This window comes from Mycobacterium sp. IDUB_21 (assembly GCF_055419425.1).
Map to the genome: position 1 here is coordinate 112,236 of NZ_JBVAXQ010000008.1, position 55,885 is coordinate 168,120.

At 68.8% G+C, this 55,885-nt stretch carries 56 protein-coding genes and 1 pseudogene (1 of these 57 running past the window's edge); 41 read left to right on the forward strand and 16 right to left on the reverse strand.

Annotated features, from left to right (window positions below; all coding sequences use genetic code 11):
• Positions 1-246 precede the first annotated feature (246 nt).
• The 11 genes from rplS (at position 247) to ACZYY4_RS13840 (ending at position 9,419) form a co-directional block, all read left to right on the forward strand.
• Entirely contained in the window at positions 247-588 is a 342-nt protein-coding gene (rplS, locus tag ACZYY4_RS13790) for a 50S ribosomal protein L19 (protein WP_463810552.1), read from the forward strand.
• A gap of 71 nt (positions 589-659) precedes the next feature.
• The gene (gene lepB, locus ACZYY4_RS13795; protein ID WP_463810553.1) at positions 660-1,514 is read left to right on the forward strand and encodes a signal peptidase I; all 855 of its coding nucleotides are present in this window, start codon (positions 660-662) and stop codon (positions 1,512-1,514) included.
• A gap of 2 nt (positions 1,515-1,516) precedes the next feature.
• Positions 1,517-2,224 (forward strand): ribonuclease HII, encoded by a 708-nt coding sequence (locus ACZYY4_RS13800; RefSeq protein WP_463810554.1) that lies wholly within the window; start codon positions 1,517-1,519, stop codon positions 2,222-2,224.
• Positions 2,221-2,526: a DUF2469 domain-containing protein gene (locus ACZYY4_RS13805; RefSeq protein WP_012393608.1), complete on the forward strand. Its 306-nt coding sequence runs from the start codon at positions 2,221-2,223 to the stop codon at positions 2,524-2,526. The genes ACZYY4_RS13800 and ACZYY4_RS13805 overlap by 4 nt, the downstream gene beginning before the upstream one ends.
• Before the next feature lie 86 nt (positions 2,527-2,612).
• Positions 2,613-3,278 (forward strand): GNAT family N-acetyltransferase, encoded by a 666-nt coding sequence (locus ACZYY4_RS13810; protein ID WP_463810555.1) that lies wholly within the window; start codon positions 2,613-2,615, stop codon positions 3,276-3,278.
• Positions 3,279-3,397: 119 nt separating this feature from the next.
• Positions 3,398-3,766, forward strand: a complete 369-nt coding sequence (locus ACZYY4_RS13815; RefSeq protein WP_463810556.1) for a YraN family protein — start codon at positions 3,398-3,400, stop codon at positions 3,764-3,766.
• The gene (locus ACZYY4_RS13820; protein ID WP_463810557.1) at positions 3,766-5,286 is read left to right on the forward strand and encodes a YifB family Mg chelatase-like AAA ATPase; all 1,521 of its coding nucleotides are present in this window, start codon (positions 3,766-3,768) and stop codon (positions 5,284-5,286) included. The genes ACZYY4_RS13815 and ACZYY4_RS13820 overlap by 1 nt, the downstream gene beginning before the upstream one ends.
• Positions 5,286-6,425, forward strand: coding sequence for a DNA-processing protein DprA (dprA, locus tag ACZYY4_RS13825; protein ID WP_463810558.1), 1,140 nt, complete (start codon positions 5,286-5,288; stop codon positions 6,423-6,425). The genes ACZYY4_RS13820 and dprA overlap by 1 nt, the downstream gene beginning before the upstream one ends.
• 40 nt (positions 6,426-6,465) lie before the next feature.
• Positions 6,466-7,323: a siderophore-interacting protein gene (locus ACZYY4_RS13830; RefSeq protein ID WP_463810559.1), complete on the forward strand. Its 858-nt coding sequence runs from the start codon at positions 6,466-6,468 to the stop codon at positions 7,321-7,323.
• 4 nt (positions 7,324-7,327) lie between these two features.
• Complete coding sequence (locus tag ACZYY4_RS13835; protein WP_463810560.1) at positions 7,328-8,488, forward strand: lactate 2-monooxygenase; 1,161 nt, start codon at positions 7,328-7,330, stop codon at positions 8,486-8,488.
• Positions 8,489-8,519: 31 nt separating this feature from the next.
• Entirely contained in the window at positions 8,520-9,419 is a 900-nt protein-coding gene (locus ACZYY4_RS13840) for a tyrosine recombinase XerC (RefSeq protein ID WP_463810561.1), read from the forward strand.
• Positions 9,420-9,426: 7 nt separating this feature from the next.
• Here the strand turns inward: ACZYY4_RS13840 and ACZYY4_RS13845 are convergent, their stop codons facing one another.
• Positions 9,427-10,080 carry a TetR/AcrR family transcriptional regulator gene (locus tag ACZYY4_RS13845; protein ID WP_463810562.1) on the reverse strand — a complete coding sequence of 218 codons (654 nt, stop codon included), beginning with the start codon at positions 10,078-10,080 and terminating at the stop codon, positions 9,427-9,429.
• Between the two features lie 128 nt (positions 10,081-10,208).
• Between ACZYY4_RS13845 and ACZYY4_RS13850 the strand changes: the two genes are divergently transcribed.
• From ACZYY4_RS13850 to ACZYY4_RS13865, 4 genes and pseudogenes are all read left to right on the forward strand, one after another.
• Positions 10,209-11,351 (forward strand): VOC family protein, encoded by a 1,143-nt coding sequence (locus tag ACZYY4_RS13850; RefSeq protein ID WP_463810563.1) that lies wholly within the window; start codon positions 10,209-10,211, stop codon positions 11,349-11,351.
• Entirely contained in the window at positions 11,348-12,286 is a 939-nt protein-coding gene (locus ACZYY4_RS13855) for a fumarylacetoacetate hydrolase family protein (protein ID WP_463810564.1), read from the forward strand. The genes ACZYY4_RS13850 and ACZYY4_RS13855 overlap by 4 nt, the downstream gene beginning before the upstream one ends.
• A 2-nt stretch (positions 12,287-12,288) precedes the next feature.
• The gene (mhpA, locus tag ACZYY4_RS13860) at positions 12,289-13,827 is read left to right on the forward strand and encodes a bifunctional 3-(3-hydroxy-phenyl)propionate/3-hydroxycinnamic acid hydroxylase MhpA (protein WP_463810655.1); all 1,539 of its coding nucleotides are present in this window, start codon (positions 12,289-12,291) and stop codon (positions 13,825-13,827) included.
• Between the two features lie 24 nt (positions 13,828-13,851).
• Positions 13,852-14,405, forward strand: a pseudogene (locus tag ACZYY4_RS13865) (pyridoxamine 5'-phosphate oxidase family protein).
• Here the strand turns inward: ACZYY4_RS13865 and ACZYY4_RS13870 are convergent.
• Positions 14,339-14,890 (reverse strand): M23 family metallopeptidase, encoded by a 552-nt coding sequence (locus tag ACZYY4_RS13870; protein WP_463810565.1) that lies wholly within the window; start codon positions 14,888-14,890, stop codon positions 14,339-14,341. The pseudogene ACZYY4_RS13865 and the gene ACZYY4_RS13870 overlap by 67 nt on opposite strands.
• Before the next feature lie 235 nt (positions 14,891-15,125).
• On the opposite strand from ACZYY4_RS13870, the gene rpsB reads away from it, so the two are divergent.
• The 3 genes from rpsB to ACZYY4_RS13885 are packed head-to-tail and all read left to right on the forward strand — an operon-like array spanning position 15,126 to position 18,254.
• Positions 15,126-15,953 (forward strand): 30S ribosomal protein S2, encoded by an 828-nt coding sequence (rpsB, locus tag ACZYY4_RS13875; protein WP_463810566.1) that lies wholly within the window; start codon positions 15,126-15,128, stop codon positions 15,951-15,953.
• A 15-nt stretch (positions 15,954-15,968) separates the two neighbouring features.
• Positions 15,969-16,805, forward strand: coding sequence for a translation elongation factor Ts (gene tsf / locus ACZYY4_RS13880; protein WP_463810567.1), 837 nt, complete (start codon positions 15,969-15,971; stop codon positions 16,803-16,805).
• Between the two features lie 33 nt (positions 16,806-16,838).
• On the forward strand, positions 16,839-18,254 hold the full coding sequence (locus ACZYY4_RS13885; RefSeq protein ID WP_463810568.1) for an amidase: 1,416 nt from the start codon (positions 16,839-16,841) through the stop codon (positions 18,252-18,254).
• Between the two features lie 57 nt (positions 18,255-18,311).
• Here ACZYY4_RS13885 and ACZYY4_RS13890 read toward each other — a convergent pair whose 3' ends face one another.
• Genes ACZYY4_RS13890 through ACZYY4_RS13925 form a run of 8 tightly spaced genes read right to left on the reverse strand, consistent with a single transcriptional unit; the run spans position 18,312 to position 26,087 of the window.
• On the reverse strand, positions 18,312-18,731 hold the full coding sequence (locus ACZYY4_RS13890) for a MarR family winged helix-turn-helix transcriptional regulator (RefSeq protein ID WP_463810569.1): 420 nt from the start codon (positions 18,729-18,731) through the stop codon (positions 18,312-18,314).
• Between the two features lie 39 nt (positions 18,732-18,770).
• A complete protein-coding gene (locus ACZYY4_RS13895) occupies positions 18,771-20,249 on the reverse strand; it encodes a hydrogenase large subunit (protein ID WP_463810570.1) in 1,479 nt (492 codons plus the stop codon).
• Complete coding sequence (locus tag ACZYY4_RS13900; protein WP_463810571.1) at positions 20,249-21,715, reverse strand: proton-conducting transporter transmembrane domain-containing protein; 1,467 nt, start codon at positions 21,713-21,715, stop codon at positions 20,249-20,251. The genes ACZYY4_RS13895 and ACZYY4_RS13900 overlap by 1 nt, the downstream gene beginning before the upstream one ends.
• On the reverse strand, positions 21,715-22,371 hold the full coding sequence (locus ACZYY4_RS13905) for a hypothetical protein (RefSeq protein WP_463810572.1): 657 nt from the start codon (positions 22,369-22,371) through the stop codon (positions 21,715-21,717). Before ACZYY4_RS13905 ends, ACZYY4_RS13900 begins: the two co-directional genes overlap by 1 nt.
• Complete coding sequence (locus ACZYY4_RS13910) at positions 22,368-23,321, reverse strand: respiratory chain complex I subunit 1 family protein (RefSeq protein WP_463810656.1); 954 nt, start codon at positions 23,319-23,321, stop codon at positions 22,368-22,370. The genes ACZYY4_RS13905 and ACZYY4_RS13910 overlap by 4 nt, the downstream gene beginning before the upstream one ends.
• 5 nt (positions 23,322-23,326) lie before the next feature.
• Entirely contained in the window at positions 23,327-25,273 is a 1,947-nt protein-coding gene (locus ACZYY4_RS13915; protein ID WP_463810573.1) for a proton-conducting transporter transmembrane domain-containing protein, read from the reverse strand.
• On the reverse strand, positions 25,270-25,749 hold the full coding sequence (locus tag ACZYY4_RS13920) for an NADH-quinone oxidoreductase subunit B family protein (protein ID WP_463810574.1): 480 nt from the start codon (positions 25,747-25,749) through the stop codon (positions 25,270-25,272). The genes ACZYY4_RS13915 and ACZYY4_RS13920 overlap by 4 nt, the downstream gene beginning before the upstream one ends.
• Entirely contained in the window at positions 25,746-26,087 is a 342-nt protein-coding gene (locus ACZYY4_RS13925; protein ID WP_463810575.1) for an ArsR/SmtB family transcription factor, read from the reverse strand. The genes ACZYY4_RS13920 and ACZYY4_RS13925 overlap by 4 nt, the downstream gene beginning before the upstream one ends.
• A 139-nt stretch (positions 26,088-26,226) precedes the next feature.
• Between ACZYY4_RS13925 and pyrH the strand changes: the two genes are divergently transcribed.
• Genes pyrH through rlmN form a run of 4 tightly spaced genes read left to right on the forward strand, consistent with a single transcriptional unit; the run spans position 26,227 to position 29,583 of the window.
• Entirely contained in the window at positions 26,227-27,000 is a 774-nt protein-coding gene (gene pyrH, locus ACZYY4_RS13930) for a UMP kinase (protein ID WP_463810657.1), read from the forward strand.
• 15 nt (positions 27,001-27,015) lie between these two features.
• Positions 27,016-27,573, forward strand: a complete 558-nt coding sequence (frr, locus tag ACZYY4_RS13935) for a ribosome recycling factor (protein WP_463810576.1) — start codon at positions 27,016-27,018, stop codon at positions 27,571-27,573.
• Positions 27,574-27,585: 12 nt separating this feature from the next.
• A complete protein-coding gene (locus tag ACZYY4_RS13940; protein ID WP_463810577.1) occupies positions 27,586-28,464 on the forward strand; it encodes a phosphatidate cytidylyltransferase in 879 nt (292 codons plus the stop codon).
• Between the two features lie 24 nt (positions 28,465-28,488).
• The gene (gene rlmN, locus ACZYY4_RS13945) at positions 28,489-29,583 is read left to right on the forward strand and encodes a dual-specificity RNA methyltransferase RlmN (RefSeq protein WP_463810578.1); all 1,095 of its coding nucleotides are present in this window, start codon (positions 28,489-28,491) and stop codon (positions 29,581-29,583) included.
• A gap of 9 nt (positions 29,584-29,592) precedes the next feature.
• On the opposite strand, the gene ACZYY4_RS13950 is transcribed toward rlmN, so the two are convergent.
• The 4 genes from ACZYY4_RS13950 to ACZYY4_RS13965 are packed head-to-tail and all read right to left on the reverse strand — an operon-like array spanning position 29,593 to position 31,843.
• Positions 29,593-29,847: a DUF2631 domain-containing protein gene (locus ACZYY4_RS13950; RefSeq protein WP_463810579.1), complete on the reverse strand. Its 255-nt coding sequence runs from the start codon at positions 29,845-29,847 to the stop codon at positions 29,593-29,595.
• 52 nt (positions 29,848-29,899) lie between these two features.
• Positions 29,900-30,520, reverse strand: coding sequence for a TetR/AcrR family transcriptional regulator (locus ACZYY4_RS13955; RefSeq protein WP_463810580.1), 621 nt, complete (start codon positions 30,518-30,520; stop codon positions 29,900-29,902).
• 4 nt (positions 30,521-30,524) lie between these two features.
• A complete protein-coding gene (locus ACZYY4_RS13960; RefSeq protein WP_463810581.1) occupies positions 30,525-30,770 on the reverse strand; it encodes a hypothetical protein in 246 nt (81 codons plus the stop codon).
• Entirely contained in the window at positions 30,767-31,843 is a 1,077-nt protein-coding gene (locus tag ACZYY4_RS13965) for an oxygenase MpaB family protein (protein ID WP_463810582.1), read from the reverse strand. Before ACZYY4_RS13965 ends, ACZYY4_RS13960 begins: the two co-directional genes overlap by 4 nt.
• A 193-nt stretch (positions 31,844-32,036) precedes the next feature.
• Here ACZYY4_RS13965 and ACZYY4_RS13970 point away from each other — a divergent pair, with 193 nt between their 5' ends.
• The 15 genes from ACZYY4_RS13970 to ACZYY4_RS14040 all read left to right on the forward strand — a co-directional run bounded on the left by ACZYY4_RS13970 (position 32,037) and on the right by ACZYY4_RS14040 (position 47,896).
• The gene (locus ACZYY4_RS13970; RefSeq protein WP_463810658.1) at positions 32,037-32,876 is read left to right on the forward strand and encodes an AraC family transcriptional regulator; all 840 of its coding nucleotides are present in this window, start codon (positions 32,037-32,039) and stop codon (positions 32,874-32,876) included.
• Positions 32,830-33,225 (forward strand): VOC family protein, encoded by a 396-nt coding sequence (locus ACZYY4_RS13975; protein WP_463810583.1) that lies wholly within the window; start codon positions 32,830-32,832, stop codon positions 33,223-33,225. The genes ACZYY4_RS13970 and ACZYY4_RS13975 overlap by 47 nt, the downstream gene beginning before the upstream one ends.
• Before the next feature lie 4 nt (positions 33,226-33,229).
• Entirely contained in the window at positions 33,230-34,402 is a 1,173-nt protein-coding gene (gene dxr, locus ACZYY4_RS13980; RefSeq protein ID WP_463810584.1) for a 1-deoxy-D-xylulose-5-phosphate reductoisomerase, read from the forward strand.
• A complete protein-coding gene (locus tag ACZYY4_RS13985) occupies positions 34,399-35,616 on the forward strand; it encodes a M50 family metallopeptidase (RefSeq protein ID WP_463810585.1) in 1,218 nt (405 codons plus the stop codon). Before dxr ends, ACZYY4_RS13985 begins: the two co-directional genes overlap by 4 nt.
• A 13-nt stretch (positions 35,617-35,629) precedes the next feature.
• Positions 35,630-36,790: a flavodoxin-dependent (E)-4-hydroxy-3-methylbut-2-enyl-diphosphate synthase gene (ispG, locus tag ACZYY4_RS13990; protein WP_463810586.1), complete on the forward strand. Its 1,161-nt coding sequence runs from the start codon at positions 35,630-35,632 to the stop codon at positions 36,788-36,790.
• 55 nt (positions 36,791-36,845) lie between these two features.
• The gene (locus ACZYY4_RS13995; RefSeq protein WP_463810587.1) at positions 36,846-37,697 is read left to right on the forward strand and encodes a GNAT family N-acetyltransferase; all 852 of its coding nucleotides are present in this window, start codon (positions 36,846-36,848) and stop codon (positions 37,695-37,697) included.
• 69 nt (positions 37,698-37,766) lie between these two features.
• Entirely contained in the window at positions 37,767-39,587 is a 1,821-nt protein-coding gene (locus ACZYY4_RS14000; protein ID WP_463810588.1) for a penicillin-binding transpeptidase domain-containing protein, read from the forward strand.
• Between the two features lie 40 nt (positions 39,588-39,627).
• Positions 39,628-40,191, forward strand: coding sequence for a DUF1707 SHOCT-like domain-containing protein (locus ACZYY4_RS14005; protein WP_463810659.1), 564 nt, complete (start codon positions 39,628-39,630; stop codon positions 40,189-40,191).
• A 22-nt stretch (positions 40,192-40,213) separates the two neighbouring features.
• On the forward strand, positions 40,214-41,071 hold the full coding sequence (gene map / locus ACZYY4_RS14010; RefSeq protein ID WP_463810589.1) for a type I methionyl aminopeptidase: 858 nt from the start codon (positions 40,214-40,216) through the stop codon (positions 41,069-41,071).
• 79 nt (positions 41,072-41,150) lie between these two features.
• Positions 41,151-41,714: an alpha/beta fold hydrolase gene (locus tag ACZYY4_RS14015; RefSeq protein WP_463810590.1), complete on the forward strand. Its 564-nt coding sequence runs from the start codon at positions 41,151-41,153 to the stop codon at positions 41,712-41,714.
• A gap of 87 nt (positions 41,715-41,801) precedes the next feature.
• Positions 41,802-43,541 (forward strand): AMP-binding protein, encoded by a 1,740-nt coding sequence (locus ACZYY4_RS14020; RefSeq protein ID WP_463810591.1) that lies wholly within the window; start codon positions 41,802-41,804, stop codon positions 43,539-43,541.
• Between the two features lie 65 nt (positions 43,542-43,606).
• Positions 43,607-44,971, forward strand: coding sequence for a glutamine synthetase family protein (locus tag ACZYY4_RS14025; RefSeq protein ID WP_463810592.1), 1,365 nt, complete (start codon positions 43,607-43,609; stop codon positions 44,969-44,971).
• Positions 44,972-45,041: 70 nt separating this feature from the next.
• Positions 45,042-45,761 carry a gamma-glutamyl-gamma-aminobutyrate hydrolase family protein gene (locus ACZYY4_RS14030; protein WP_463810660.1) on the forward strand — a complete coding sequence of 240 codons (720 nt, stop codon included), beginning with the start codon at positions 45,042-45,044 and terminating at the stop codon, positions 45,759-45,761.
• On the forward strand, positions 45,758-47,119 hold the full coding sequence (locus tag ACZYY4_RS14035; protein ID WP_463810593.1) for an aldehyde dehydrogenase family protein: 1,362 nt from the start codon (positions 45,758-45,760) through the stop codon (positions 47,117-47,119). Before ACZYY4_RS14030 ends, ACZYY4_RS14035 begins: the two co-directional genes overlap by 4 nt.
• Positions 47,120-47,896 (forward strand): 3-oxoacyl-ACP reductase, encoded by a 777-nt coding sequence (locus ACZYY4_RS14040; protein ID WP_463810594.1) that lies wholly within the window; start codon positions 47,120-47,122, stop codon positions 47,894-47,896. It begins immediately after the preceding gene.
• Positions 47,897-47,952: 56 nt separating this feature from the next.
• Here ACZYY4_RS14040 and ACZYY4_RS14045 read toward each other — a convergent pair whose 3' ends face one another.
• A complete protein-coding gene (locus ACZYY4_RS14045) occupies positions 47,953-49,749 on the reverse strand; it encodes an acyl-CoA dehydrogenase (RefSeq protein WP_463810595.1) in 1,797 nt (598 codons plus the stop codon).
• Positions 49,750-49,759: 10 nt separating this feature from the next.
• A complete protein-coding gene (gene mtr / locus ACZYY4_RS14050) occupies positions 49,760-51,145 on the reverse strand; it encodes a mycothione reductase (protein WP_463810596.1) in 1,386 nt (461 codons plus the stop codon).
• 39 nt (positions 51,146-51,184) lie between these two features.
• On the opposite strand from mtr, the gene mqo reads away from it, so the two are divergent.
• The 4 genes in view from mqo to ACZYY4_RS14070 are tightly spaced (at most 60 nt apart) and all read left to right on the forward strand, a layout consistent with a single transcriptional unit that may run on beyond the window.
• The gene (gene mqo, locus ACZYY4_RS14055; protein ID WP_463810597.1) at positions 51,185-52,642 is read left to right on the forward strand and encodes a malate dehydrogenase (quinone); all 1,458 of its coding nucleotides are present in this window, start codon (positions 51,185-51,187) and stop codon (positions 52,640-52,642) included.
• A 60-nt stretch (positions 52,643-52,702) separates the two neighbouring features.
• The gene (cobA, locus tag ACZYY4_RS14060; protein WP_463810598.1) at positions 52,703-53,920 is read left to right on the forward strand and encodes a uroporphyrinogen-III C-methyltransferase; all 1,218 of its coding nucleotides are present in this window, start codon (positions 52,703-52,705) and stop codon (positions 53,918-53,920) included.
• A gap of 33 nt (positions 53,921-53,953) precedes the next feature.
• Positions 53,954-55,534 (forward strand): MFS transporter, encoded by a 1,581-nt coding sequence (locus ACZYY4_RS14065; RefSeq protein ID WP_463810599.1) that lies wholly within the window; start codon positions 53,954-53,956, stop codon positions 55,532-55,534.
• Positions 55,535-55,576: 42 nt separating this feature from the next.
• A protein-coding gene (locus ACZYY4_RS14070; RefSeq protein ID WP_463810600.1) for an MFS transporter crosses the window boundary here: on the forward strand, positions 55,577-55,885 show its 5' end (the start). 1,185 nt of this gene lie beyond the right edge of the window; 309 of the gene's 1,494 nt are visible here — the first part of the coding sequence; its start codon is at positions 55,577-55,579; the stop codon falls past the right edge of the window.

Below are 55,885 nucleotides of genomic sequence, written 5' to 3' on the forward strand. Positions count from 1 at the left end.
ATCACGCTCGCAGCCGTTCGCGCGGCAACGACCAGCGGCGATTTGCACGATTTCCCTGGTTGCGCCGCGTCTGGCACAATTGAGCAGTTGTCGCCCGGCAGTTGATTCTGCAGTGGGGCCCGGCGTCGTCCCGGTCACCGCACGATGCGACAATATGCCCGAACCCATCGGCTCGGTTACCGTCTGTACGCGCACGCCGCGTGCAGCCCGGTCGGCAGCCGCGACCCGCGAGGAAGTGTTTCCGCAATGAACACGCTGGACATCGTCGACAAGGCGTCGCTGCGCGACGACATCCCGGCCTTCGGCCCCGGCGACACGGTCAACGTGCACGTCAAGGTGATCGAAGGCGCCAAGGAGCGGATCCAGGTGTTCAAGGGTGTGGTCATCCGCCGGCAGGGTGGCGGCGTCCGCGAGACGTTCACCGTCCGCAAGGAGAGCTACGGCGTCGGCGTGGAGCGGACCTTCCCGGTGCACTCGCCCAACGTCGACCACATCGACGTTGTGGTCCGCGGTGACGTCCGCCGCGCCAAGCTGTACTACTTGCGCGAACTGCGCGGCAAGAAGGCCAAGATCAAGGAGAAGCGCTGACTCACCGAATCCGTGCCGGGCTTACTCCGGTCGGTATCCGGCGCTGCTGACGCGGTCACTACCCTGATCTCGTGACCGAAACCACGGGCTCGTCACCCGAGAACACTCCCGAGGCCGACCAGCCCGAGGCCGAGCAGTCTGAAGCCGTCGTCGGCGCGTCCGAGGCGGGCGCACCCGAGGACCGCAAGCACACCACGCTGCGCGAGTCGACCGTGCTGGTGGTGACCGCGCTGGTGCTGTACTACCTCATGTTGACGTTCGTGGCGCGTCCGTATCTCATCCCGTCGGAGTCGATGGAACCGACGCTGCACGGCTGCCACGGATGCGTCGGTGACCGGATCATGGTCGACAAGGTCACTTACCGGTTCACCGCTCCGCGCCCCGGCGACGTGGTCGTCTTCCGGGGCCCGCCCTCGTGGAACGTCGGTTACAAGTCGATCCGGTCCGACAACACCGCGGTGCGCTGGGTGCAGAACGCCTTGTCCTTCATCGGGTTCGTCCCGCCCGACGAGAACGATCTGGTCAAGCGGGTCATCGCGGTGGGCGGGCAGACGGTGCAGTGCCGCAACGACACCGGCCTGACCGTCGACGGCAAGACACTCGACGAGCCCTACCTGAATCCGGCCACCCTGATGGTGGACCCGATGGTCTACCCCTGCCTGGGCAACGAGTTCGGTCCGGTGACCGTGCCGGAAGACCGGCTGTGGGTGATGGGTGACAATCGCACCCATTCGTCGGATTCGCGCGCACACTGCGACACCGTGGCGGTCCAGCCCGATCTGCAGCATCGGATCCTTTGCACCGGTGAGGATCTCGACACCGGCACCGTCCCGGTGAGCAACGTGATCGGCAAAACCCGGTTCATCGCCTGGCCGCCGTCGCGTTGGGGACCGGTGAAAGCGATAAACCCGCAGCAGGGCCCGTAACGATGGCCCCGGCCTGGCCGCCGCGCACGGTGATCCGCCGCTCACCGGGGTTACGCACCCTGGAGTCGGCGCTGTACCGAAGTGGGCTGGGCCCGGTGGCCGGCGTCGACGAAGTGGGCCGCGGCGCCTGCGCCGGACCGCTGGTGGTGGCCGCTTGTGTGCTCGGGCCGGGCAGGCCCGCTGCGCTGGCGGCGCTCGATGACTCCAAGAAGCTCACCGAGAAGGCCCGTGAGCAGCTGTTCCCGGTGATCCGCCGGCACGCGCTGGCCTACCACGTGGTGTTCATCGCACCGGCCGATGTCGACGTGCGGGGCGTGCACGTGGCCAACATCGAGGGCATGCGGCGCGCGGTGGCCGGGCTGGCGCTACGGCCGGGCTACGTGCTCTCCGACGGGTTTCGGGTGCCGGGCCTGCCGATGCCATCGCTTCCGGTGATCGGCGGTGACGGCGCGGCCGCCTGCATCGCCGCGGCGAGCGTGCTGGCCAAGGTCACCCGGGACCGTTACATGGTGGCGCTGGACGATCCCGGTTACGGCTTCGCCGAGCACAAGGGCTATTCCACCGCCGCGCACACCGCGGCGCTGGCGGCATTGGGGCCGTGCAGCCAGCACCGCTACTCGTTCATCAACGTGCGCAACGTGGCGGCGCTGGCGACGGCGACGACAGGGACAATGGGGACGAACCGAGCAGAAGGACGGCTGAGCAGATGAGTGCCGAAGATCTCGAGAAGTACGAAACCGAGATGGAACTCTCGCTGTACCGCGAATACAAGGACATCGTGGGGCAGTTCAGTTACGTCGTGGAGACCGAGCGGCGGTTCTACCTGGCCAACAGTGTGGAGATGGTGCCGCGCAACGCCGACGGCGAGGTGTATTTCGAGCTGCGGCTCGCCGACGCGTGGGTGTGGGACATGTATCGGCCGGCGCGGTTCGTCAAGCAGGTCCGGGTGGTCACGTTCAAAGACGTCAACATCGAAGAGGTCGAAAAGCCCGAGCTGCGGCTGCCCGAATAACACCGCAGCGTCGCAGCTGTGTCTACAGCTTCGCCGCTCCTTCGTCGAGCCTCGCTGAACCGTCGGGTTCGGTCTAGGCTTGCACCATGACCGCTGTCGACCGTGCCGTCTCCCGCCGGGAGATCACCGATGCCCTGCTCAAAGCCATGGAACGTCGCCACGAGGTACTCGACGTCATCGTCGATTCCGACGACCGCGGGTCTGCTGTGCAGGCGATCGCGAACCTGCTCGGCACCTCACCGGCGGGGTGCGAAGCGGTGATCGGAATGTCACTGGATCAGCTGACGAAGGAGTCCCGCAGCAGGATCGCCGACGAGCTCGAGGACCTGAACAACGAGCTGACGTTCATCCTCGGTGATCGGCCGGCGAGCTCCGGTGAGACCTTGCTGTTGCGCCCGTTCACCGGTGGCCCGGACCGCGACATCTTCGAACTGCGCACCACCGACGTCGGCGCCAGTGGGGACGGGTCCGGCGCCCCGGCCGGCGGTCTCGACGACGAGATCCATTCCGCGCTGTCTCGAGTGGATGACGAAGACGCCGCCTTGTTCGTCGCCCTCGACGGTGCGCAGAAGGTCGGGATGGTCTTCGGCGACCTTGCTCGCGGTGAGGTGAACGTACGGATCTGGATCCATCCCGAATACCGCAGGAAGGGCTACGGCACCGCCGCGCTGCGCCGTGCGCGCTCCGAGCTGGCGGCCTGCTTCCCCGGGGTTCCGCTGGTGGTTCGCGCGCCGGGCGCACACGCCGGCTAGTCTCCGATTTCCCCGGCGACTGTGGATGAAGTCGGCACTGGGGATAACTGAGTGCGGTGCAGCCGTTTTCGGTGCTGCGCGGCTCGACGCTGTCGGTGGGATGACCGAATCTGGGCGGCATGACAACCATGACGCGCGCCGAGCTCGGGGCGTTCGGGGAACAACTGGCCGTCGACCACCTGATAGGGCAGGGGTGGGCCATTCTGGCGCGCAACTGGCGCTGCCGGTATGGCGAACTGGACGTGATCGCCGCCGATCCGGCCGCCCGCACGGTGGTTTTCGTCGAGGTGAAAACCCGCACCGGTGACGGTTTCGGCGGGCTGGCGTACGCGGTGCCGCCGCAGAAGTTGCGCCGATTACGCAGGCTGGCCGGAGCCTGGCTCGCCGGTCAGCAATCCCACTGGGACGACGTCCGCGTGGACGTGATCGGGGTACGGATCGGGCGATATCCGGCTCCGGAGATCACCCACCTGCAGGGGGTGGGCTGATGGCGCTGGGGCGGGCGTTCTCGGTCGCGGTGCGCGGCCTCGACGGTGAGATCGTGGAGATCGAGGCCGACATCACCTCGGGGCTGCCCGGGGTGCATCTGGTGGGCCTGCCCGATGCCGCCCTGCAGGAGTCTCGGGATCGGGTGCGGGCGGCGATCACCAACAGCGAGCAGCGGTGGCCGGCGGCCCGATTGACGCTGGCGCTGTCCCCGGCGACGCTGCCGAAGATGGGGTCGGTCTACGACCTGGCACTGGCCGCCGCGGTGCTCTCGGCGGACTGCGGCACCCCTTGGCCGCGGCTGGAGAAGACGGTGTTGCTCGGCGAGTTGGCACTGGACGGACGGGTGCGGCCGGTGCACGGGGTGCTGCCCGCGGTGTTGGCCGCCAGGAACGACGGCTGGGCGCGTGCGGTGGTACCGGTGGACAATCTCGCCGAAGCCAGCTTGGTGGACGGCATCGACGTCTACGGGGTGGCGACGCTGGGACAGCTGCACGGCTGGCTGGAGGGGGCGGCATGGCTGCAGGAGCGGATCACCACGGTGTCCCCGGTCCTGGAAACGGCCTTGGAACCGGCCACCGACCTGGCCGAGGTGGTCGGCCAGGCCCAAGCCCGTTTCGCGGTTGAGGTGGCCGCCGCCGGATCACACCATCTGATGCTGACCGGACCGCCCGGGGTCGGCAAAACCATGTTGGCCCAACGCCTTCCGGGACTGCTGCCGCCGTTGACCGAAAGTGAGTCGCTGGAGGTCACCGCGATTCACTCGGTCGCCGGGCTGCTGTCGGGTTGCGCACCGTTGATCAGCCGCCCGCCGTTCATCGCCCCGCACCACAGCTCCAGCGTCGCGGCGCTGGTCGGTGGTGGCTCCGGTATGGCACGGCCGGGCGCGGTGAGCCGCGCCCACCGCGGGGTGCTGTTCCTCGACGAGTGCGCCGAGATCCGGGTAAGTGCCCTGGAGGCGTTGCGGACACCGTTGGAGGACGGGGAGATCCGACTGGCCCGGCGCGACGGGGTGGCCTGCTATCCGGCCCGGTTCCAACTGGTCATGGCGGCCAACCCCTGTCCGTGCGCCCCGGCCGACCCGCGCGACTGCACGTGCAAGTCGATGGAGAAGCGGCGCTACCTCGGCCGGCTGTCCGGGCCGCTGCTGGACCGGGTGGATCTGCGGGTCGAGATGCATCCGGTGCGCGCCGGTGCGTTCTCCGCCGTCGACGGGGAGTCGACGGCGGCGGTGCGGGCCCGGGTGTCCGACGCGCGAGCCGCGGCGGCACAACGCTGGGGGCCACATGGCTTTCATACCAACGCCGAGGTCAATGGAGCGTTGCTGCGCCGCAAGTTTCGGCTCGGCGCCGCGGCGATGGCACCGCTGCGCACCGCGTTGGACCGCGGCCTGCTGTCGATCCGCGGCGCCAACCGCAGCCTGCGGGTGGCCTGGACGCTGAGCGATCTGGCGGGCCGGAGCTCACCCGGTCCGGATGAGGTCGCCACCGCACTGAGCTTTCGCCAGCCGGGAGCGGGCTGATGAGCCCTGCCGGCGACGAGGTAATGCGGGCTTGGGCCTACCTGTCCCGGGTTGCCGAACCGCCGCGCCCGGATCTGTCCGCGCTGGTCGGGCGGGTTGGTCCGGTCGAGGCGGCGGAGCGGATTCGGTGTGGCGCCGTCGATGCGGAACTGGTCAAGTACACCGAAGCCAGACGGGAAATCGACTTGGCTGCAGCCGATCTGGAGTTATTGGCCCGCCGTGGCGGTCGGCTGCTCACCCCCGATGACGAGGAATGGCCGCTGCTGGCGTTCGCCGCGTTCGGCGGCGCCGCGGCTGCGAAAAGGCCGGACTGCCGTGCACCGCTGGCGCTCTGGGCGGTGGGTCCGGCGCGCCTGGACGAGACCGCCGAACGCGCCACCGCGATCGTCGGGACCCGGGCCGCGACCGCCTACGGCGAACTGGTGGCCGCGGACCTGGCCGCCGGACTGGCCGAACACGATGTGGCGGTGGTATCCGGCGGCGCTTACGGAATCGACGGGGCGGCCCACCGCGCCGCGCTCGCCGTCGACGGCACGACGGTGGCGGTGCTCGCCGGCGGAATCGACATCTGTTATCCGGCAGGCCATTCCGCGCTGCTGCACCGCATCGGCGGGCACGGGCTGCTGGTCACCGAATATCCGCCCGGTGTCCGCCCGGCCCGGCACCGATTTCTGACCCGCAACCGGTTGGTGGCGGCGCTCGCCGGCGCGACGGTCGTGGTGGAGGCCGGCTTGCGCAGTGGCGCGGCCAGTACCGCCGCATGGGCGCGGCTGCTGGGCCGGCCGGTGGCCGCGGTTCCCGGGCCCGTCACCAGTGCGGCCTCGGCCGGCTGTCACGTGTTGCTGCGCGGGGGCGCCGAACTGGTGACCCGAGCCGATGAGGTGATCGAGCTGGCCGGGCGGATCGGGGAGCTGGCGGCCGAGCCATCGCGGCCGGCCACCCCGCTGGACGGGCTCAGTGACGCCGAACGTCAGGTCTACGAAGCATTGCCGGGCCGCGGCGTGGCGACCGTCGATCAGGTCGCGGTGGCAGCGGGGCTGCCCTCGGCACAGGTGTTCGGGCCGCTGGCGATGTTGGAGGTGGCGGGCTTGGTGCAGCGGCGTGACGGCAGCTGGGCGATAGTCCGGGGCAGCCGGTAGCTCGTATAGTCGGCGGGGCAAGCCAAGACGGGGAGGCAACGTGGCAGGACGACCGGTTCACACCTTCGCAGTAGTGCGTAGCGAGCAACTGTCGGAACATATGGTGCGGGTGGTCTTGGGTGGCACCGGATACGACACGTTCCGCCCGAGCGAATTCACCGACTCCTACGTCAAGGTTGTCTTTGTGCCCTACGGAGTCGACGTCGCCGCACTCCCGCAGCCGTTGACGCTGGACAGCTTCGACGGGCTGCCGGACGAGGATCGTCCGGTGATCCGCACCCTGACGGTGCGGCGCGCCGATCCGGTCGCCCGCGAGATCACCATCGATGTGTCCGTGCACGGCGACCACGGCGTCGCTGGGCCGTGGGCCGTCGGCGCACAGCCCGGTCAACCGGTCTATCTGATGGGCCCCAGCGGCGCATACGCGCCCGACCCCGCGGCCGACTGGCACCTGCTGGCCGGTGACGAGAGCGCGCTGCCGGCGATCTCGGCCGCCCTGGAAGCACTGCCGGACGACGCGGTCGGCAAGGCTTTCATCGAGGTCGCCAGCCCAGCGGACGAGATCGCGCTGACCGCGCCGCAGGGGGTGCAACTGAACTGGCTGCACCGCGGCGGGCGTGCCGATTCGGTCGGGCAGGATCGGGCCGGCGACAACGCCCCGCTGGTCGAGGCGGTCACCACCACCCTGTGGCTGCCGGGACAGGTTCAGGTGTTCATCCACGGCGAGGCGCAGGCCGTCATGCACAACCTGCGGCCCTACATCCGCAAGGAGCGCGGGGTGGAGGCCAAGTGGGCGTCGATCTCGGGTTACTGGCGGCGCGGTCGTACCGAAGAGACGTTCCGGCAATGGAAGAAGGAGCTCGCCAGCAAAGAGGCGGCAGAAGCTGCGGCAGGCTAGCGGCATGGCATTCGGGGACTACCAGTTCGAGATCTACCTGCAGGGCCTGGCCGGGGTGGTGCCTGCGCTGCCGATGACCTACACCGAATTGGAGGCCAAAGCCGCTGCGGCGCTTTCCCCGTCGGTGTGGTCATACGTCGCCGGCGGCGCAGGCGACGAGCGCACCCAGCGGGCCAACGTGACGGCCTTTGACCGATGGGGACTCATTCCGCGGATGTTCGTCGGCGCCGCCGAGCGCGACCTGTCGATCGAGATGTTCGGGTTGCGCCTGCCCTCGCCGATCTTCATGGCGCCGATCGGCGTCATCGGCATCTGCGCTCAGGACGGCCACGGCGACCTGGCCAGTGGACGGGCCGCGGCGGCGACCGGTGTCCCGCTGATGGTGTCCACCCTCACCGCAGATCCGCTGGAGGACGTCGCTGCCGAATTCGGCGACACACCCGGGTTTTTCCAGCTGTACACGCCCAAGGACCGGGAACTGGCCGCCAGCCTGGTGCGCCGTGCCGAGGCGGCCGGCTACAAGGCGATTGTCGTCACCCTGGACACCTGGGTTCCGGGCTGGCGTCCGCGGGATCTGGCGACGTCGAACTTCCCGCAGCTGCGCGGGCACTGCCTGGCCAACTATTTTTCCGATCCGGTGTTCCGCGCCGGGCTGGCTCAACCGCCCGAGGAGAACCCGCAGGCCGCCGTGCTGTCCTGGGTACAGACCTTCGGCAACCCGCTGACCTGGGATGACCTGCCCTGGTTGCGGTCGTCGACCGATCTGCCGCTGATCGTCAAGGGTATTTGTCACCCCGACGACGCCCGGCGCGCCAAAGACGGCGGCGTGGACGGCATCTACTGCTCCACCCACGGCGGGCGCCAGGCCAACGGCGGGCTGCCGGCGCTGGACTGCCTGCCGGAGGTGGTGGCGGCCGCCGACGGACTGCCGGTGCTGTTCGATTCGGGCATCCGCACCGGCGCCGACATCATCAAGGCCCTGGCGCTGGGCGCGACCGCGGTGGGAATCGGCCGACCGTACGCCTACGGGCTGGCGCTGGGCGGAGCCGACGGGATCGTGCATGTGCTGCGCTCGCTGCTGGCCGAAGCCGACCTGATCATGGCGGTCGACGGTTACCCGTCACGGCTTGATCTCACCCCGGACACGCTGCGGCGCGTCACCTGAGCGATTGGGCGGCTTCTGCCACCGTGAGCCGGTGGACGCGATTCTCGAGGAGTTCGACGACTACCTGGCCTTGGAGCGGGGACGTTCCGAACACACCCGGCGGGCCTACCTCGGTGATCTGCGTTCGCTGTTCGTATTTCTCGGCGAGCGCGGCCACCGCGGCATCGACGGCCTGAGCCTGCCACTGCTGCGAAGCTGGCTGGCCGAGCAGGCCGGCGCCGGTGCGGCCCGCAGCACGCTGGCCCGCCGCACCTCGACGGTCAAGACCTTCACCGCCTGGGCTGCCCGGCGCGGCCTGCTGACGGCGGATCCCGGTGCGCGTCTGGCGCTGCCCAAGGCCCGCCGGACCCTGCCCGCGGTACTGCGCCCAGATCAGGCGCACGCGGCGATGATCGCCGCGAAATCCGGTGCACAGCAAAATGATCCGCTTGCGCTGCGGGACCGATTGATCGCCGAACTGCTCTATGCCACCGCGGTGCGGGTCAGCGAACTGTGCGGCCTGGACGTCGATGACGTCGACAGCTCACGCCGGGTGCTGCGGGTGCTCGGTAAAGGCAACAAGCAGCGGACCGTGCCGTTCGGCGTGCCGGCCGCCGAGGCACTGCAGGCCTGGCTGGCCCGCGGGCGCCCACCGCTGTCGACGGCGGAGTCCGGCCCGGCCCTGCTGCTCGGAGCCCGCGGCGGGCGCCTGGACCCGCGGCAGGCCCGCACCGTCGTGCACCAGACCGTTGCCGCGGTCGGTGGCGCGCCCGATATGGGGCCGCACGGGCTGCGCCACAGCGCGGCCACTCACCTGTTGGAGGGCGGCGCGGACCTGCGCGTCGTGCAGGAGTTGCTCGGCCATTCCAGCCTGGCCACCACGCAGCTCTACACCCACGTCACCGTCGCCCGGTTGCGCGCGGTGCACGACCAGGCCCACCCCCGGGCCTGACGACTACTCAAGCCGCAGACCCCGTGTCGTTGATGTCGGGCAGTGGTCGGCGGCAGATGTCGTGTGCCTCGTCAGCGGGCATGCCGAACAGGCGCAGGACGTCTTCGGTGACCCGGTCGGCGCAGTGGGCGTCGTCGCGGTCGGGTTGATTCTGCAGGAGTTGGCCCAGTCCGAGGAGCGCGCCGCCGGCGACTGAGAGCGCCAGCTCAGGGTCGTCCACGTGAAAGCGGCCGGCCCGGGCGGCGGCGGTGATGTCGCGGAGCGCGCGGGGAGCCAGACCACGGTCGGAGGACAGCAGGCTCAAGCCGTTGGCGAGCAGGATCTGGCTTTCCTGCGGTCGTCGGCGAAACAGCCGCCCGGTGAGCCGGAAGCTGCAGGCAAACGCTTCGGCGGGATCGTCGATCGGTGCGGTGAGCTGATCCAGCAGTGCGCCGTGGATGTCGAGGACCTCGGCGACCGCGGCGTCGAAAAGCTGTTCTTTGCTGTCGAAATGGTTGTAGAACGAGCCCATCCCGATGTCAGCGGCCTGGGTGATTTCCAGCACCGGTGCGTTGAGCTTGCCGGCGGCGATGAACCCCTGGGCCGCCTTGATCAGGGCCGCGCGGGTGCGTTGTTTGCGCCGCTGCACACGGTTGACGGGCACTGCTGGTTGAGCGGTCATGGTCACCTCAGCTTCACTGGCGTCCCGATTTTAACAGGAATAACCACTTTTGAGGATTTCGTCAGATCTACCTTGACTGAGCGTCGTGTCGTGTGTGACGATTTCGTCAGTAAAGCGGAGGGGTTGGGATGAGTGACCGAATCGGCACCCGTGGCGGCCCGCACAGCGACCTGCACAGCGAGCAGGGCGCGCGCATCGGCGAGCATCGGGGCCGGTCGCCCAATCCGGTGATCAAAGTCGTCGATATTGCCTGGCTGGAGTTCGAGAAGTCTGACCTTGCCCGCGCCGAGGCGTTCGCCCGGGCGTTCGGGTTCGCCACCGTGCTGCGCACACCGGGCGAACTGCAACTGCGCGGCAGCGACCCGGGGGCGCCGTGCGTGGTCCTGCGCCGCGGGGCCCGCAGCCGGTTCGCCGGCGTCGCGTTCCGGGCCGCGGACGAGGCCGACGTGCTGCGACTGGCGGAAGCCAACGGTGCGCCGACCCGGGCGCTGCCGGACACCATCGGCGGACTGTCGGTGGATCTGGCCGACCCGAGCGGCGTGCCGGTCCGCGTCGTCGCCGGCATGCATGCCCTGCCCGCACTGCCCGGCCGGCAACCGCACGTCTTCAACTTCGGCCACGATCTGCACCGCACGAACGCCACGACCCGCCCACCCCGGGTTCCCGCCACGGTGCAGCGCCTCGGCCACGTGGTACTGCAAACCCCCAGGTACACCGATGCGCTCAACTGGTACCTCGACAACCTGGGCATGATCGTCAGTGACTTCCTGTACTTTCCCGGCCAGCGCGAGCGGGGACCGGCGCTGAGCTTCATCCGCTGTGACCGCGGCGCCACGCCCGCCGATCACCACACGCTCGCGCTGGCACTGGGGCCGGCGAATCGCTACGTGCACTCGGCGTATCAGGTCGGCGATCTCGACGCACTGGCCGCCGGTGGCGAGTACCTGCGCGAGCGCGCCTATCGCCGGTCGTGGGGGATCGGCCGCCACATTCAGGGCAGCCAACTGTTCGACTACTGGCGTGACCCCGACGGTTTCCTGGTCGAACACTTCGCCGACGGTGACATGTTCGACAACACTCTCGAACCCGGCTGGGCGCCGTTCACCGGGTCCGGCCTGGCGCAATGGGGACCGCCGGTCACCAAGGACTTCCTGGGCATCAGACCCGGCCAGCTACCAGGCGAGGCGCGAGCGGTCATCGGCGCGCTTCGCGGCGACAACGAGTTCGACCTCACCCGCTTGCGCGGATTGCTGAAAGCAGCCAACTCATGACCACTGCCATCCTGCGCACCACCGAGGGCTGGTGGGTCAAAACGTCCACCGGCGCCGCACCGATCGCCACCACCGCGACCAGCACCGGCGAGCTGCTCTCCGACCGGGCGGCCATCGAGGCCGCCGCGCGCGGCAGCGACACCGTTGCGCACGAGCGCGGCACACTGATCTCTCCGGTCACCGCCCCGTGCCGGGTGGTCGCACAGATGACCAACTTCACCTCGCACGTCAAAGACGCCGGCATGGACCCCAAATCGGTGCCGCTGACCTTCTTCCGAAAGGCCTCGGGATCGATCAACGGCCCGTGCGACGACATCATCAAACCCAGCCACGTCCGGTGCTTGGACTACGAGGTGGAGATCGGCCTGGTGCTCGGCCGCGATATTCCGGTCGGCACCGCTATCTCCGAGTCCAACCTTTCCGACTACATCGCCGGTGTCGTCGTGACCAACGATGTGTCCGCGCGCGATATCCAGCTGCCGCAGACGCAGTTCTACGAGGCCAAGTCCTATCCGACCTTCACCCCGGTCGGGCCGCAGCTGGTGTTGCTGGACGCCGCCGAACTCAAACGCTTCGGGGAGCTGCGGCTGCAGCTGCGGGTCAACGGCGAGCTGCGCCAGAACTCCACCGTCGGCGCCGACATGATCTATCCGCCGGTGCAGGCGCTGCAGGCACTGGCCCGGTTCCAGCACCTGTCCGCCGGAGACCTGGTGTTGACCGGCACGCCGGCGGGTACGGCGCTGAGCGCTCCGCCCAAGGCGGTCGAGATCCTCGCCTCGTTGCTGCCGCCGGCAGTGAAGTGGAAGGCCTTCTTCAAGCGGCAGGCGGCCAACCCCAAGTACCTGCGCGACGGCGACGTGGTGGAAGCCGCGGTGGCCACCGACGACGGTTCGATCGACCTCGGAAGCCAGCGCTCCACGGTCAGGTACGGGTGAGGATGGCCGCCGAGGCCGGCCGCCATGTGCCGGTCGTCATCGTCGGCGCCGGGCCCACCGGCGTCGCCGCAGCCACCCTGCTGGCCCAGTACGGTGTCGAGACTCTGCTACTCGAGCGCTGGGCCGACGTGTATCCGCAACCGCGCGCTGTGCATATGGACGACGAGAGCTGCCGCATCGTCGCGCGCCTCGGCCTCGCGGAGGAGTTCGCCGCGATCTCGCGGCCCGCGCATGGACTGCGGCTGGTCGACGAACAAATGGGCGTGCTGGCCGAATTCCGCCGTGACACCACGTGCAGCGTCCACGGGTTCCCCCAGGCCAACATGTTCGACCAACCCGAGTTCGAAGCCCTGCTACGCGCCAACCTGCAGCGCTACCCGAGTGCCGAGTTACGGGGCAACGCCGATGTCACCGACATCGCCGATGACGGCCGGGGACGCCTGCGGGTGCGCTTCACCGACCGGACCGCCGGTGACGAACACGTCGTCGACGCCGACTACCTGCTGGGTTGCGACGGTGCCAACAGCATTGTGCGGGCACGGATCGGCGCCCGGATGCGCGACCTGCACTTCGAGCAACGCTGGCTGGTCGTCGACGTCGCCAGCGCCGCCGACCTTCAGCAATGGGACGGCGTTCATCAGGTCTGCGACCCGCGGCGCGCCGGCACCTATATGCGGATCGGCGACACCCGCTATCGGTGGGAGTTCCAGCTGCTGCCCGGCGAAACCGCCGCCGACTTCGCTGGCCTGACCGACCTGCGGCCGCTGCTCGCGCCCTGGCTGGCCCACGTGGCAACCGAACGGCTCGAACTGATCCGGGTCGCCGAATACACCTTCCGGGCCCGGATCGCCGACCGGTGGCGCCGCGGCAACATCTTCCTGCTCGGTGACGCCGCGCATCTCACGCCGCCATTCGTCGGCCAGGGCATGGGTGCGGGGTTACGCGACGCGATGAACCTGGCCTGGAAACTCGCCGGCGTGGCCGGCGGCGCGCTGCCGCGCACCGTCCTGGACAGCTACCAGCAGGAGCGCCAACCGCACACCCGGCACATGATCCAGCTGGCGCTCACGATGGGCTGGTCGATGACCGCCGGCGGCGACGCCGGAAACCTGCTGCGCCGGCTCGCGCTCCCACGGCTGCAGCTGGTTCCCGGACTGCGTCACAAACTCCTCGACAGTGCGACCCCCGCGCTGCACCGCTCGCCACTGGTCATCAAGGCCCGCACGCCGCGGCGCTTGGCCGGCTCGCTATGCCCGAACCCGGTCCTGCCCGGCGGGCAGCGCTTCGACGCCGTGCTGGGAGCCGGCTTCGCCGTCGTGAGCAGCACCCCGCTGGACACTTTCGAGCAGACGCTGCTTGCGCGGCGCGGCGCCGTCGGGCACACCGCCCAACCCGGCGGCGAGCTCGCCGAATGGCTGCGTCGCGGCCACGCGACGGCGGCGATCATTCGGCCCGACCGCACTGTGATGCGCGCCGGCCGGCAGGTGCGGACGCTCTGCGAAGCCACGCCGGTGTTTCGCCCCGCCGGCGTCTGCCGATGAAACCCGATGAGAGGACCGATCGACATGCTGCTGCCCCTGGCGTCGGAGCCCTTTGCGATTCCCGCCGATCGCGACATGCTTCCGTCTGAACGGCGAGAATTTGTGCGCACCCACCGCACCTGCGTTTTCGGTCATCGGCGCCGCCAGGACGGGCCCGCGATGTCGGTCGTCTACTACGTACCAACCGACGACGACGAGCTGCTGGTCTCCACCATGGCGGGGCGCGGGAAGGCCCGGGTGGTGGCCAGGGATCCGAAGGTCAGTCTCTGCGTTCTCGATGAACGCTGGCCCTTTGCCTACCTGCAGGTGTACGCCGACGCGGTCGTCGAACGTGACCCCGACCTCGTCGTCGACGTCATGATGGCTGTCGGCGCCCGGATGTCGGGTCAGCCGCTCGGTGACGAAGCGCGCCCGACCGTAGCGGCGATGGCCGTCGAGGAGAACCGCGTCGTGGTGCGCTGCCGCCCGTACGCGACATTTGCCCAGCCGCCCCGCCACCTGCATCGCACGATCAGGAGGAGCGGATCACCCACTGGGTGTCGGGGCTGGTGTCATGGGATGCGCCGGACCGGGCGTAGCTGCCGCCCAGCGGCTTGAGTCGGATCGGCGTGCAGGCCAACAATCCCAGCGGGTCGACGTAATCGGCTCGCGAGGCCGGACCCCACATCGCACCCCAGTGCAGGCACGCCTCGCACCCCGGATGGCCTGGCTCCAGCGTGCCGATCACCGTCTCGGCCGTCACCAGCTGGCCGGGGCGCACCGCGGCCCGCACGGGCTGATAGCTGGTCCGCAACCCGCCCGGATGGGCCAGTGACACCGTCGGCACCCCACCGGTCAGCCCGGCGAACACCACCGTCGCCGGCGCGGCCGCATACACCGGTTGGCCCGCGACGCCGGCCAGATCCACCCCTCGATGTCCGCGCTGCCAGTCTGGGCGCGGCGCATCGAATCCCCGCACCACCACCGGCCGCGGACGCAGCGGCCAGTTCATCCGCAGGGTGTCGCCGTGCGCCGGCGCGGCCAGCAGCAGGCCCGCGACCAGGAACAACGCCGTAAACCGCATTCGGCGAGTTTCCCGCGGCAGCCCCCAAACCGGCCAGTCACCGCTGTGGACAAAGCACCTGTTCGCAGCGTGTAAACTCACATGCGCGGTCCGCTTCAGCGGGCTGACTTCGCGTGTCTGCACTCACAACCGGATGCCGGCGGTCCCCGACAGGGGTCCGGCACCTCAGCAGGCACCAGGGCCCGGCCTCACCCGACGCCGGGCGTCAACCGACAAATAAGGACATGGCCGGACTATGGCTGTTGTAACCATGAAGCAGCTGCTTGACAGCGGCGCTCACTTCGGGCACCAGACCCGTCGCTGGAATCCCAAGATGAAGCGGTTCATCTTCACCGACCGCAACGGCATCTACATCATCGACCTGCAGCAGACGCTGACCTTCATCGACAAGGCGTACGAGTTCGTCAAGGAGACCGTCGCGCACGGCGGCACCGTGATGTTCGTCGGCACCAAGAAGCAGGCGCAGGAATCGGTCGCCGCGGAGGCCACCCGGGTCGGGATGCCCTATGTCAACCAGCGCTGGCTGGGCGGCATGCTCACCAACTTCTCCACCGTGCACAAGCGCCTGCAGCGGCTCAAGGAGCTCGAGGCCATGGAGCAGACCGGTGGCTTCGAGGGTCGCACCAAGAAGGAAATCTTGATGCTGACCCGGGAGAAGAACAAGCTGGAGCGCAGCCTCGGCGGTATCCGCGACATGGCCAAGGTGCCCTCGGCGGTGTGGGTCGTCGACACCAACAAGGAGCACATCGCCGTCGGCGAGGCCCGCAAGCTGGGCATCCCGGTGATCGCGATCCTGGACACCAACTGCGACCCCGACCTGGTCGATTACCCCATCCCGGGTAACGACGACGCGATCCGCTCGGCGGCGCTGCTGACCAAGGTGATCGCCTCCGCGGTGGCCGAGGGCCTGCAGGCCCGGGCCGGTCAGGGCAACGGCGAGGGCAAGGCGGAAGCCGAAGCGGTCGAGCCGCTGGCCGAATGGGAGCAGGAGTTGCTGGCGGGTGCCACCACCTCGGCGCCCGACGCCGCCGCCGGCACCGAGACGACCACCGACGCATCGTAGGAAAGGCACACAACAGTGGCGAACTACACCGCTGCCGACGTCAAGCGGCTTCGGGAACTCACCGGCGCAGGCATGATGGACTGCAAGAACGCGCTGGCCGAGAGTGACGGCGACTTCGACAAGTCCGTCGAGTTGCTGCGGATCAAGGGCGCCAAGGACATCGGCAAGCGCGCCGAGCGGGCCACCGCCGAAGGCCTGGTCGCCGTCAAGGACGGCGCGCTGATCGAGCTGAACTCCGAGACCGACTTCGTCGCCAAGAACGCCGAGTTCCAGGCACTCGCCGACGAGGTCGTCACCGCCGCCGCGGCCGCCAAGACCGACGACGTCGAGACGCTCAAAGCGGCTTCGATTCCCGGGGGCGGGGGCACCCGCACCGTCGCCGAGGCCATCGAGGCGCTGTCGGCCAAGATCGGCGAGAAGCTGGAGTTGCGGCGGGTCGCCTACTTCGGCGGCACCGTGGAGGCCTACCTGCACAAGCGGGCGTCGGACCTGCCGCCGGCGGTCGGCGTACTGGTCGAGTACACCGGTTCGGGTGCCGGGGCCGTCGAGGCGGCTCATGCCGTGGCGCTGCAGATCGCCGCGCTCAAGGCCCGCTACCTGACCCGCGACGACGTCCCCGCAGACGTGGTGGCCAACGAGCGCCGCATCGCCGAGGAGACGGCCAAGGAGGAGGGCAAGCCCGAGGCAGCCCTGCCCAAGATCGTCGAGGGCCGGGTCAACGGGTTCTTCAAGGACACCGTGCTGCTGGACCAGGCGGCGGTGTCGGACTCGAAGAAGTCCGTCAAGGCGCTGCTCGACGAGGCGGGCGTGACCGTGACCCGTTTCGCGCGGTTCGAGGTCGGCCAGGCCTGAGCCTGATCGGGCGCTACTTGCTAGCGTCAACGCATGCAACATGTGCACGCCTTCGGCGACGACGCGCTCGGCGACTCCGACGCGGTCGGCCTGGTTGAACGGATCAGATCAGGCGACGTGTCGCCCGCCGAGCTCGTCGAAGCCGCGATCGCACGCACCGAGGCGGTCAACCCGCAGCTGAACGGACTGGCCTACCAGGCGTTCGACCGGGCTCGCGAGACGGCATCGGCGCAGCGCGGCACCCGGGGATACTTCGCGGGCGTCCCGACGTACGTCAAGGACAACGTGGATGTCGCCGGGATGCCGACCATGCAGGGCACCGACGCGTGGCAGCCGCACCCGGCGGCCGCCGACGGTGATTTCGCCCGGCTGTACCTGGGCACCGGGCTGATCGCGCTGGGCAAGACCCAACTGAGCGAGTTCGGGTTCAGCGCCGCCGCCGAGCACCCCCGGCTGGGTGCGGTGCGCAACCCGTGGGATACCGACTACACCGCGGCGGCGTCGTCGTCGGGTTCGGCGGCATTCGTCGCGGCCGGGGTGGTGCCGATCGCGCACGCCAACGACGGCGGCGGCTCCATCCGGATCCCGGCGGCGTGCAACGGGCTGGTCGGCCTCAAACCGTCGCGGGGCCGGCTGCCGCTGGACAAGGACATGCGTGCCATGCCGGTGCGCATCGTCTACAACGGGGTGGTGACCCGCTCGGTGCGTGACACCGCGGCCTTCTACGCCGAAGCGGAACGGATCTGGCGCAACACCAAGTTGCCCCCGGTCGGCGACGTCGCCCAACCGGGCGCCCAGCGGCTCAAGATAGCGGTGATCACCCAATCGATCCAGCGCGAGACGTCGGCGGAGATGCGCGAGCTGACCATGAAGACCGCCGCGCTGCTCGAGGAACTCGGCCACCGCGTCGAGTACGTCGACCGCCCACCGGTGCCGGGGCACTTCGCCGACGACTTCCTGCTCTACTGGGCGTTTTTGGCGACCGCGCTGGTGCGGGGCGGGCGACGGATGTTCGGTCCCACCTTCGACCGCAGCCGGCTGGACAACCTGACGCTGGGGCTGGATCGCTATGCCACCCGGCACCTGTACCGGCTGCCGCTGGCGATCGGCCGGCTGGCGAGCCTGCGCCGCCACACCGCGCGACTGTTCCGCAATTACGACGTGGTGCTGACCCCGACGCTGGCCCATGAGACTCCGAAGGTCGGCCATCTGGATCCCACTGCCGACTATGAGCAGATCATCGACCGGTTGATGGACTGGGTGGCGTTCACCCCGCTGCAGAACGCCTCCGGCGACCCGGCGATCTCGTTGCCGCTGGCCGAGTCCGCGGCCGGGCTGCCGGTTGGCATGATGTTCAGCGCCCACTTCGGCCAGGACGCCCGGCTGCTGGAGCTGGCCTATGAACTGGAGGCGGCGAAGCCGTGGCCCGTCATCACCGGCCGGCGCTAGCGGCGATCGCGAGCACGGCGAAGCCGGGCGAAGCGGGTCGCCGCCATCAACCTAGGGTCACTGTTCGCCGATCCGTTCCAACATCTGCCTGAACCGCTGCTGCTCGGCGTGAGACAGGGCGGCCAGCACGCGGCCGTCCGCGACCCGCACCGCGTCCTCCGCCTGTTTCAGCAGGTCCCGACCGGCGTCGGTCAACGTCGCCGGCAGCGCCCGCCCGGACGGTACCGATTGCGGCCGGCTCACCGCACCCCGGTTCTGCAGCCGGTGCAGCACGGTGTTCATGGCCTGCGGTGTGACGCTGCTGTGCCGGGCCAACTCGGCGCTGGACAGTCCCGGACGCAGCGAAAGCACTCGCATACAGACGAATTCGGGCAGCGTCAGACCCAGCGGACCGAGCGCCGCCGACACCTGCGGGCGCAGCGCCGAGCTGACCCGGTACAGCAGATAACCCAGCGGAGCGCTGTTCACGTCACCCATATCAAACATCCTGACATACAGCGCGAGCGTGCCGAGCCGCTATAAGTCGTTTCCCGCGTAGGACATGTTGAAGCTTTTGTTCGTCAGCGGGAAGTCCGGGACGATGGTGTCGGCCATGGAAACCGGCAGGGCGGGCCAGTTGAACCAGGACGGGTCGACGATCTTGGCGCGGGTGATGACCCCATCGGCATCGACTTCCACCCGGTGCACGATGGTGCCGCGCCACCCCTCGACGATCCCCACCCCGGCCCCGGCCCCAACCGGGTCGGGCATCTCCGCCCGGACGTGGATCGGCCCGCGATGGCCGTCGATCAGGTTGCGGCACAGCGCCACCGAGGCGGCGAATTCGTCGCGGCGGACGGTATAGCGGGCGAGCACGTCGCCGGCTGTCGCCGTCGCCTCGGTTACCGGCAGGTCGGTGCTCGGATGGTCGAGGCGGGCATCGGTGACGAGCCCGCTGGCCCGTGCCACATAGCCCAGCGTTCCGATCGCTTCCGCATCCTGGCGGCGCAACACCGAGGTGCCGGCGAACCTGTCGTAGATCACCGAGTTCGCCAGGGTCAGCTCGGCGATCTCAGCGACGTCGTCGGCCAGCGCCTGCAGTCGATCCGGGTCGGGAAGGGCTTGCAGCACAACACCTCCCGGTCGGATCGCCCGCCGCAGCAGCCGATCTCCGGTCACCTGCGCGTTGATGCGCAGCAGTTGTTCGCGGGCGCGTTGGGCGTGTGCGTTGGCCAGCCCGAAGCCGACATCGTTGGCCAACGCGCCAAGGTCGGCGGCGTGGTTGTAGAGGCGCTCCAGTTCGACGAGCAGGGCGCGCAGCCGGTGCACCGGCTCGGGTGGTTCGACACCGAGGGCCTGCTCGACGGCCATGCTGTGTGCCAGCGCGTGTCCGGCGGAGGTATCACCGCTGATGCGCTCGGCGAGTTCGACGGCGGCGGTGGCGGGCCGGCCGTGAAACAGCCGCTCGATTCCGCGGTGCACGAACCACAGTCGTGCCTTGAGTCGCAGCACCGATTCGCCGACCACCGAGAAGCGGAAGTGACCCGGCTCGATCAACCCGGCGTGCACCGGCCCCACCGGAATCTCGTAGACGCCGGCCCCCTCGACGTTGAGGAACGGAAAGCGGCCCGCCGCAGCGAAATCCGGTGGTTCCCCGGCGTCGTTGCGCATCGGGTGCCAATCCTGCGGCCAGTGCGCGTGCCGCACTAGCCGGCGCGGTTGCGGATGGCCGACCGGGGTGATGCCGTACAGATCCAGCATTTCCCGCTCGAAGCGGCCGGCCTGAAACGACAGGCGGGCCAGGGAGGGTATCGAGGGCTGGTCTGCCGGAATGGTCAGGGTCAGCTCGGTGCGGCGGTCCGGCCGGCCCGCCAGGAACAGATACACCACCCGCAGGGTGTCCCCGTCGTCATGGGCGGCCACCAGCGCGAGCCGGAAGCCCTCGGCCAGCAACACCGCGGCCGCGTCGGCCAGCTCGGCGCCGGTGACTGGTTCAGAGCGTGTGATCGGAGCCATCACAGCGCCCCGAGTTGGCTTGCGGCGGTGGCGAACAGGCCTGCGAGCGGTCCTGCGGTCACTCCCAGGGCGAGTGAGATCAGCACTCCTGTCACGAGCGCGGCCGCGACCGTCACCGGCACCCGGATCTGTCGGCCGTCGGCGCTCGGTGCGCCCAGCAGCATGCGGCCGGTCTTGGCGATCAGCGCGGCGAACGCGATCACCAGCCCCAGCAGCGCCAGTCCCAGTGCCCACGCCAGCCCGGCGTCGGCCAGTGAGATCGCGATCGCCAGCTCGCTGGCGAACATCGCGAACGGCGGCAGGCCGAGCAGGACCAGCATCCCGACCGCGAACGCGCCACCGACCAGCCGTGATCTGGTGAACACCGCGGTGATCTCGCTGATCGCCGTCGTGCCGTGGGCGGCCTGCAACTGGCCGCCGGCCAGGAACAGCACCGTCTTGCCGACGCCGTGCGCCAACACGTGCAGCAGCAGCGCGGCGATCGCCAGCGCGGTGCCCGCCGCTGCGGCGACCGCGATCAAGCCCATCGTCTCCATCGACGAATAGGCGAGCATCCGTTTGAGATCGGTGGTGACGGTCAGCAGCAGCGCGGCGATGAGCAACGTCGTCAATCCGGTGGACAGCAGCGCGGTCCGCAGGAAGGCGGGGCCGGCAGCGGCGTCGATGATCGGCTTGATCCGGATCAGCACCGAGAACGCGACCGACAGCAGCACTCCGCTCATCAACGCCGAGACCGGCGCCGGGGCCTGGCTGTGTGCATCGGCGAGCCAGGTGTGAAACGGCGCCAGACCCATCTTCGCGCCGTAGCCGATCAGCAACAGCGCACCCGCCAGCCGGGTGACCGCCGGGTCGAGTCCGCCGGCGTGCGCGGCCAGGACGTCGAGGTGCAGGGCGTCCTCGCTGCCGGCACCGGCGTGGCGAGCGGCGAAGTGCAACAGGACGGTGCCCAGGAACGCGATGGTGATACCCACCGAACACACCATGACGTACTTCCAGGTGGCCTCCAGCGCGGCACGGCTGCGGTGGTGGCCGACCAGAAACGCTGTGACCACCGTGGTGGCCTCAACGGCGACCCAGACCACGCCGATGTTGTTGGCCGACACCGCAAGAGCCATCGCCGCCAAGAACGCCGGGGTGAGGATGCCGTACAGGCGCGCACCGCGCCGGTCGGTCACCCCGCGGGCCAACTCGGCGTCGACATAGCCGATGCTCGCCCAGGTGGCCAGGCTGCCGACGACGCCGATCACGATCAGCATGGTCACCGACAGTGCGTCGGCGCGCAGCAGGCCCGACAGGGCCAGATGTGCACGGTCGCCGACCTGAAACCCCAGCGCGACACCGCAGCCGAGAATTGTCAGCGCCGAGAGCAACGTCACCACGGCGCTGAGCCGGCGCCAGCCGGCCACGACGGAAAACAGTGACGCCACAACGGGTGTCACCAGCGGAAGCAGCATCAACGGTGTCATCAGTCGTGCAGCTCCCGCAACAGGTCCAGATCCACGCCGCCGAAAGCGTTGCGCAGTCGCCCGGTCAGCACACCGAGCACGATCAACACGAACAGCACATCCAGCGACGCACCGAGTTCGACGATCAGCGGGACACCGGCGGTCAGCAGGAAGGCGGTGGCGGCGATCCCGTTGTCCAGCATCAACAGTCCGACCGCCTGCGAGATGGCATGGCGGCGGGTCGCCATCATGAACAGGGCGATCAGCACGGTGGCGATGGCGGCCGGGGCGGCATTGGTCGCGGCGCTGCGCTGCAGGTCGACCACGGGCTGGGCGATGGTGAACGCCATGACCACCAGGGCGGTGACCACCAGCAGTGACGCAGCGGTGCTGACCAGGGGAGTGGCCTCGCGACGTTCCTGCCGTTCAGCGCCGAGTGCGCGGGCCAACAGCCACGGCAGTGCGACGGCGCGCACGGCCAACACCACGATCCCCACCGCTACCAGGGCCCGATCATGATCGTGCACGCCGCGAATGATCGGGATAGCGGCCAGCGCGGCGCCCTGGGCGACGAGCAGTCGCTGCACCACCGCCGACAGGTCCCGGCGCCAGACGGCCAGCACCGCGGCCAGCAGCACCCCGCCGGCGGCCAGGTCCAGCATGTTGTTGTAGTTCATCCGCCCGCCCCGGTGAAGAAGTTCGCCGCCGTGACCGCCAGCAATGCCAACAGGAAGGACCCGGCCAGCAACTCGGGCACCCGGAACAGTCGCAGTTTGGCGAGGAACACCTCGACTCCGGCCAGGACGGTCGCGAGTAGCGCCACCTTGACCGCGATCGCACCGGCACCCACCGCCACGTCGATCAGGCCTGGGTCCGCTCCGGCGATGCCCCACGGGAAGAACAGGTTCGCCAGCAGCGCCAGCAGCACCGTCAGCCGCATGCCGCTGGCCCACTCGACCAGGGCCAGCTTGGGGCCGGCGTATTCGAGCACCATCGCCTCGTGCACCATCGTCAGCTCCAGATGGGTGGCCGGGTTGTCCACCGGCAACCGGCCGGTCTCGGCGACGATGACGATCACCAGCGCGACGAACGCCAGCGCGCTGGCCAGTGAGACCACCTGGCCCGGGTGCTCGATGGTGTTGCCCACGATGGCGCCCAAATTGGCCGAGCCCGCCGGGATCGAGAGGGCGAACACCGCCAGCAGGATGGTCGGTTCGACCAGAGCCGCGATGGTGATCTCCCGGCTTGCGCCCATTCCTCCGAATGCCGTCGCGGTGTCGATGCCGGCCAGGGTGAGCGCCACGGTGCCCAAAAACAGCAGTCCCACAACGGTGATCAGGTCGGCGACCGGGTCCAGCGGCGATCCCGTCGCCACCAGCGGTGCCGTGGCGACGATGACCAGCGTGGTGGCGGCCAGCGCTGCCGGCGCCGTGGCGAACACCCAGGTGGTGCCCCGCGGGTTGAGTGTCTGCTTACCCAGCAGCTTGCGCACGTCGCGCCACGGCTGCCAGATCCCGGCACCGACGCGGCCCTCGGCGCGCGCCCGGACCTGGCGCATCAGGCCGATGACCAGGGGGGCGCCGGCGACGACACCGGCGACCTGCACGAAACCGGCCAGGAAGGCCACCGCGTTCATCGCGCCACCAGCAGGGCGATCAGCACGCCGATCGCGCCATAGCCCAGGTACAGGTGCACGCTGCCGGTGTGGGCGCGCCGAACCAGCTGTGCTGCGGCGGCGACGGCCCGCAGCACCGGGGCATACCAGCGGTCTTCGATGACGTCGGTGATGCGCGCCCGGTAGGCGATCCGGTCGACCACATAGGTCGCTGGCGCCTGGCCGCTCACCTCGACGTCGGTGTCGAAGCGCAGCACGTCGTCGAAGACCTGCTGCAGCGGTTGGGCGAACGACGTCGCGGTGTACTGCATGCGGGGGCTCAGATCGTCGGCGCCGCAGGCCCACAGCGGCACCGTGGCCGGAGCGGGACGCTGCCGCGAGCGCCACCGGGAGCCGATCAGCACCAGCAGGACGGCGGCGGCCAGCACGGCGGCCAGCAGGCCCGGCGCCATGGAACCGTGCAGCCCCGGCATGCGCAGGAACACCCCGAGCCCCGGGGCGTCCCCGAACACCGGCAGTTCGGTGAGCACTCGGTTCAGCACCGGGGCCACCACACCCGGGGCGACGGCCAGCACCACACAGGCGAGGGCGGGGATCGCCATACCGACGATCATCGTGTCGGGGGATTCCCGCGCCGCCGCAGCGGAATCGGAGCGCGGACGGGCCAGGAACCCGATCCCGAACGCCTTGACCATGGCGGCCACGCCCAGCCCGGCGGTCAGCGCCACCGCAGCCACCGCGAGCGGTGTCACCAGCGCGATCGTGACATCGTGGCCGGGCCGGGCGTGCATCAACGACTGGATCAGCAGCCACTCGCTGACGAAGCCCGCCCCCAGCGGCAACCCGGCGGCACCGAGCGCGGCCACCCCGAACAGCACTGTGGTGACCGGCATTCGGCGGGCCAGACCGCCGAGCCGGTCCAGGTCACGCAGGCCGGTCGCGGCGAGCACCGATCCGGCAGCGAAGAACCCGAGGCTCTTGAACGCGCTGTGGGCGATCAGGTGCAGCAGCGCCGCGGTGAGTGCGACTACCGCGGCCGGCTGCGATCCGGCGCCCGACAACAGTGTTGCGGCTCCCAGCGCCAGGGTGATCAGCCCGATGTTCTCCGTCGTCGAATACGCAAGCAGCCGTTTGAGATCGGTGGCCACCGAGGCCTGCAACACCCCGTATACCGCCGAGGTGCCGCCGACGATCAGCAGCGCCCACGCCCACCATCGCGGACCGGGTCCCAACAGCTGCAGGTCGATGCGGATGATGCCGTAGACACCGAGATTGACCATGGCGGCACTGAGCAGTGCCGAGACCGGGCTCGGCGCCTCGGGATGCGCCCGGGGCAGCCACGCGTGCAGCGGCAGCAGGCCGGCCTTGGAGGCGAAACCGATCAGGGTCAACACGAAGACCGTGTTGCGCACGCCGTCGGGTACCGCACCGATCACGGTGAAGTCGTCGCCGGCGGCCGCCGCCAGGATCACCATCCCCGCCAACAACGTCACGAAGCCCAGCTGTGTCATCACCGCGTAAATCAGGGCGGCCGACCGCACTTCGCTGCGCTGCGGATCGGTGAGCACCAGCACCAGTGAGGTCAGTGCCATCAGCTCCCAGGCGAACAGGAACGTGGTCACCGACCCCGCCGCGGGCACGGCCAACAGCGTGAGCACGAACACCGGCAGGGTGGTCAGCGGCACCACGCCGAATGCCTCGTGGCGGCTATAGCCGATCCAGTACAGCCCGGCCGCCACCGCCACCGCGCCGGTCAATGCCATGAAGAAGCCGCCGACCGGCTCCACCCGCAACTGCACGCCCAGCAGCGGGAGCAGCCAGCCGATCCGGATCGCGGGCAGTGCGCCGAACACGCCGGTCAATCCGACACCGACCCCGGCAGCGCCGACGCCGATCGTCGCCGCACCACTGAGCAGCGGCCCGAAGGCATTGCGGCGTAACAACTGCGGGCCAGAAGTGCTCACCTGCCGGTCACCGACCGGAGCGCGGCGAGGATCTGGTCGGGGGTGGGCGGGCAGCCGGGGATCTCGACGTCCACCGGGACGACCTCGCCGACGGAACCCACCGTTGCGTATGCCTGCGCAAACACCCCCCGGTTCAGTGCGCAGTCGCCGCAGGCGATGACCCGTCGTGGCAGGGGGGTGGCCTCGACGGTGTTGCGCAGCGGTTCGGCCATGTTGCGGGTGACCACCCCGGTGACCAGCAAGACATCGGCGTGCCGAGGGGACGCGACCAGCCGGGCGCCGAACCGTTCGGCGTCGTACACCGGACCGAAGGCCCCGGCGATCTCGATCTCGCAACCGTTGCACGATCCGGCGTCGACATGGCGGATCTGCACCGAGCCGGACAACCCGCTCGGCGGATCGGTGTTGTCGGGCGGACGGTCGCCGGCCGGTTCGGTGATGCGGCCGAGCGAAAGGATCCGGGCGAGCCAGCTCATGAGCCGGCCCGCAGATCGTCGAGGAGCGCGACCTGATCGCTGAGCAGTCCGGTCAGTGCTCTGCGCGCCACGGCGAGCAGTTCGGTGATCACCGGTGAGGCGATCGAGTAGATCACCGTATTGCCCTCCTTGGTCGCCAGCACGACTCCCGCGCGCCGAAGTACGCCCAGCTGCTGGGACAGGTTGGACGCCTCCAACCCGATCTCGGGCAGCAGCTCGCCGACGGTGCGGTCACGTTCGGCCAGCAGCTCCAGTACCCGGATCCGGGCCGGGTGTCCCAGCGTCTTGAAGAATTCGGCTTTCACCTGGTGCAGCGAGTTCGGCACGTCCGAGACCATAGCAGCTAATTTATCAATTGAAAATACTTTCATCTGTTGTGGTGGTCGGCCGCGGGTTTCCACCCCGGGCACCGTTTCGCCGTCCTGGTAAGGCAGGATGAGCACTGCCGTCGCGGACGATTTCTGCGATGGCGCTGTCATGCGCGGAGTCCCGAGGAGCCTGATGACGGAGCCGACGAGTACCGACCGGATCCAGCCGACCGGCCGCCCCCATTACTCCCGGGTGCTGCTCAAGCTGGGCGGGGAGATGTTCGGCGGCGGGCAGGTGGGGCTCGACCCCGACGTCGTCGCCCAGGTCGCCCGTCAAATCGCCGAAGTGGTTCGCGATGGCGTGCAGGTCGCGGTCGTGATCGGCGGCGGCAACTTCTTCCGCGGCGCCCAGTTGCAGCAGCGCGGCATGGAGCGGATGCGCTCGGACTACATGGGCATGCTCGGCACCGTGATGAACAGCCTCGCGCTGCAGGACTTCCTGGAGAAGGAAGGTATCGACACCCGGGTTCAGACCGCGATCACCATGGGCCAGGTCGCCGAGCCGTACATCCCGCTGCGGGCGCAGCGGCACCTGGATAAGGGCCGGGTGGTGATCTTCGGCGCCGGCATGGGGCTGCCGTATTTCTCCACCGACACCACCGCCGCCCAGCGAGCGCTGGAGATCGGCGCCGAGGTGGTGCTGATGGCCAAGGCGGTTGACGGGGTGTTCACCGCGGACCCGCGGCTGAATCCCGACGCCGAACTGCTCACCTCGATCACCCATCGCCAGGTGATCGACCGCGGCCTGAAGGTGGCCGATGCCACCGCATTCAGCCTCTGCATGGACAATGGCATGCCGATCCTGGTGTTCAACCTGCTGACTGATGGCAATATCGCGCGGGCGGTCGCGGGTGAGAAGATCGGAACACTGGTCACCACCTGAAGAAGAGGGGCGCAGATGATTGACGAGGCTCTCTTCGATGCAGAAGAGAAAATGGAGAAGGCCGTGGCGGTGGCTCGCGACGACCTGTCGACCATTCGCACCGGCCGGGCCAACCCGGGCATGTTCTCCCGGATCCACATCGACTACTACGGGTCGATGACCCCGATCACCCAGATGTGCAGTATCAACGTCCCCGAGGCTCGCATGGTGGTGATCAAGCCCTATGAGGCCTCCCAGCTGGGTGCCATTGAGACGGCGATCCGCAACTCGGACCTGGGCTTGAATCCCACCAACGACGGTTCGCTGATCCGGGTGGCGGTACCGCAGCTCACCGAGGAGCGGCGCAAGGACCTGGTCAAGCAGGCCAAGGGCAAGGGCGAGGACGCGAAGGTCTCGGTGCGCAACATCCGTCGCAAGACGATGGAGGAGTTGCACCGCATCCGCAAGGACGGCGACGCCGGTGAGGACGAGGTCGGCCGGGCGGAGAAGGAGCTGGACAAGTCCACCCAGGGCTACGTGAGCCAGATCGACGAGCTGGTCAAGCACAAAGAAGGCGAGTTGCTGGAGGTCTAGCGACCGTTCAGCATGCAAAAACCCGTGGCAGACCAAGAGACTGGCGCCGGCATCGACGCCTCGCCGCCCAAGCGGCCACGAGCCGGGCGCAACCTGCCCGCGGCGATCGTCGTCGGCGTCGTGCTGAGCGGTACGCTCGTCGGGACCCTGCTGTTCGCGCCGCGTTTCTGGGTGCTGATTCTGGCGGTGGCCACCCCGATCGCCACCCATGAGGTGACCCGCCGGCTGCGTGAAGCCGGCTACGACGTGCCGTTCATCCCGCTGGCGCTCGGCGGCCAGGCGATGCTGTGGCTGTCGTTGCCGTTCGGGGCCAGGGGAGTGCTGGGCGCGTTCGGTGCCACCGTGGTGATCGCGATGATGTGGCGGTTGGTCGCCCGGGGGCTGCAGCACGCCCCGGTCAACTACCTGCGGGACATGTCGGCGACGGTGTTGATCGCGGTCTGGGTGCCGCTGTGCATGAGCTTCGCGGCCCTGCTGGTCTTCCGCGACGACGGTCCCGGCCGGGTGCTGTGCCTGCTGTTCCCGGTGGTCTTCTCCGACATCGGCGGATACGGCGTCGGTGTGCTGTTCGGCAAGCACCCGATGGCGCCGGCGATCAGCCCGAAGAAGTCCTGGGAGGGTTTCGGCGGATCACTGGTGCTCGGTGTTGCCGCGGCGGTGTTCGCGGTGACGGTGTTCCTCGGCCGACCGTGGTGGGTAGGGCTGCCGCTGGGGCTGCTGCTGGTGATCACCGGAGTCTTCGGCGACCTGATCGAATCCCAGGTCAAACGCGATCTGGGTATCAAGGACATGGGCCGGCTGCTGCCCGGCCACGGTGGGATCATGGACCGGCTCGACGCGCTGCTGCCGTCGGCCGTGGTGACCTGGGTCGTGCTGACCGTCCTGCCGTGAGCCGCAGGCATACTGGAACGGATCATGACGCAACAGCTGGTGTTCACCGCACCGCGGCGGGCCCTGCCGCCGCGGCATCTGGCCGACCTCGATTCGGCCGGCCGTACCGCCGCCGTCGCTGAACTGGGCCTGCCGGCATTCCGGGCCAACCAGCTCGCCCACCAGTACTACGGCAGGCTGATCGCCGATCCACAGCAGATGACCGACCTGCCGGCTGCGGTGCGCTCCTCGGTGGCCGAGGCGCTGTTCCCCACCCTGCTGACCGCGTCCAGTGAGATCGAATGCGACGCCGGCGAGACTCGCAAGACGCTCTGGCGGGCTCTGGACCACACCAAGTTCGAGTCGGTGCTGATGCGCTACCCGCGCCGCAACACGGTGTGCATCTCCTCGCAGGCCGGCTGCGGCATGGCCTGCCCGTTCTGCGCGACCGGCCAGGCGGGCCTCACCCGCAACCTGTCCACCGCCGAGATCCTCGAACAGGTGCGGGCGGCGGCGGCCGAACTGCGCGACCGTGATCATGGCCGACTATCAAATGTGGTGTTCATGGGCATGGGGGAGCCGCTGGCCAACTACGCCCGGGTGGTGGCGGCCGTACGGCGGATCACCGAGGCGCCGCCGAACGGATTCGGCATCTCGGCGCGATCGGTGACGGTGTCGACGGTCGGACTGGCGCCGGCGATCCGCAAGCTCGCCGACGAGCACCTGGGCGTGACGCTGGCGCTGTCGCTGCACACTCCCGACGACGAATTGCGCGACACGCTGGTCCCGGTCAACAACCGCTGGAACGTCGCCGAGGCACTCGACGCCGCCCGCTACTACGCCGACGTTACGGGCCGGCGGGTGTCCATCGAATACGCGCTGATCCGTGACGTCAACGACCAGCCGTGGCGGGCCGATCTGCTGGGCCGCAAGCTACACAAGGCGCTGGGACATTTGGTGCACGTCAACCTGATTCCGCTCAATCCGACACCGGGCAGCGACTGGGACGCCAGCCCCAAGCCGGTGGAGCGGGAGTTCGTGAAGCGGGTCCGGGCCCAGGGCGTGGAATGCACCGTGCGCGACACCCGCGGGCGTGAGATCGCAGCGGCCTGCGGGCAATTAGCCGCCGAAAGCGACTAGCGGGCACCCTTAGTGCAACCGGCCGCGCTTACGGCCGACGATGTCGCGCACCACGACGAACAGCGACAGCGCGGCGAACGCCAGCAAGAAGTAGTCCTCGACGTGGCCGACGTGGTTGCCGCGCAGCATCAGCAGCAGGAACCCGACGATGCCCAGGCCGACGATATGCCAGGTGCGGAAGTTGATCGCGCTCCAGCCCCACGCCGCGGACGGCACCTCGGCGGGGTCAACCCCGGTGTGGCGCTCCACCTCGGTACTGGCCACTTCGACTCCTTAGGTTGGGCGACTGCTGCGCAACATTCTGGCATACCGGCATCTAGGAGCCGATCTCGAATGTCCGGTAGGCGGCGCGGCCGACGATCTCGGCCAGACTTTCCGGCGTCCACTGCTGCTCGCCGTCGAGCAGCATCCGCGCGGCGGCCTCACAGATGGCCAGGAACACTTCGGTGAGCGCCGTCAGGGCGTGGTCGGGCTGTCCCCGTTGCTTCAGCAGCGGCCGCATCACCGTGGCGACCCGCTCGGTGAGCCGGGCACGGCCTGACACGACGGCGGCGGCCAGGACCGGATCCTGGTCGGCGGTGAAGATGATCCGCCACGACGCCGGACGCTGCCGCACGGTGGACAGGAACGCGCCGAACCCAGCGACGAACCTGTTCTGCACGCTGCTGGCCCGCTGCGGCGGCAATGCTCCGAGCAGACTGGTCAGCATCAGCTCGGTCTCCCGGTCGAGCAGTGCGGCGAGAACCTCGCCCCGGCCGTCGTAGCAGGCGTACACCACCGGCCGGGTGACCCCGATTCGCTCCGCGATCGCCGCCATCGTCACCCCGGCCACGCCGCGGTCGGCAGCGATCTGCAAGGCGGCGTCGAGCACCTGCGGCCGACGGCGTTCGGGTCCGAGATGCTGGGCGCGGGACCGATTGGCGGCTGGGTCCGGCACCGGTTCAGCGTAGTTGGATGTCGGCAACGATCAGCACCGGCCAGGCGACGATCTCGCCGAGCACCGAGAACAACTTGTCCGGTCCCCGAACCTCGGCGAGGTGGTGGTAGTGGTTGCCGGCCCAGAACAATCCGATCGCCAGGTAGGCGCCCAGCAGCACCGAGCCCATGACGCCGAGGAAGAACAGCTGGCGGATGCTGAGCCGGCGGTCCATCAGGCGCTGCAGGCCGGCGAGAGCTCCGCGGTTCACCGGATGCTCCCCAGGATCGGCTGGGACTCGATGAGCCCCTCGTCGCTGGGCGCGAGGCCTTCACCGAAGACTCGATTCGACTGCTTGGCACGAAATTCCAGGTGGGCCTGCGCCGGGACGGCGTAGCCGTAGCGTTTCTGGGCCTCGCGCGGAGTCGTGGTGACCGGATTCACCGGCCGGATCGAACGCAGCACCCGGGTGCCGATCGGCAGCGTCATCGGTGAGATCAACCGCAGCAGCATCAACTGCACGCGGGTGCTCAGGCTCAGCAGGCTGAACGCGGCACTCAGCGGCGGCACGATCAGCGCGTCGAGCAGTCGCGAAGTGCCTACCCCACCCAGCTTGCGCATCCAGCGCGGCATGGTCGCCAGGGTGCCGCGGCGCAGGAACGCGGTCACGACGAGCGCGCCCGGCCGCAGCGGCAGCGGCAGCGTCGGGGGCAGGATCACCTCGGCGTGCAGCAGGTGCGCCATCGCGCGCCGGGCGATGTCGGAGTTGATCAGCTGCGGGCGCATCTGCTCGAAGTACTCCCGAATACCCTCGCGGGTGCGCGGTACGTCGGCCGGGTCGAGGGTCTGCAGCTCGGCCGCCTTGGCGCAGTCGGCCCAGTAGGCCGCTTCCTCGTCGGCCGACAACGGCCCGGGCCCGTACTTCTCGTAGGCGTACAGGATCGAGTGCCAGGCCGTGAGGTGGATCCACATTTGGGAGTCCGGGTCGTTCGCGTCGTAGTGATCACCGGTGACCGGGTCGACGCCGATGGCCTTGGAGTGGATCCGTACCAGCATGTCGGCGGCCTCGGCGGTGCTGCGGCTCTCGCCGAAGGCCACCATCGCGAAGTAGCGCAGGGTGCGGTCGTAGCGGGTCCGCGGCCGGTCGTAGATCGCCTGGGTCTGGTCGACCGAGGCGACCAGCCCGGGATCGAGTTCCTCGATGACCACGGAGCGCTGGAAGCCGATCGACAGCGAGGTCGGATAGCTCCACACCTTCCAGGTCGCCGAGTCGGGGCCGAAGAACCCGTAGTCCTCGGCCGGCTCGGCATCGGGCAGGGACAGCCATTCGCGCAGGGTGCTCAATTCGTCCGCCTTTCGCCATTTTCTGGCTCGTTCGTTTTCCTACACTGTGTAGGATTCTGCACCGGGGGTGATCTGTCGTCAAGGGGTGGGCGGCGGGCCTACCGTGGGCGCCATGGCCTGGGAAGCCGACGAGGCGCCGCGGATCTGGGATTTCGCGGTGGCCCCGCCGCACACGGCGCCGGGCGTGACGTCGATGGTCGGATATCGCGGACTCGGGGTCGCCGAGGCCGTTCACCGGGGGATGCCGTCGGCGACGCTGATGTTCATCGTCAGCCTGGACGAGGGCGTCGAGGCAGCGGATGCGGCCGCGGCGTTATCGGCGGCCCGGCCGAACCCGATCATTCTCGGTGGCCTGCACGTGCAGGCCAGCCATGTGCGGCAGCGTCGCGGCCAGGCGGGTGTGCAGGTAGCTCTGCATCCGTTGGCCTCGCGTGCGGTCTTCGGTGTACCGGCCGCCGAGTTGAGCGTGACCGACTTCGATGCGGTGCCGATGCTGGGCCGCGGCTCGGTGCACCTGCATGAGCGGGTCGCCGACACCCGGCACTGGGCGGATGCGTTTGCGCTGGTGGCCGATTATCTGGTGGCGGGTCGCTGCCGACATGACACCACCGTGCGACCCGAGGTCGCCTACGCCTGGCATCTGCTGGGGCGCAGTCGGGGGCGGGTACCGGTCGCTGCTGTCGCACAGCAGGTCGGGCTGAGCCAGCGGCAGCTGAGCACGCTGTTCCATCGCGAGGTGGGCCGCACCCCGAAGACCGTGGCGATGCTGATGCGCTTCGAATACGCGACCGCCCGGATGGCCGACGCGGCGCGTGCCCACCGGCGTGTCGACCTGGCCGGTATCGCCGGCGATGCCGGCTACGCCGATCAGTCGCACCTGACCCGCGATTTCGTCCGGTTCGCCGGAACGTCGCCGCGGGCCTGGCTGGCCGAGGAGTTCCAAAACATCCAAGACGGCGGTCATACCCAGCGATCACAGTGGGGGGATGACTCATTCGAACCCGACCGTCTGGTTGACCCTGCAAGCGCATGACGCCCCGAAACTCATCGACTACTACGTCGACACCTTCGGCTTCGTCGTATCGGCCCGCCACGGCGACGATGGCGACACCGTCAAGCATGCCGAGCTGATCTGGCCGGAAGGCGCCGGCGGCGTCATGCTGGGCAGCTACCGCCCCGGTACCGAGTGGTTTCGCGAACCCGGCACCGCCGGCGCCTACGTCGTCACCGCCGACCCCGACGGCCTCTACGAACGCGTTGTGAGCCGCCAGGCCGACATCCTGCGGCCGCTGGCCGACACCGACTACGGGGCCCGCGAGTTCGTCGTCCGCGATCCGGAGGGCAACCTGTGGAGCTTCGGCGATTACCCGGGAGCACAATAGGTGGGTGACGACCAGCCGGATCAAAGTGCTGCTGCTGGGTTCGACCGGGTCGATCGGAACCCAGGCGTTGCAGGTCATCGCCGCCAACCCGGATCGTTTCGAGGTGGTCGGACTGGCCGCCGGCGGCGGCAACCCGGCGCTGCTGGCCGCCCAGCGCGCCGAGACCGGCGTCACCGACATCGCCGTCGCCGACTCGCAGGTCGGTGAAGCGCTCGACGCCCCCTACCGCGGACCCGATGCGGTCACCCGGCTGGTCGAAGACACCGAGGCCGACGTGGTGCTCAACGCCCTGGTCGGCGCCCTGGGGTTGCGGCCCACGCTGGCCGCGCTGGCGACCGGGGCCCGGCTGGCGTTGGCCAACAAGGAATCGCTGATCGCAGGGGGACCGCTGGTGCTGAAAGCCGCCGCGCCGGGCCAGATCGTGCCGGTGGACTCAGAGCACTCCGCCCTGGCGCAGTGCCTGCGCGGCGGCACTGCCGACGAGGTCGCCAAGCTGGTGCTGACGGCGTCCGGGGGGCCGTTTCGCGGCGCCAGTGCCGACGATCTGGAGCACGTCACGCCCGAGCAGGCCGGCGCACACCCGACCTGGTCGATGGGGCCGATGAACACGCTGAACTCGGCGACTCTGGTGAACAAGGGGCTCGAACTCATCGAGACCCACCTGCTGTTCGGCGTCCCCTACGAGCGCATCGACGTTGTGGTGCACCCGCAGTCGATCGTGCATTCCATGGTCACCTTCACCGACGGCTCGACGATTGCCCAAGCCAGCCCGCCGGACATGCGTCTGCCGATCGCACTGGCCCTGGGCTGGCCCGCGCGGGTGCCCGGCGCGGCCGCGGCCTGCGACTTCGCACATGCTTCTACCTGGGAGTTCGAGCCGCTGGACGACGCGGTCTTTCCCGCGGTTCAACTGGCCCGCCACGCCGGTCAGACCGGCGGCTGCATGACCGCGGTCTACAACGCCGCCAACGAAGAAGCTGCGGAAGCCTTCCTTTCCGGCCGGATCGGCTTCCCCGCGATCGTCGACACCATCGCCGAAGTGCTGGCCGCGGCCGACCAGTGGGCCGCACAACCCGCTACCGTGGACGAGGTACTCGACGCGCAGCGCTGGGCCCGGGAGCGGGCCGCTCGTGCCCTCGAGGCGGCAGCTATAAGAAAGGTCGAAAGCATCCGATGATGTTCGCGGTCGGCATCGCACTGTTTGCGCTGGCCATCCTGGTATCGGTGGCACTGCATGAATGCGGCCACATGTGGGTGGCCCGAGCCACCGGCATGAAGGTTCGGCGCTACTTCGTCGGCTTCGGCAAGACCCTGTGGTCGACGCGCCGTGGCGAGACCGAATACGGCCTCAAGGCGATCCCGGCCGGCGGCTTCTGCGATATCGCCGGCATGACCGCGGTGGAGGAATTGGCGCCCGACGAGCTCGAGCGCGCCATGTACAAGCAGAAGACCTGGAAGCGGGTGGCGGTACTGTTCGCCGGCCCCGGCATGAACTTCATCATCGGTCTGGTGCTCGTCTACACGATCGGGGTGATCTGGGGACTGCCCAACCTGCACGCCCCGACCACCGCGGTGATCGGCGAAACAGCTTGCGTGGCACCGGAAGTCGTTAAGGGCGAGCTGGGGGCCTGCTCTGGTCCCGGCCCGGCGGCGCTGGCCGGCATCCAGTCCGGCGACGTGGTGGTCAAAGTCGGCGACACCGCCGTATCGACCTTCGAGGAGATGGCCGCCGCCGTGCGCAAGCAGCACGGCGTGACGCCCATCGTCGTCGAACGCGACGGCGCCGCGCTGACCAAGTATGTCGACGTGACGCCCACCCAGCGCTGGATCGCCGACGGGCGCGACAGCCAGGCCGTTCCCAGCACCGTGGGCGCCATCGGGGTGGGCGCCGCCCAGTTCGGGCCGACTCAGTACAACCTGCTGACCGCGGTCCCGGCGACGTTCACCTTCAGCGGCGACCTCTCGGTGCTGCTGGGTAAGTCGCTGGCCAACATCCCGTCCAAGGTGGGCGCGCTGATGGACGCCATCGGTCATCCGAACGGGCCGCGTGACCCGGGAACCCCGATCAGTGTGGTGGGCGCCTCGATCATCGGCGGCGACACCGTCGATCACGGCTTGTGGGTGGCGTTCTGGTTCTTCCTGGCGCAGCTGAACTTCATCCTGGGTGTGCTCAATCTGGTGCCACTGCTGCCGTTCGACGGCGGGCACATTGCGATCGCGCTGTACGAAAAGCTCCGCAACGTGTTCCGGTCGGCGCGTGGGAAGGTGGCCGCCGCGCCGGTGAACTACCTCAAGCTGATGCCGGCCACTTACGTAGTCTTGATCGTGGTGGTCGGATACATGCTGCTCACCGTGACCGCCGACTTGGTCAATCCGATCAGGCTGTTTTGACAGGAGACCGCTCATGCCCGTCGGCCTAGGTATGCCGGCAGCCCCGGCGCCCACTTTGGCGCCGCGCCGCAAGACCCGCCAGCTGATGGTCGGCGGCGTCGGGGTGGGCAGTGACCACCCGGTTTCGGTGCAGTCGATGTGCACCACCAAGACCCACGACATCGATGCGACGCTGCAGCAGATCGCCGCGCTGACCACGGCCGGCTGCAATATCGTGCGGGTGGCCTGCCCCCGTCAGGAAGACGCCGACGCGCTGGCGACCATCGCCAAAAAAAGCAAGATCCCGGTGATCGCCGACATCCACTTCCAGCCCAAGTACATTTTCGCCGCGATCGACGCCGGATGTGCCGCGGTGCGGGTGAACCCGGGAAACATCAAAGAATTCGACGGCCGGGTGGCCGATGTCGCCAAGGCGGCCGGCGCCGCCGGCGTGCCGATCCGGATCGGTGTCAACGCCGGTTCGCTCGACCGGCGGTTTTTGACCAAGTACGGCAAGGCCACCCCGGAAGCACTGGTGGAGTCGGCGCTGTGGGAGGCATCGCTGTTCGAGGACCACGGCTTCGGCGACATCAAGATCAGTGTCAAGCACAATGACCCGGTCGTGATGGTGGCCGCCTACGAGCAACTGGCGCAGCAGTGCGACTACCCGCTACACCTGGGTGTCACTGAAGCCGGGCCGGCGTTCCAGGGCACCATCAAGTCCGCGGTGGCGTTCGGTGCGCTGCTGTCGCGCGGCATCGGCGACACCATCCGGGTCTCACTGTCGGCACCGCCGGTAGAAGAGGTCAAGGTCGGCAACCAGATCCTGGAATCGCTCAACCTGCGTCCGCGGGGTCTGGAGATCGTGTCGTGTCCGTCGTGCGGGCGGGCGCAGGTTGACGTCTACAAGCTGGCCAACGAGGTGACCGCCGGGCTGGAGGGGCTGGACGTCCCACTGCGCGTCGCGGTGATGGGATGCGTGGTCAACGGACCCGGTGAGGCCCGCGAGGCGGATCTGGGTGTGGCGTCCGGCAACGGCAAGGGCCAGATCTTCGTCAAGGGCAAGGTGATCAAGACCGTTCCCGAGGCGCAGATCGTCGAAACCCTGATCGAGGAGGCGCTGCGGTTGGCCGCAGAAATGGGCGCAACGGGCGAGGCATCTCCCGGCGGTTCGCCCACCGTCGCCGTAAGCTGAACGAAGCCGATCCGCCGACCGCGCGCGGCAGTTGAGTTCGCAAGAAGGGGTCACTATGTCGGCTCCGCCAGATTTCCGTCTCGATCAGCGGCGGGTGTCCGTCGTGCGGGACGCCGCGGCGGTCTGGCGGGTGCTCGATGCGGATCCGGTCGGCTCCTGCATGGTGGCCGCGCGGGTCGCCGACCACGGTGTCGATCCCCGCTCGATCGGCGGCGAACTGTGGACACGCGGTGGGGTGGACGAATCACTGTGCTACGCCGGGGCGAACCTGATCCCGCTGCGCGGCGTGCCCGCTGACCTGACTGCCTTCGCCGACAAAGCGGTGAGCGCCATCCGCCGCTGTTCGTCGCTGGTCGGCCGGGCCGAATTCGTGTTGCCGATGTGGCAGCGGCTCGCCGATGTCTGGGGACCGGCCCGCGACGTGCGCGAGAGTCAGCCGCTGATGGCGCTGCACACCATGCCCGGGTGCCCGCTCGACCCGGAGGTGCGCCAGGTGCGTCCGGATGAGCTCGACGCCTACCTGGTGGCTGCCGTCGATATGTTCATCGGTGAGGTCGGGGTGGATCCGCGGGTCGGTGACGGCGGCCGCGCCTACCGCCGGCGGGTGGCCAACCTGATCGCAGCGGGCCGGGCCTGGGCGCGCTTCGAACGCGGCGAAGTGGTGTTCAAGGCCGAGGTGGGTTCGCAATCTCCGGCGGTGGGGCAGATCCAGGGAGTCTGGGTGCACCCGGAACGACGGGGGCACGGGCTGGGCTCCACCGGCACCGCGATGCTGGCCGCGGTGATCGTCGGCACCGGGCGCATCGCCAGCCTGTACGTCAACGATTTCAACGAGGTGGCCCGTGCTGCCTACGAGCGGGTGGGGTTCACCCGGGCGGGCACCTTCGCGACGGTCTTGCTGGACTGATCGGGAGGTGCCCGCTGTCTCGGTGCGCCTCCGCACGTCGGCCGTTTCCATTTCGTAACATCAGCCCCAATGACAACTACAAACTCATTCGTCACACGAGTCACAGGTTTGGTCACCGTGCTGCTCACCGCGGCCGGCATGGCGGCCTGCACCCCTCGACCGGACGGCCCCGCACCCACCGCCGAGCGGTTCTTCGCCGCGCTGGCCACCGGCGACACCGCGGCCGCCGCCGAACTCAGCGACGACCCTTCCGTCGCCCGCAGCGCGTTGAACGCCGCTTGGGCCGGATTGCAGGCCGAGCACCTCGATGCGCAGGTCCTCGGCGCGCGCTACAACGACGACACCGGCAGTGTGTCCTACCGCTACACCTGGCAGCTGCCGAAGAACCGGACCTGGTCCTACGACGGCCAGCTCAAGATGGTCCGCAATGAAGGCCACTGGGCGGTCCGCTGGTCGGCCACCGGCCTGCACCCCAAGCTGGGGGAGCACCAGACCTTCGCGCTGCGGGCCGATTCGCCGCGCCGCGCCTCGGTCAACGAAGTGGGCGGCACCGATGTGCTGGTGCCCGGCTACGTCTACCACTACGAACTGGACGCCGGCCGGGCCGGGCAGAACCTGATGCGCACCGCGGGCGCGGTGATCGGGGCGCTGCGGCCGTTCGACGACACCCTGGGCGACCCCCAGTGGCTCGCCGAGCAAGCCAGCTCCTCGGTCACGCCGCTGGACCTGATCACGCTGCGCAAAGACGACCACGACCGCGTCGAAGCGGCGATCGGCAAGCTGCCCGGGGTGGTGATCACCCCGCGCCCGGAATTGCTGCCCACCGATGACCGTTTCGCGCCGATGCTCATCGGTGAGGTCAAGAAGGCCGTCTCGGCTCAACTCGAGGGCGAGGCGGGCTGGCGCATCGTCAGCGTCAACCAGAACGGCGTCGACGTCGCGGTGCTGAACGAGGTAGGGCCGGCACCGGCACCGTCGCTGACGATCAGCCTGGACCGATCGGTGCAGCGCGCCGCCCAGAACGCGGTCAACACCCGCGGCAACAAAGCGATGATGGTGGTGATCAAGCCGTCGACCGGTGAGCTGCTCGCCGTCGCACAGAACGCTGCCGCCGACGCCGACGGACTGGTCGCGACCACCGGTCTGTACCCGCCCGGGTCGACGTTCAAGATGGTCACCGCCGGCGCAGCGATCGAACGGGACATGGCCTCACCGAATTCGATGGTGGGCTGTCCCGGCGAGCTCGACATCGGCCAGCGCACCATCCCCAACTATGGCGGGTTCGATCTGGGCCTGGTGTCGATGTCACGGGCCTTCGCCAACTCGTGCAACACCACGTTCGCCGAACTGGCCAGCCGGATGCCGCCACGGGCGCTGTCGCAGGCGGCCAGCCGCTACGGGATCGGGGTGGACTATCTGGTGGACGGCATCACCACGGTCACCGGATCGGTGCCGCCGACGGTGGATCTGGCCGAACGCACCGAGGATGGATTCGGCCAGGGCAGGGTGCTGGCCAGCCCGTTCGGTGTCGCGCTGGCCGCGGCGACGGTGGCCGCGGGCAAGACCCCGGTGCCCCGGTTGATCGAAGGCCGGCCGACCGCCGTCAACGGCCCGGTTGGCCCGCCGGTGAGCCACGAGATGCTCGACGGGCTGCGCCAGATGATGCGACTGGTGGTCACCGACGGCACCGCGCGGGCCATCGCCGGCTGCGGACCGGTGTTCGGCAAGACCGGTGAGGCCGAGTTCACCGGTGGGTCGCATTCCTGGTTCGCCGGCTACCGCGGTGACATGGCTTTCGCCTCGCTGATCGTCGGCGGCGGAAGCTCGGAGTATGCGGTGCGGATGACCAAGGTGATGTTCGATTCGCTGCCCGACAACTTCCTGCTCTAGCGGCGTAAATTGAGCACCCATGACGGGTCTCAGCGACGACATGACCGACGTGGCCTTGCGTATCTCGGATGCGGACCGCAACGGCACCCTGCGCCGCCTGCACAATGCCGTCTCCCTCGGACTGATCGACATCGGGGAGTTCGAGGAGCGCGCGACGCAGGTCTCGCAGGCGCGGATGCGCTCGGAGCTCGACTCCCTGATCGGTGACCTGCCCGGTCCGCGCGCCATCGTCACCTCGGCGGCCGACCGGGTCGAACTGCGCGGCTGGGCCGGATCGCTCAAGCGCCACGGTGAATGGATCGTGCCGACCCGGCTGGCGTTGGTGCGACGGCTGGGCTCGGTCTATCTCGACCTCACCAAGGCCCGCTTCGCTGGTCCGGTCGTCGTCATCGAACTCGACATGCGGTTCGGCTCGGTCGACCTCCGGCTGCCCGACGGGGCGAGCGCCTCGATCGACGATGTGGAGGTCTATTGCGGCAGCGCCCGGGACCATCGCAAGGACGCCCCCGCCGAAGGCACACCGCACGTGGTGCTGGCCGGACGCGTGGTGTGCGGGTCGGTGGACATCAAAGGCCCCCGGCGCAAGCTGCGCTGGCGACGCTGACCAGCTCCGTTAAGCTGGCGTGATGCCCGTTCGTGCCCCGCTTTCCCCTGGTGCGCTGTCCCCGACGCTGCCGGTACCCCACTCGATCCCGCGCCCGGAATACGTCGGCAGGTCCGATGCCGCCGAAGGCAGCGAACCGTGGGTGCAGACACCCGAGGTGATAGAGAAGATGCGGGTGGCGGGCCGGATCGCCGCAGGTGCGCTGGCCGAGGCGGGTTACGCCGTCGCGCCCGGAGTGACCACCGACGCGCTCGACCGCATCGCCCACGACTACATGGTCGACCACGGCGCCTACCCCTCGACGTTGGGCTACAAGGGCTTTCCCAAGTCGTGCTGCACATCGCTGAACGAGGTCATCTGCCACGGCATCCCCGACTCGACGGTGATCGCCGATGGGGACATCGTCAACATCGACGTCACCGCCTACATCGACGGCGTGCACGGCGACACAAACGCCACGTTTCTTGCCGGTGAGGTGTCCGAGGAGCACCGCCTGCTCGTCGAGCGGACCCGGGAAGCGACGATGCGCGCCATCAAGGCGGTCAAGCCGGGTCGTGCGCTGTCGGTGATCGGCCGGGTCATCGAGGCCTATGCGAATCGGTTCGACTACAACGTGGTCCGTGACTTCACCGGTCACGGGATCGGTACGACGTTTCACAACGGGCTGGTGGTCCTGCATTACGACCAACCCGAGGTGGACACCGTCATCCAGCCGGGGATGACGTTCACCATCGAGCCGATGATCAACCTCGGCGGCCTGGACTACGAGATCTGGGACGACGACTGGACGGTGGTCACCAGCGACGGGCAGTGGACCGCGCAGTTCGAGCACACCCTGGTGGTCACCGACGACGGAGCCGAGATCCTCACGCTCCCATGAGGGCGCCCCGTGGCTGTTGAGCTGCTGAGGGCCGGTCAAAACCGCCCCGTGCTGGCCCGCTGGCTGTAGCCTTGCGCAAATGCCGGGCACGATGATGACCATCGACGGGTTTCCGATCCCCGTCGATATCGCAGGCCCGCACAACGGGCCCGTCGTCGTCGTGCTCGCGGCCGTCCAACATCCACTGACCGCCTATGAAGCGGTCTGTCAGCGGCTGCACACCGCGTCGTTGCGAACCATCGTGATCGGCGCCGACCCGCGACTGACCCCGAAGTCTGTGGTGGGCATCCTGGATTCCCTGGGCGTCCAGTGCGGCGTACTGGTGGGTGATCGCAGCGGTGGTGACAACGCCTGGGAGCTGGCGGCGACACGCCCGGACCGGTTCACCGGCTTGGTGGTACTCGACCGGGGACATCCGCGGGCACCGGATCTGGGCGGGGCGATCCGCGACGAGCGGTGTCCGCCGGTGGAGATCAACACCACCGTTCTGGTCAGTTCCCGGGCCGCCGCTTCGGTGGCCAACGCCAGCCAGCGGTTCGTCTACGGCGAACACCGTCTGGTGATGCTGCCCGGGCGCCGCAGCGCGAGTGAGTTCACCGCGCAATTCGCGATGGAGATCGTGTTGCGGGCCAGCACCTGGTAGGGGCTCGCGAAGAGAGTAGATTCGGCAAGTCACGCGGCATCGGGGGCCGTCGGCTTAACAATTGAACAATCATTGGGGGAGGTAGAAGTGTTGTCGTGGGGGCAATCAATACCGGCACTGCTGCGTGAACGCGCTCAGCACTGGCCGGACCGGCCGGCGTTCACCTTTGTCGACTACGAACTCGATCAGGCCGGCTACGCCGAGACCCTGACCTGGACGCAGATCTTGCGGCGGACCGAGTCCGTCGCCGTCGAGGTGGCTGCGGTGGCCGCGCCCGGCGACCGGGTCGCGCTGCTCGCGCCACAGGGTCTGGAGTACATCGCCGGCTTCTTCGGTGCAATGGAGGCCGGCTGCATCGTGGTGCCGCTGCCCGTGCCGGCGTTCGGCAGCCACGACGAGCGGGTCACCGCGGCCCTGAAGGATTGCGCTCCGACCGCGGTGCTCACCACATCGGCTGTGGCCGGCGACATCCAAGCCTGCATCAGTGCCGTCGGGGGCCGTCTGCCGGCGATCATCGAGGTCGATCTGCTCGACCTCGACTCGCCGTCCGCGTGGGACCGGTCGGGTGCGTTGACCACCAAAACCGCGCTGCTGCAGTACACCTCCGGTTCGACCGGCGCGCCGCGGGGCGTGGTGGTCTCGCACCGCAACGTCTTCGCCAACATCGAACAGGTGATGGCGGACTACTTCGACGAGGACGGGGCAGCGGCGCCGCCGGAGACCACGCTGGTGTCGTGGCTGCCGTTCTACCACGACATGGGCCTGCTACTGGGCATCATGGGGGCGGTCACGCTCGGCTGCCGCGCACTGGTGATGAGCCCGATCGCGTTCCTGCAGAAGCCGGCCCGGTGGATACAGCAGCTGGCCACCAATTCCACCACGTTCACCGCCGGGCCCAACTTCGCCTTCGAACTGGCCGCCCGCCGTACGTCTGACGACGACATGGCCGGACTCGACCTCTCCGGCGTGCACACCATCCTCAGCGGCAGCGAGCGCATCCACGCGGCGACCATCCGCCGTTTCAAGGACCGGTTCGCCCGATTCAACCTGCCGGCCAACGCGGTGGCACCGTCCTACGGGCTGGCCGAGGCGATGGTCTACGCCGGGTCGGCGCCTCGCGCGCATCGGCCGGTGACCTTCCGTCTCGACTACGAGAAACTGGTAGCCGGTGTTGCAGAGGCCGGCCCGGCCGGTGCCGACCTCGTCAGCATCGGTCCGCCGCGGGCCTGCACGGTGCGCATCGTCGACCCTGAGACGCGCCTGGAGAACCCGGAAGGCAAGGTCGGGGAGATCTGGCTGCACGGCGGCAACGTCGCCAGCGGTTACTGGCACAACCCGGAGGCGACCGAACGGACCTTCGGCGGCCGGCTCGACGCACCGTCCCCGGGAACGCCGGCGGGGCCGTGGTTGCGCACCGGGGACCTCGGCGTCATCCACGAAGGCGAGCTGCTGGTCGTCGGCCGTATCAAGGACATGCTGATCGTCGACGGTCGAAACCACTACCCCGACGACATCGAGGCCACGGTGCAGGAGCTCACCGGAGGACGAGTCGCTGCGGTCCCGATCAGCGGGGACGGTCGCGAGCAGCTGGCCGTCATCGCCGAGCTCAAGAGCCGGGCCAACCCGGATGAGGAATCGCAGCGGATACTGACCCTGAAACGGGAAGTGGCAGCCGCTGTTTCGCGAGCGCACGGGGTGCGGGTTACTGACCTGGTCTTCGTCGCGCCGGGCTCGCTGCCGATCACCACCAGCGGCAAGATCCGACGATCGACGTGCGCCGACTGGTACGGGTCGCAGCAGTTCCATCGGCTGGAGCCCGTCAGCTGACGGCGGGCGGGTAGCCTGGCAGCACTGAAAATGTCAGGGGGGACCGTCGTCGGCGAAGGAGCACAATGACCCGACCCACGATGCTGTCTCAGGCCGAACTGCAGCAACTGGTCGGGTCCGGCGAAATCGACACCGTGGTGGTGGCGTTCCCCGACATGCAGGGCCGGCTGGTCGGTAAGCGGGTGGCGGCGCAGCACTTCCTCGACGAGGTTGCCGGGCACGGCGTGGAATGCTGCAGCTACCTGCTGGCCGTCGACGTCGAGATGAACACCGTCCCGGGCTACCCGATCGCCGACTGGGGCACCGGCTACGGCGACCTGGTGCTCAAACCCGACTTCGCGACACTGCGGCGTATCCCGTGGCTGCCCGGCACCGCCCACGTGCTGGCCGACGCTCATTGGCCGGACGGGAACCCGGTCGCGGTGGCGCCCCGGCAGATCCTGTCCGCCCAGATCGCGCGGCTCGCCGAGCGCGGGCTGGTCGCCTACGCCGCAACGGAACTCGAATTCCTGGTCTTCGACGACAGTTATCGTCAGGCTTGGGCAGCCGGCTATCGCGACCTGACCCCGGGGACGGACTACAACGCCGACTACGGCCTGGTGGCCGGTACCCGACTGGAGCCGTTGCTGCGCGACATCCGGTTGGGGATGGCCGGCGCGGGCATGCGCTGCGAGGGCGTCAAGGGGGAGTGTCACACCGGCCAGCAGGAGATCACCTTCCGCTACGACGAGGCGCTGATCTGCTGCGACAACCACAGCGTCTACAAGAGCGGCGCCAAGGAGATCGCCGACCAACACGGCAAGAGCCTGACGTTCATGGCGAAATTCGACGAACGCGAAGGCAACAGCTGCCATGTGCACCTTTCGCTGCGCAGCGCCGAAGGTGCCGCGGTGTTCGCCGATGAGGCGGCGCCACACGGCATGTCGGCGTTGTTCCGCAGCTTCCTGGCCGGCCAGCTGGCCACCTTGTCTGAGCTGACACTGTGCTATGCGCCGAACATCAACTCCTACAAGCGATTCGTCGGCGGCAGCTTCGCTCCCACCGTGGTCGGGTGGGGTCTGGACAATCGCACCTGCGCGCTGCGGGTTGTCGGCCGCGGCGACTCGCTGCGGGTGGAGTGCCGGGTGCCGGGCGGCGACGTGAACCCCTACCTGGCGGTGGCGGCCCTGATCGCGGCGGGTCTGCACGGAATCGACAACGATCTTGAATTGGCAGACCCGGTCGACGGTGACGCCTACCGCGCCGGACTGCCGAACCTCCCGTCAACGCTCGCCGAAGCAGCCGAGGCGTTCGCCGAATCGACGGTGGCACGCAAGGCGTTCGGCGACGACGTCGTCGCGCACTACCTGCACGGCGCCCGGGTGGAGCTGGCGGCGTTCAACACCGCGGTGACCGACTGGGAAAGGGTGCGGGGTTTTGAACGGTTCTGAGCCCGGCGGTTCAGCGAGCCTCGACGGAGGAGAGGCGAAGCTGGGACCGCCGCATGAACACAGCCGCCCGGTGGTCGGTTTGACCACCTACTTGGACCGGGCGCAGTTCGGTGTCTGGGATGTGCGGGCGGGCCTGCTGCCCGCCGATTACTTCCAGGGCATCACCGCCGCCGGCGGTATCGCGGTGCTGCTGCCGCCGCAGCCGGTGACTTCCGAGATCGCCGCGCGCGTGCTCGATGGCGTGTCGGGCCTGGTGATCACCGGCGGCAGGGACCTCGACCCCGCCGGCTACGGCCAATCTGCGCATGCCGAAACCGATCGGCCCGACACGACGCGGGACGCTTGGGAGTTCACGCTGCTGGCCGAGGCGCTGCGGCGCGGGCTGCCGGTGCTGGGAATCTGCCGCGGCGCCCAGGTGCTCAATGTCGCGCTCGGCGGGACGCTGCACCAGCATCTGCCCGAGCTGCTCGGCAACGCCTCCCACCGGGCCGGCAACGGCGTGTTCACCCCGAAGCCGGTGCGCACGGTGGCCGGTACCCGGCTGGCCGAACTGGTCGGCGAGACCTGCGAAGTGCAGTGCTACCACCACCAGGCGATCGCGGAGCTGGGTACCGGGCTGATGGTCAGCGGTCGCGACGACGACGGTGTCGTCGAGGCGATCGAGCTTCCCGGGGAGGATTTCGTGGTCGCGGTCCAGTGGCATCCGGAAGCGTCGCTGGGTGATCTTCGGCTGTTCACCGCGATCGTGGCTGCGGCGCGCAGTTATACCGCGGCACGGGTGAACCGATGACACACGACCTCATCAACCCGGCCACCGGGGCGGTGTTCGCAGGCGTCGAGCACGTCGACGCCGCCGCGGTCGACGACGCGGTGCGCCGGGCGCAGGCGGCCCAGCGGCGGTGGGCCAAACTCGCCCCGGCCGATCGGGCGGCCGCGCTGCGGGCGTTCGCCGCGGTCGTCGACGCCCACATCGATGAGCTGGCCGCACTGGAGGTGGCCAACTCCGGGCATCCGGTGTCGGCCGCGGAGTGGGAAGCCGGGCATGTCCGCGACGTGCTGCAGTTCTATGCGGCCGGCCCGGAACGGCTGTCCGGTCAGCAGATACCGGTGGCCGGTGGGCTGGACGTCACCTTCCACGAGCCGCTCGGCGTCATCGGGATCATCACCCCGTGGAACTTCCCGATGCCGATCGCCGCCTGGGGGTTCGCCCCGGCGCTGGCCGCCGGGAACGCGGTGTTGATCAAACCGGCCGAGTGGACTCCGCTGACCACGGTCCGGCTGGGCGAACTGGCCGTCGAATCAGGTTTGGAGCCGGATCTTTTGCAGGTGCTGCCCGGCCCGGGCGCGGTGGTGGGGGAGCGGCTGGTCACCCATCCGGAGGTGGCCAAGATCGTGTTCACCGGTTCCACCGCCACCGGCACCCGGGTGCTGACGGCCGCGGCGCCCGGGGTCAAGCGGGTCACCCTGGAGCTCGGCGGCAAGAGCGCCAACATCGTGTTCGCCGACTGCGATCTGGAACGCGCGGCGGCGACCGCGCCCTACGGCGTGTTCGACAACGCCGGGCAGGACTGCTGCGCCCGTAGCCGGATCCTGGTGCAGCGCAGCATCTATGACCGCTTCATGGAATTGCTGGAGCCGGCCGTCGCCGGTGTCGTCGTCGGCGATCCGACCTCCCGGGACACCGAGATGGGGCCGCTGGTGTCGCGAACGCACTGGGAGAAGGTGGCCTCCTACGTGCCTGATGACGCACCGGTCGCCTTCCGCGGCCAGGCGCCGACCGGCGCCGGGTTCTGGTTCCCGCCGACGGTGCTGACCCCGGGCCGCAGCGACCGGTGCGTCACCGAGGAGATCTTCGGACCGGTGGTGACGGTGTTGCCGTTCGAGGATGAAGCCGACGCGGTGGCGCTGGCCAACGACTCGGTGTACGGGTTGTCGGGTTCGATCTGGACCGACGACCTGTCGAGGGCGCTACGGGTGTCGCGGGCGGTGGAAGCCGGGAATCTGTCGGTGAATTCGCATTCCTCGGTGCGCTTCAACACCCCGTTCGGGGGCTTCAAACGCTCAGGCTTGGGCCGGGAGTTGGGCGCAGACGCCCCGCTGGCCTTCACCGACACCAAGAACGTGTTCATCGCAGTGAAGGAGATGTGAGTGACGGATCTGACCCAGCGCCTGGCCGGGCGCGTCGCCGTGGTGACCGGTGCGGGTGGTGGCATCGGCCTGGCGTCCGCGCGCCGAATGCACGCCGAGGGGGCGCGCATCGTGGTCGGCGATCTCGACCCGGTGGCCGGCGCTGCGGTCGCCGAAGAGTTGGACGGTCTGTTCATACCGGTTGACGTCTCCGATCAGGCGCAGGTCGATGCGCTGTTCGACACCGCGGCGAACACGTTCGGCGCGGTCGACATCGCCTTCAACAACGCCGGCATCTCGCCGCCCGATGACGATCTGATCGAAACCACCGAACTGCCGGCCTGGCAACGGGTTCAAGACGTCAACTTGAAATCGGTTTACCTGTGCTGCCGGGCGGCACTGCGACACATGACGCCCGCCGGGCGTGGATCGATCATCAACACCGCCTCGTTCGTGGCGGTGATGGGCTCGGCGACGTCCCAGATCTCCTACACCGCCTCCAAGGGCGGCGTGCTGGCCATGTCGCGGGAACTCGGGGTCCAGTACGCCCGGCAGGGGATCCGGGTCAACGCGCTGTGTCCCGGGCCGGTGAACACCCCGTTGCTGCAAGAGCTGTTCGCCGCCGACCCGGAGCGCGCCGCGCGCCGGCTGGTGCACGTGCCGGTGGGCCGGTTCGCCGAGCCCGGGGAGATCGCCGCCGCGGTGGCGTTTTTGGCCAGCGACGACGCATCGTTCATCACCGGCTCGACGTTCCTGGTGGACGGCGGGATCAGCTCGGCGTATGTGACGCCGCTGTAAGTCTGACCTACGGATACGGGCCGCCCGGCTAGACCGACCCAAGCTTGGTTGGCCCGTCAGAACCAGTCCGGGCGCATCTGAATCGTGGTGCGGTCCAGGCTTTCCAACAGGTCGAGCTGCGGGCCGGTCTTGGGTAGCTCGTAGCGGAAGAAGTAGCGGGCGGCTTGGCGTTTGCCGTCGTAGAAGTCCCCCGAGCGGCCGGCGGCGGTCAACACTTGTTCCAGCCAAATCCAGGCGATCACCACATGACCGAAAGCCTCGAGATAGACGGCGCTGTTGGCCAAAGCGGCATCGATGTCGCCGGCGGCGAACATGCCCGCGGTGACAGCGACCAATCGCTGGATCACGGCGTCGAGGAGGTCTGCGAGATCGGCCGATTCACCCCCGGCCCGGCGCGCGACCGCGATGCTGTCGGTCATCGCCCGGTGCAAAGCGGCCAGGCTCGCGCCGTCACGCTGAACCACCTTGCGGCCCAGCAGGTCCAGGCTCTGGATGCCGTGGGTACCTTCGTGGATCGGGTTGAGTCGGTTGTCGCGGTAGTGCTGTTCGACGTCGTATTCGCGGGTGTAGCCGTAGCCGCCGTGCACCTGGATGGCCAAGTCGTTGGCGGCCAGGCACCACTGCGACGGCCAGCTCTTCGCGATCGGGGTGAGGATGTCCAGCAGGGCCGTGGCGTGCTCGAGTTCCTCGTCGGATTGCGCGGTGTGTGTGATGTCGACGAGCCGTGCGCAGTACAGCGCCAGCGCGAGTGCGCCCTCGACGTAGGATTTCTGCGCCAGCAGCATCCGCTTGACGTCCGCGTGCTCGATGATCGGAACCTGCGGCGTCGTCGGATCTTTCGCTGTCACCGGCCGACCCTGCGGCCGGCTGCCGGCGTACTCGAGCGACTTCAGGTAGCCGGTGTAGCCGAGCGCGATCGCGCCCATGCCGACCCCCAGCCGGGCCTCGTTCATCATGCGGAACATGTAGCTCAACCCGCGGTGCTGCTCGCCGACCAGGTAACCGACCGCGCCCGGCTCGCCGCCCGGCCGATACCCGCCCTCCCCGAAATTGAGCACCGTGTTGGTGATGCCGCGGTAGCCCATCTTGTGGTTGAGCCCGGCCAGCACCACGTCGTTGCGCTCACCGAGAACGCCGTCGGGTTCCACCAGAAACTTCGGCACCACAAACAGCGAGATGCCCTTCGTGCCGGCCGGTCCGCCGGGGATCTTGGCCAGCACCAGATGGACGATGTTGTCGGTGAGTTCGTGGTCGCCACCGGAGATCCACATCTTCGATCCGAACAACCGGAAGGTGCCGTCGGCGCTCGGCTCGGCGCGGGTGGTGATGTCGGCCAGCGATGATCCGGCTTGGGTCTCCGACAGGCACATCGTCCCCAGGAACCGGCCGGCGATCATGGGCTTGACGAAGGCCTCGATCTGCTCGTCGCTGCCGAATTCGGCGAGCAGGTTCGCGTTGGCCATCGTCAGCATCGGATAGCCGGCGGTGCTGACATTGGCGGCCATCAGCCAGGCGAAGCCGGCCTGAGCCACCGTCGCCGGCAGTTGCGCCCCGCCCAGGGTGTAGTCCATCGCCATGCCGACCAACTCGGCGTCGGCGCAGGCTGCCAACGCCTCCTTGACCTCATCGATGATGGTGACCTTCACCCCGTCGAAGGTGGGCTCGTTGGCGTCGCTCTTCTTGTTGTGCGGGGCGAAGTATCGGGTCGCCAGCTGTTCACACAGGTCCAACGCGTCGGAGAAGGTTTCCCGGGAGTGCTCGGCGAACCGGGGGCGAGTCGTCAGCTCACCGATCCGCAGCCAGTCGAACAGCAGAAAATCCAGGTCTTGCCGGGACAGCAGGGTGGATTTCATCGGAGCCCCTTCATTCCAGCCCGAGCAATGCGTTCTCGACGACCTCGGGCAGTGCCGGGTGGATCCAGTATTGCCCCCGGGCCATTTCCGGGGCGGTGAGCCCGAAGCTCATCGCCTGGATCAGCGGCTGGATGATCGACGACGCCTGGTGGCCCATGATGTGCGCTCCCAGCAGCCGTCCGCTGCCGCGCTCGGCGATGAGTTTGGCGAAGCCGGTGGTGTCCTCCATGGCCCAGCCGTAGGCGACGTCACCGTAGTCCTGGACTTTCACCGAAATATCGAGACCCTTTGCCCGGGCCTGATTTTCGGTCAACCCGACCGCGGCGATCTGCGGGTCGGTGAACACCGCGAACGGCACGTAGCGGTGATCGGTGGCCCGCATCGAGCCGACGTCGTCCCAATCGCACAGCAGATTGTCCGCCACCACCCGGGCCTCATGGTTCGCAACGTGTTTGAGCTCATACGGGGACGAGACGTCGCCGAGCGCGAAAACACCTCGTGCAGTGGTTCGTTGGTACTCGTCGACCGCAATCCTGCCGCCGGCGATCTCGATGCCGGCCTGCCCGGCGTCCAGCAGATCACCGTTGGGCACTCGACCGGTTGCCACCAGCAGCACGCCGGCCCGCAGGATCGATCCGTCGTCGAGTTCCACGACGACGCCGGTCCCGGCTCCGTCCGGGCGGGCGGCGACCACGTTGCGCTGCGAGCGCACTTCCCACTTGTCCGCGGCGATCCGGGTGTAGCGCTCAGCGACGGTCTCGTCGCAGTGCCGCAGCAATGTCGAGCCCCGGATCACCACTGTGACCCGGACGCCCAGGGCGGAGAACACGTGGGCGAACTCAGCGGCGATGAAGCCCCCACCGACGATCACCAGGTGCTCGGGCAACTCCGGGATCCGCATCACGTCATCGCTGGTGTAGTAGTGCACCCCGGACTCGGCGATCACCGGCGGAACCCACGATCGCGCTCCGGCGGCGATCACCACCTGCCGCGCACCGAACTGCTCGCCGCCGGCGGTGCGCAGCAGATACTCACCGTCGGAGCCGACCGGTCCGAACCGGGCGTGCTCGGCGTAGACCTCGACGTTCGGCAGGCTGCGCCGATACTTCTCGCCGCCGGCGGCGATCGGGTCGATGCGGCCGAAGACCCGCGACACGATGTCGGCCCAGCGAACCTTCTCGATGCGGGCGTCCACCCCGTAGCGGGCCGCCTCGGTCACCGTCTGCGCCACCTCGGCGGCGTAGACGAACATCTTCGTCGGGATGCAGCCCACGTTCAGGCAAGTGCCGCCGAAGGTGCCCTGCTCGCAGATCGCCACCCGCTTGTCGGCGTAGCGTTCGTCGAGAATGCTGTTGCCCGAACCGGTTCCGATTATCGCCAGGTCGTAGCTCTCCATTGCGCCAGCCTAAACGGTCTGCGAGATAGGCTGAGCAGCGTGTCCAAACCGCTTCAGACGGATGTGACACTGATCGGCGCGGGCATCATGAGCGCCACCCTCGGGGCGATACTGCGCCGGCTGGAGCCGGACGCCTCGATCACCGTCGTCGAGCGCTTGGATGCCGCGGGCGCCGAGAGCAGCGATCCGTGGAACAACGCCGGCACCGGCCACGCCGGGCTGTGCGAGCTGTTCTATACGCCGCAGCAGCCCGGCGGCGCCATCGACACCGCCAAAGCGGTGCGCGTCAACGAGCAGTTCCAGGTGACCCGCCAGTTCTGGGCCTACGCGGTGCAAAACGGCATGCTCGCGCAGCCGCGCGACTTCGTGCACCCGATCCCGCACGTCAGCTTCGTGCACGGCGCCGCCGGCGTCGACTACCTGCGCCGCCGCCATCGTGCGTTGGCACCCAACCCACTGTTCGCCGGCGCCGAGTTGATCACCGACTTCGGTGAGTTCGCCGCGCGGCTGCCGCTGATGGCGGCCGGTCGGGACCCCGACGAACCGGTGGCCCTGGACTGGGCGCCCGCCGGGACCGACGTCGACTTCGGGGCGCTGACCAAGCAGCTGATCGACTACGGGGTGCGCCACGGCACCGAAATACTGTTCGGCCACGAGGTCCGTGCTATCCGCCGGGCACCCGAGGGTGGCTGGACTCTGAGCTTGACCAACCGTCGCACCGGCCAAAGCCTAAGACTCAAAACCAAATTCGTCTTTGTCGGGGCCGGTGGAGCCACCCTCGGTCTGCTGCAGCGCTCCGGCATCCCCGAAGCCCGGGGCTTCGGAGGATTCCCGATCGGCGGCCGCTTCCTGCGCTGTGGGGTCCCGGAGCTCACCGCCGCCCACCGCGCCAAGGTGTACGGCGCCCCCGCCCCGGGCGCGCCCTCGACGACCGCACCGCACCTGGACGCCCGGGTGGTCGATGGTGCGTCGTGGCTGCTGTTCGGGCCGTTCGCGGGTTGGTCGCCGAAATTCCTCAAGTACGGCCGCGTCACGGATCTGCCGAGGTCGGTCCGTTTCGACAACGCGGCGTCGCTGCTGGGCGCCGGGGCCCGTGAGCGCGACCTGGTCGGTTACCTGATCGGCCAACTGCGGCAAACGCGCTCTGCCCGTCTCGATGCGCTCCGGGAATTCATGCCCGCGGCGCTCGACGCGGATTGGTCGCCGATACGGGCCGGTCAGCGGGTGCAGGTCGTCCGGCGTGGCCGACTCGCATTCGACACCACGATCGTGCATGCCGCCGACGGCAGCATCGCGGGGCTGCTCGGCGCCTCGCCGGGGGCGTCGACCGCGGCGCCGGCCATGCTGGAGGTGCTGGCGCAGTGCTTCGCCGGCCGGTTTGCGAGCTGGCTGCCGACACTCAAGGAGATGGTGCCGTCGCTGGGCACCCGGCTCTCCGACGAGCCCGCGCTGTTCCAGCAGGTGTGGGACTGGGGGACCCGACAGCTGGAGCTCTAGCTCGTGGCGACCCCCAGCGCCCGGCTCCGCTGCGCCGGCGACCGCCACTAGAGTTGCCGGGTGACCGAGAACCCATACCTGGTCGGGCTGCGCCTGGCCGGACGCAAGGTTGTCGTGGTGGGCGCGGGCGGCGTCGCGCAGCGGCGGCTGCCGTTGTTGGTGGACAGCGGCGCGCAGGTGACGGTGATCGCACCCAGCGCGACCCCGGCGGTCGAGGTGCTGGGGGAGCGCAAGCCCGGTATCGCGCTGGTGTCGCGGGCCTACCGCGACGGCGACCTGGCCGATGCCTGGTACGCGATTGCGGCCACCGATGACCCGGACGTCAACGCCGCCGTGGTCGCCGAGGCCGACCGACGCCAAATCTTCTGTGTGCGTGCCGATCTCGCCGTTGAGGGATCCGCGGTCACCCCGGCAACCTTCGGCTACGCCGGCCTGTCGGTGGGAGTACTGGCCGGCGGTGAGCACAACCGTTCGGCGGCGATCCGATCGGCGATCCGGGAAGCGTTGCAGTCCGGTGCCATCGCTTTGGACATCGAAGCGACCTCCGACGTGGTGCGCGGTGGTGTGGCGCTGGTGGGCGGCGGGCCCGGCGATCCGGAACTGATCACGGTGCGCGGTCGGCGCATGCTCTCGCACGCCGACGTCGTGGTTGCCGACCGGCTCGCGCCGCCCGAACTGCTCGCCGAGCTGCCCCCGAATGTCGAAGTCATCGACGCCGCCAAGATCCCCTACGGGCGGGCGATGGCCCAGGACGCCATCAATGCGCTGATGATCGAACGCGCTCACGCCGGCAAGTTCGTGGTGCGACTCAAGGGCGGCGACCCGTTCGTGTTCGCACGCGGATACGAGGAGGTACTTGCCTGCGCCGACGCCGGGATCCCGGTGACGGTGGTGCCGGGCGTGACCAGTGCCATAGCGGTCCCGGCACAGGCCGGGGTTCCGGTCACCCACCGGGCGGTGAATCACGAATTCGTGGTGGTCAGCGGGCATGTCGCGCCCGATGACCCCGAATCGTTAGTGAACTGGGATGCGTTGGCCGCGATGCGCGGCACCATCGTGTTGCTGATGGCGATCGAACGCATCGAGCAGTTCAGCGCGGTGCTGCAAGAAGGGGGCCGACCAGCCGATACACCGGTGCTGGTGGTTCAACACGGAACCACACCCGCGCAACACACGCTACGAGCGACCCTGGCCGACGCGCCCGAAAAGATCCGCGCGGAAGGCATCCGACCTCCGGCAATCGTCGTTATCGGCGCCGTCGCGGGCTTCGGGGTTTAAACATCTCTTAATATTACTGTAGGGTAGCCGGTTATGACTGCTCTCGATGATGCAGGACGGGCGACCGCGCAGTGGCAGGCAGATGCCGCCGGGGCGGAGTCCCCGGTGCGTCACGGCTCGGATGTGCTTAGCCGGACCAGCAGATATGTGTCATCCTGGCTGCCGTCTCGTCGTTTCATCTATGCCGTGATCGCCATCGGTGGCATGCAGTTGCTGGCCACGATGGACAGCACCGTGGCAATCGTCGCGCTTCCTAAGATCCAGGACGACCTGGGGCTGTCCGACGCCGGCCGCGGCTGGGTGATCAGCGCCTATGTGCTGACCTTCGGCGGTCTGATGCTGCTCGGTGGGCGACTCGGTGACACCATCGGCCGCAAGCGCACCTTCATCAGCGGGGTCGCGCTGTTCACCATCGCTTCCGTGCTGTGTGCGGTGGCCTGGGACGCGCCCACCCTGGTGATCGCCCGGTTGCTGCAGGGCGTCGGCGCGGCCATCGCCTCACCGACCGCGCTGGCGCTGATCGCCACCACCTTCCCGAAGGGGCCGGCGCGCAATGCCGCCACCGCGGTGTTCGGCGCTATGACCGCCATCGGTTCGGTGATGGGCCTGGTGGTCGGCGGTGCACTGACCGAGTTGTCGTGGCGGCTGGCGTTCGGCGTCAACGTACCGATCGGCCTGCTGATGATCTACCTGGCCCGCACCGCGCTGACCGAGACCCACCGCGAGCGGATGAAGCTGGACGCCGCCGGGGCGCTGCTGGCGACCCTGGGCTGCACCGCCGCGGTGTTCGCGTTCACGATCGGCCCGGAGAAGGGCTGGATCTCGATGATCACCATCGGCTCCGGTGTGGTGGCGATTGCGGCACTACTGGCTTTCGCGGTGGTGGAACGCACCGCGGAGAACCCGGTGGTGCCGTTCAGCCTGTTCAAGGACCGCAACCGGGTGGCCACGTTCGCGGCCATCTTCCTGGCCGGCGGGGTGCTGTTCACCGTGACCGTGACGATCGGCCTGTACGTGCAGGATCTGATGGGCTACTCGGCATTGCACGCCGGGATCGGATTCATCCCGTTCGTCATCGGGCTGGGCGTCGGACTGGGGGTGTCCTCCCAGCTGGTGCGCCGCTTCCCGCCCCGAGTGCTGGTGATCGCCGGCGGGATCGTGGTGCTGGGCGCGATGATCTACGGCTCGACCGTCGACCGGAACCTCCCGTACTTCCCGAACTTCGTGACCTTGATCGTGCTCGGCGGGATCGGGATCGGGATGATCGTGGTGCCGCTGACCCTGTCCGCGATCGCCGGCGTGGGTTTCGACCAGATCGGTCCGACTTCGGCGATCGCACTCATGCTGCAGAACCTGGGCGGCCCGGTGGTGCTGGCGATCATCCAAGCCGTCATCACCTCGCGCACGCTGTACCTCGGCGGCACCAACATGCCGGTGAAGACCATGGACCCGGCCCAGATCGCCGCGCTGGACGCCGGCTACACCTACGGCCTGCTGTGGGTGGCCGCGGTCGCGGTGCTGGTCGGTGCCATCGCGCTGCTGATCGGCTACACGGCCAAGCAGGTCGCGCATGCCCAGGAGGCACAGGACGCGTTCGGCGCGGGCAACCTGTAACTTCCCGCTGACACCGACCTCCCGTCGCTAAGCTGGCGTCCTATGGCGGCGCCGGGTAGGTCCGAGTCGGCCGGCCGGCCGTTGTCGTCCAGCGTGCTCGGTATCGCCATCGTCGCGATCACCGGCATGCAATTGATGTCCACTCTCGACGGCACGATCGTGATCGTGGCGCTGCCACGGATGCAGGCCGACCTGGGCCTGTCCGATGCCGCGAAAAGCTGGGTGATCACCGGCTATGTGCTGACCTTCGGCGGCCTGCTGCTGCTCGGCGGCCGGGTCGGGGATGCCATCGGCCGGAAACGCGCATTCATCTCCGGTGTCGGGGTGTTCACGATCGCCTCGCTGGTGTGC

What these genes read in the sequence shown, in the direction of transcription:
- pyrH (WP_463810657.1), top strand. Translation starts at nt 26,227, where the DNA reads ATGCGCGGAGTCCCGAGGAGCCTGATGACGGAGCCGACGAGTACCGAC.
- ACZYY4_RS14035 (WP_463810593.1), top strand. Translation starts at nt 45,758, where the DNA reads ATGACACACGACCTCATCAACCCGGCCACCGGGGCGGTGTTCGCAGGC.
- ACZYY4_RS14065 (WP_463810599.1), top strand. Translation starts at nt 53,954, where the DNA reads ATGACTGCTCTCGATGATGCAGGACGGGCGACCGCGCAGTGGCAGGCA.
- ACZYY4_RS13805 (WP_012393608.1), top strand. Translation starts at nt 2,221, where the DNA reads ATGAGTGCCGAAGATCTCGAGAAGTACGAAACCGAGATGGAACTCTCG.
- ACZYY4_RS13905 (WP_463810572.1), bottom strand. Translation starts at nt 22,371, where the DNA reads ATGAACTACAACAACATGCTGGACCTGGCCGCCGGCGGGGTGCTGCTG.
- ACZYY4_RS14025 (WP_463810592.1), top strand. Translation starts at nt 43,607, where the DNA reads ATGACCCGACCCACGATGCTGTCTCAGGCCGAACTGCAGCAACTGGTC.
- ACZYY4_RS13885 (WP_463810568.1), top strand. Translation starts at nt 16,839, where the DNA reads ATGCAACATGTGCACGCCTTCGGCGACGACGCGCTCGGCGACTCCGAC.
- ACZYY4_RS13890 (WP_463810569.1), bottom strand. Translation starts at nt 18,731, where the DNA reads ATGGGTGACGTGAACAGCGCTCCGCTGGGTTATCTGCTGTACCGGGTC.
- mtr (WP_463810596.1), bottom strand. Translation starts at nt 51,145, where the DNA reads ATGGAGAGCTACGACCTGGCGATAATCGGAACCGGTTCGGGCAACAGC.
- ACZYY4_RS13975 (WP_463810583.1), top strand. Translation starts at nt 32,830, where the DNA reads ATGACTCATTCGAACCCGACCGTCTGGTTGACCCTGCAAGCGCATGAC.
- ACZYY4_RS13870 (WP_463810565.1), bottom strand. Translation starts at nt 14,890, where the DNA reads ATGCGGTTTACGGCGTTGTTCCTGGTCGCGGGCCTGCTGCTGGCCGCG.
- ACZYY4_RS13855 (WP_463810564.1), top strand. Translation starts at nt 11,348, where the DNA reads ATGACCACTGCCATCCTGCGCACCACCGAGGGCTGGTGGGTCAAAACG.
- ACZYY4_RS13970 (WP_463810658.1), top strand. Translation starts at nt 32,037, where the DNA reads ATGGTCGGATATCGCGGACTCGGGGTCGCCGAGGCCGTTCACCGGGGG.
- ACZYY4_RS13845 (WP_463810562.1), bottom strand. Translation starts at nt 10,080, where the DNA reads ATGACCGCTCAACCAGCAGTGCCCGTCAACCGTGTGCAGCGGCGCAAA.
- ACZYY4_RS14015 (WP_463810590.1), top strand. Translation starts at nt 41,151, where the DNA reads ATGCCGGGCACGATGATGACCATCGACGGGTTTCCGATCCCCGTCGAT.
- ACZYY4_RS14000 (WP_463810588.1), top strand. Translation starts at nt 37,767, where the DNA reads ATGACAACTACAAACTCATTCGTCACACGAGTCACAGGTTTGGTCACC.
- ACZYY4_RS13815 (WP_463810556.1), top strand. Translation starts at nt 3,398, where the DNA reads ATGACAACCATGACGCGCGCCGAGCTCGGGGCGTTCGGGGAACAACTG.
- dprA (WP_463810558.1), top strand. Translation starts at nt 5,286, where the DNA reads ATGAGCCCTGCCGGCGACGAGGTAATGCGGGCTTGGGCCTACCTGTCC.
- ACZYY4_RS14005 (WP_463810659.1), top strand. Translation starts at nt 39,628, where the DNA reads ATGACCGACGTGGCCTTGCGTATCTCGGATGCGGACCGCAACGGCACC.
- map (WP_463810589.1), top strand. Translation starts at nt 40,214, where the DNA reads ATGCCCGTTCGTGCCCCGCTTTCCCCTGGTGCGCTGTCCCCGACGCTG.
- rpsB (WP_463810566.1), top strand. Translation starts at nt 15,126, where the DNA reads ATGGCTGTTGTAACCATGAAGCAGCTGCTTGACAGCGGCGCTCACTTC.
- ACZYY4_RS13985 (WP_463810585.1), top strand. Translation starts at nt 34,399, where the DNA reads ATGATGTTCGCGGTCGGCATCGCACTGTTTGCGCTGGCCATCCTGGTA.
- ACZYY4_RS13800 (WP_463810554.1), top strand. Translation starts at nt 1,517, where the DNA reads ATGGCCCCGGCCTGGCCGCCGCGCACGGTGATCCGCCGCTCACCGGGG.
- ispG (WP_463810586.1), top strand. Translation starts at nt 35,630, where the DNA reads ATGCCCGTCGGCCTAGGTATGCCGGCAGCCCCGGCGCCCACTTTGGCG.
- ACZYY4_RS13920 (WP_463810574.1), bottom strand. Translation starts at nt 25,749, where the DNA reads ATGAGCTGGCTCGCCCGGATCCTTTCGCTCGGCCGCATCACCGAACCG.
- ACZYY4_RS13820 (WP_463810557.1), top strand. Translation starts at nt 3,766, where the DNA reads ATGGCGCTGGGGCGGGCGTTCTCGGTCGCGGTGCGCGGCCTCGACGGT.
- ACZYY4_RS13900 (WP_463810571.1), bottom strand. Translation starts at nt 21,715, where the DNA reads ATGACACCGTTGATGCTGCTTCCGCTGGTGACACCCGTTGTGGCGTCA.
- ACZYY4_RS13810 (WP_463810555.1), top strand. Translation starts at nt 2,613, where the DNA reads ATGACCGCTGTCGACCGTGCCGTCTCCCGCCGGGAGATCACCGATGCC.
- rplS (WP_463810552.1), top strand. Translation starts at nt 247, where the DNA reads ATGAACACGCTGGACATCGTCGACAAGGCGTCGCTGCGCGACGACATC.
- ACZYY4_RS13850 (WP_463810563.1), top strand. Translation starts at nt 10,209, where the DNA reads ATGAGTGACCGAATCGGCACCCGTGGCGGCCCGCACAGCGACCTGCAC.
- ACZYY4_RS13940 (WP_463810577.1), top strand. Translation starts at nt 27,586, where the DNA reads ATGCAAAAACCCGTGGCAGACCAAGAGACTGGCGCCGGCATCGACGCC.
- ACZYY4_RS13925 (WP_463810575.1), bottom strand. Translation starts at nt 26,087, where the DNA reads ATGGTCTCGGACGTGCCGAACTCGCTGCACCAGGTGAAAGCCGAATTC.
- mhpA (WP_463810655.1), top strand. Translation starts at nt 12,289, where the DNA reads ATGGCCGCCGAGGCCGGCCGCCATGTGCCGGTCGTCATCGTCGGCGCC.
- ACZYY4_RS14045 (WP_463810595.1), bottom strand. Translation starts at nt 49,749, where the DNA reads ATGAAATCCACCCTGCTGTCCCGGCAAGACCTGGATTTTCTGCTGTTC.
- rlmN (WP_463810578.1), top strand. Translation starts at nt 28,489, where the DNA reads ATGACGCAACAGCTGGTGTTCACCGCACCGCGGCGGGCCCTGCCGCCG.
- frr (WP_463810576.1), top strand. Translation starts at nt 27,016, where the DNA reads ATGATTGACGAGGCTCTCTTCGATGCAGAAGAGAAAATGGAGAAGGCC.
- ACZYY4_RS13895 (WP_463810570.1), bottom strand. Translation starts at nt 20,249, where the DNA reads ATGGCTCCGATCACACGCTCTGAACCAGTCACCGGCGCCGAGCTGGCC.
- ACZYY4_RS13835 (WP_463810560.1), top strand. Translation starts at nt 7,328, where the DNA reads ATGGCATTCGGGGACTACCAGTTCGAGATCTACCTGCAGGGCCTGGCC.
- ACZYY4_RS13995 (WP_463810587.1), top strand. Translation starts at nt 36,846, where the DNA reads ATGTCGGCTCCGCCAGATTTCCGTCTCGATCAGCGGCGGGTGTCCGTC.